Source organism: Hyphomicrobium sulfonivorans (assembly GCF_013306565.1).
In the GTDB taxonomy this organism is placed as follows: Bacteria; Pseudomonadota; Alphaproteobacteria; order Rhizobiales; family Hyphomicrobiaceae; genus Hyphomicrobium_A; species Hyphomicrobium_A sulfonivorans.
In genome coordinates this window covers 286937-342657 of sequence record NZ_PZPO01000006.1, presented here as the reverse complement: position 1 = coordinate 342657, position 55721 = coordinate 286937, and the positions used below count along the sequence as shown (strand labels likewise).

The following is a 55721-nucleotide window of genomic DNA, read 5'->3' as shown; positions in this document are numbered from 1 at the left end:
GACTGCCACTGAGTTGCCTTGCTTCTCTTATTGTTGGCCCTGGCCAGCTGCCTAAACCCGATGGCACGCGCACACAAGCGGTCAAGCCGTGGTTGTCTCACGATCCCGGCCATTAACCGGCCGTTGTATCGGTCGTCGCCTCAAGCTTGTCATGAAACGCCGTCAGATCAGCCGTAAGCCGAGGAATGAGGTGGCTCTGCGCCATTTCGTACGCGAGATCGACGGCGCTGGCAAAGCCAAGCGCATCAGTTCCCCCATGGCTTTTCACAGCAATGCCGTTCAAGCCCAGGAACGTCCCGCCATTTACCCGCCGCGGGTCCATTTTTTCCTTCAGCACCCGGAAGCCGCCCGAAGCCAGCACCGCGCCCAGCTTTGAAAGCCATGTACGCCGCATGGCAGCGCGCAGATATTCGGCAATCTGCTTGGCGGTACCCTCGGCGGTCTTCAGCGCGATATTGCCCGCGAACCCCTCAACCACCACCACATCGACGCTGCCCTGCCCGATCTGGTCGCCCTCGATGAAGCCCCGGTAATCGAGCGGCAGTTCCGCCGTGCTCTTGAGGATGCTGTGCGCCTCGCGCACCTCATCGACGCCCTTCACCTCTTCCACGCCCACATTCAGCAGGCCGACAGTCGGGCGCTCGATATGGAACAGCGCGCGGGCCATCGCCGCGCCCATCATCGCCAGATGGCACAGCTCGCGCGAGGAAGCGCCGATGTTGGCGCCAACGTCGAGCACGATGCATTCCGCCTTAACGGTCGGCCAGATCGCCGCCAGCGCAGGCCGCTCAATGCCCTTGATCGGACGCAGGATCAGCTTCGACATGGCCATGAAAGCGCCGGTGTTGCCGGCCGAAACCGCCACGTCCGCTTCCCCGTTACGCACCGCGTCGATTGTCATCCAGAGGCTGCTGCCCTTGCCGCGCCGAAGCGCCTGGCTGGGCTTCTCGCTCATGCCAATAACGCGATCGGTGTGCACAACGCGTGACTTGGCCGCCAGCGCAGGCAGCCGCTCAAGCTCGGCGCGAATGGCCGGCTCGTCACCGTAAAAAATAAAACTGAGCGCCGGAGAGCGCTCTAATGACAGTGCTGCGCCGGGTACCACGACCGAAGGGCCATGATCGCCACCCATGGCATCAAGCGCAATTGTCCGCGGCTGAGACATAGCGCGGGTCGCCTCGTAGTTTTCGCCTATGGAGAGGTAGCGGAGGACACGACTGGCCACCCCTTGAAGTAGCGGACCATACTCTTTTGCATATGCGAAACAACCGGATTCTGGGGCTCTCCCACCGCGGCTTTGTGAGCCACTGCGGCCATAATGCCACGATGCCGCATCATGGCGGGACCGCGCTTCAGGCGCCATCCTTCAGCTTTTTCAGGATATCGAATGGCCCGGCAGGCCGCTCCTCGTCGTCCGCGTCGCCGCCCTCAAACGCTGCCCCATCCTTGCGCGGATAGGGGTTGAGGTTCGCCACCAGCGTCTCGAAAACAATCCGGCCGACGTCGATCTCGCCCCGTTCTATCGGCTCGATTTCCGCTGCCGAAAGCGCTTCAAGCTCATCGGCGCTGCTCTGTGGCAAGCCCTGCGCCGGGCTGTACTCAACGTCGAACACCGCCTTCACTTCTTCATCCAGCGGCTCAAGCGTCACCACGCAGCTCTGCTTCAGCCGCGCCTTAAGATCGCCCGCCAGCCGATAATGGCCCTTGCCCAGCGCCCGGATGGAAAAACGGGTATCGAGAAAGTCGCAAGCCAGCAGATCCAGCTCGGCGGCAATGGCCGCGCGCTCGGCCTCGGTTGCGACACGGCTTTCGCGCAGACCGCCATCGGGGATTTGCGTCGTCCGATAGGACCAGCCAAGAGCTACTGTTTCCGTCATGGGTCGTGCTCGCCTGTGTTCGTTCGTGTCGGGGTTAGTCTGTAGCGTCGGCGCCGGAAGTATGCGCGCCCGTTTCACCGATAAACTCTGCCACCGGTGGAAAAATCACCTCGCCCGCAGCCACGTCCACCTTGGCCAGGGCCAGCTGCCCCGCCCGGGCATAGCGCGCCAGCACCGCCGCATGGGCGTTGATTTCGGCGGCAGCATCCGCATTGCCCTCGACATCATAGACGTGCCGGGCAAACGAGGCCGCCAATGCCGCCGCATCGGCGTCGGTGGCCGTCGCATCACGGTAGTCCATCAGCCGGTCGTAAAGTCCGGTCGCGGCCCGCCGTACTTTCTTGGGCACCGACAGATCGCCGGTCGCCAGCTCGCGCAGGCTGTCGTCAATGTCGGCGATGAACATTTCGACCAGCAGCCGGTCCAGCCTGCTGTCGGCCACGCCCTGCTCCCGCAACCGCTCCAGCACCAGAATGAGATGCAGCACCAGCATCTCGTAGCGGCCGACGGGCGTGTCCGGCACACCCAGGCCGGCATAAAATTCCGGGCTGCGGGATTGCGTCACGACCGCGCCATAAATTTTGCCTGCCTTACGGCGGGTCTTGGAGCGGAACATCAGGGATTCCAGCATGGGTGCCGGGGCCTTTGGTAAACGAAGCTATCGGGGAAAGAGGACGCAGGGTTGTATCTGTGCCGTTGCAATCGCGCAGCCCACGGGCTAAGCGCAATTTCGCCCTGCTCTCAATGCAATCTCGGGAACACATAACATAATGCGCCGAGAGATGAACGACCACCAACGCCACACGCCCCCCCAGCGCCATAAGCCGGTTGCGCCCGCCATGTTGCGTGGAGGCGTCCGCTGCCTTTCGCTCGTCGGCCTGCTCGCTGGCGCGCTCGCCATCGCCGCCTGCGATTCCAACGTCATCAAGCATGGCGTGCAGTTCCATGAGGGCGACCTGCAGCAGGTCCAGCCCGGCATGACGCAGGAACAGGTGCGCATGAACCTTGGCACGCCATCCACCACCGCTGTGGTCGGCACCAGCCAAGCCTATTATTACATCTCCAGCACCGCGACGCAGACCGCGTTCATGCTGCCGACCGAGCAGGATCGCCAGGTCGTCGCCGTGTACTTCTCGCCCGGCGGCACGGTCGAACGCGTCGCCAACTACGGCATGAAGGACGGTCGCGTGTTCGATTATGTCTCGCGCACCACGCCCGCGCCGGGCGGCAAGGACGACGGCATCATCAAGCAGCTGTTCCGCAACCTCGGCACCAAGCAGATCTTCGGCGACTAAGGGTTTCTTTCTTTTGCACCGGCGACACTTCTCTTGCGCTGGCGACTGTGCTCCGCACAGCCGGCCGCCAGCGCTGATTGGTGCGCGCGGCCCCCGTTTCCCCTCCACGCTGTTCTGCCGGCAAGGCTGCCCACGCGCTCGGCGGCCGGCTCCGCGTAGCGGAGTCGCCGAGCGCCAGAAAAAAGGCCCGGAGCGATCCGGGCCTTTTCGTTTTTCGATGCAACGTGCGTTGCGAGCTATCAACCCTGTGCAGCCAGAACCGCCAGCAGCAGCAACGCAACGATGTTAGTGATCTTGATCGCCGGGTTCACGGCCGGGCCCGCGGTGTCCTTGTAGGGATCGCCAACGGTGTCACCGGTCACGGCTGCCTTGTGGGCATCCGAACCCTTCTTGTGCTTCACGCCATCCTTGTCGACGAAGCCGTCTTCGATCGCCTTCTTCGCGTTGTCCCAGGCGCCACCGCCCGAGGTCATCGAGATGGCGACGAACAGGCCGTTGACGATCACGCCCAGCAGCATCGCGCCGACAGCCGAGAACGCCGCGCTCTTGCCCTCTGCGCCACCGCCCGCGATGTAATAAATCGCGAAGTACAGCACGATCGGCGACAGCACCGGCAACAGCGAAGGAATGATCATTTCCTTGATGGCTGCGCGCGTCAGCAGGTCGACAGCCGCCGCATAGTCCGGACGGTCCTTGCCCTGCATGATGCCAGGCTTGGCCTTGAACTGGCGGCGAACCTCTTCAACGATGGCGCTGCCAGCACGGCCAACGGCTGTCATTGCCATACCGCTGAACAGGTACGGAATGAGACCACCGAGCAGCAGGCCGACAACCACGTACGGATTGGCCAGCGAGAAGTCCGGCGAAACGCCCTTGAAGTAGGAATAAGCGCCGGTAGCAGACTTGTTGGCTTCATCGATGAAGTGCTGCAGGTCGTAGCTGTAGGCTGCGAACAATACCAGCGCACCAAGACCAGCCGAACCGATGGCATAGCCCTTGGTCACAGCCTTGGTGGTGTTGCCGACAGCGTCGAGCGCGTCGGTCGAACGGCGCACTTCGCTCGGCAGGCCAGCCATTTCGGCGATGCCGCCGGCGTTGTCCGTCACCGGGCCGAACGCGTCGAGCGCAACCACCATGCCGGCAAGACCGAGCATCGTCGTGGTGGCGATTGCCGTACCGAAGAGGCCAGCCAGCGAGTAGGTGGAGAGGATGCCGATGACGATCACCAGCGCGGGCAGCGCGGTCGACTCAAGCGAGATGGCAAGGCCCTGGATCACGTTGGTGCCGTGGCCCGTCACCGACGACTGGGCGATCGAGCGCACCGGGCGATAGCCGATGCCGGTATAGTATTCCGTGATCCAGATGATGAGGCCCGTCACGCCGAGACCGACAAGGCCGCACAGGAACAGGTTCCAGCCGGTGATGGTCTGGCCTGCGGCCGTGCCAATTTCACCGAAGCCGCCCAGTACATAGTGCGTGGCCGCCCACAGTCCGGCAACCGAAAGCACAGCGCTGGCAAGGAAGCCACGATACAGCGCGCCCATGATCGAGTTGTTGGAGCCCAGCTTGACGAAGAACGTGCCGATGATCGAGGTGACGATGCACGCCGCGCAAATGGCGAGCGGATAGAGCATCAACAGCTCCAGGTTTGGCTGACCGGCAAAGAAGATCGAGCCCAGAACCATCGTGGCAACAACCGTCACCGCGTAGGTCTCGAACAGGTCGGCCGCCATACCGGCGCAGTCGCCAACGTTGTCGCCGACGTTGTCGGCAATCGTTGCGGGGTTGCGCGGATCGTCCTCGGGAATACCCGCTTCCACCTTGCCGACGAGATCGCCGCCAACGTCAGCACCCTTGGTGAAGATGCCGCCGCCGAGACGGGCGAAGATGGAGATCAGCGATGCACCGAAGCCCAGCGCAACCAGCGCGTCGGTCACGGTGCGGGAATCCGGCGCAAAACCTTGCCCGGCGGTCAGGAAGAAGTAGTAGCCAGCGACGCCAAGCAGCGCCATGCCGGCAACCAGCATGCCGGTGACAGCGCCCGACTTGAACGCGATGTCGAGGCCGCGGGCCAGCGAGTGTGTTGCCGCCTGCGCCGTACGCACGTTGGCGCGCACCGACACGTTCATGCCGACATAACCGGCAAGACCGGAGAGCACCGCGCCAATCAGGAACCCGACGGCAACCAGATAGCCCAGCAGTATCCATGCAGCGGCAAAGATGACGGCGCCAACGATGGCGATCGTCGTATACTGGCGATTGAGATAGGCCTGCGCGCCTTCGCGAATGGCGCCCGCAATCTCCTGCATCTTCGCCGTACCGGCGTCAGCGCTCATGACCGAGCGGATTGTAAACGCCGAGTAGGCGAGGGCTAGCACGCCGCAAGCGACGATCCCCCACAGCACTTCCGTCATTTTGTGTAATCCCCTATAGCGGCTTACGTACTGTTGTCGGCCCTCAACGCAAGTTGCTGACCTAACGCCTCTGTGACAATTCGCGGCGGAACATGCCAAATGTGTGGGCCGCTTGCAACACGGCTCGGCAGTCCCTACCCAGTTCTTAGTGCGCGGTCAGACAGCGGTGAAAGTGGCCATTTGGAGGAAGTCGATTATTCGTTCGCCGCTAACCGACATGCGAATCATTATTGCAGCGGCGCACAGCTTCGAAGCGTTCCAGTTCCGCCGTACAAGCGGTTAGGATCGCGCGATATTTTTAAATTCAGCCGCGCCCGGAACAGCCGTCACAGAGCTGTCGCCCAAGTCTGCAACATGTCAAAATAATGGTGCATCGGTCACACGCGAATCGCGACCGTTCACCGCCATGTGCGATTTTTCTGCTAATTTTTCCGATTGTTGTGTTAGTCAGGGCGCGACGTTGGAAACGTTCGTACACAATCTGTGAACGACACACCTCGAACATGGAGGACAACGCCTTGCCAAACCTTCTGGTACTGAGCGAAGGACGCCCGTGACGTTGGGCGCCGAACAGAAAATCCGTGGTCCCATCTGGGGCGAACTCACACGGGCACAGAACCGGCAAGCTGTCAGCAATCTGGCACGAGCCTTTCATCTGCCGCGCACCCAGGCGAAGACCGCCGTACTGGTCATGCTGGAAGCGCTCACGCAGTCACTCGACGAAGACGCGCTCTCGCGCGATACGCTTGCACATCTGATCACGTTGCTTGGCAACGGCGATTACGAGCGCGTGCTTGAAACGCCAACACTCATGGGCGCACCATCAACGCAGGCCATTGGCAAAGACGCGTTGAATGTGTTGTTTGGCCCTCAGGCCGCAGCAAACCTGTCCAGTCACGTCGCGAATGCCGCCGGCATCAGCATCACGGTTGCTGAGTATCTGTTGCCAGTCGTAGCCGCGATGATCGTTGGTGGTCTGTCTTTCCTGACGCGCGCCGAAGTGATCGGCTTCATCCGCAATGAACCGGCGATCCCTGAGGATTTCACCGCTGCATTGCAGTTGCCAGTTGGGCGCGGCAGCAGCGGCTTCTTCAACGGCCTCACGCTCGCAACCCACACTGTTTATGGCGACGCTGAGCGCGCAGATCTGTTTCGCCATCTGGCCGAAGAGATCCGTCTTGGCGCCAATGCGGCAGCGGCAGATCCCTACGAGCCGGTCCGACGCATCATCGCGCGCGGTTTCGGCATGCGTGCGCGGTATGTACCCTGGTTCGCCAAGCTGCACGTATGGGGCACATCGGCATTGCAGTCAGCTGGCACGCAGGCGCAGCAGCGTCTCAACCAGTTCCGCACCCGCATGCGGCACGAAGATCGGTGATTGTTCTTTTGCACCGGCAACACCCCTGCTGAGCGCTGGCCGCCGGTGCTTAGTAGCGCTGGCGACTGCGCCTTGCGCAGCCGGCCGTGGTTGTCTGTTGCGCTGGCGACTCTCCTTCAGAGAGCCGGCCGCCAATGTGATCCCCGGACCAATTTCATGTATATGGTGCCTTACATCGCACACTTTCCCGCAGCTTCTCCTCAGGCTGAAAGCTCGCCGCCCTTTTTGGGGTATCCAATATCCGTTAGGTTGTGGAGGGAAGCCCGCTCTACTGACCGCGGGTCGGGGTCGTAGATTTCCGACGCCGTTGGAGAGAGGCGCCGGCCCATGGCCAAGATCAGCAACCCCGTTCGCTTCTCCGCCCACTTCGGCATTGATGAGAAGGTTCTCGCCAAGCGCGGCGTCTTGAACCCAACGCTCAACGTCGACACCAAGCTTTTCATCGACCCATTTCTGATCCCACTGAGCGCTCATCCCGAGATGGCCAAGGGTGGCCGGAAGACATACGAGAGACACTTCGAGACAGTCATCAAATTGCTCGCCGGCTCGAAGCAGTTGGGTGACACCGCGTGGCGCAACGCTCGGCGCATGATGGAATTTCCGGAGATCAAGTGGACCTGTCTTGGCTACGGCGGACAATCCGTGTCTGGGAGCGGGTCAGGTGCGTTCACTACGAATGGCGTGATGCAAACTGCGAGGGAGATCGTAGACCTCGGCGTTGATGATCCAGACCTGTTCGTGGCCATGGGCCTTTTTGAGGACGGGATTGGCCCCGACCGGATCAGCGACATGGCGACCAACGTCATCCTGCCTGACCTACTGGCCTTCAATGCACGCGTTCTGAAGGGACTAAAGGTTCCGACGAAAAAGCTTAGCTTGAACCTCAAGAATGGCAGCAGCTACGAAGCGGAGCTTCCGATCAACCCGTTCGAGAAGGGTGCCGGGCCCATCATATTGGTTCCATCGGATGTTCTGCGCGACCTACCGATCGCAACTGACTGGTCCGACGTCGCAGATGCTGCGTCTAAGAACGCTGCTCTTAGGAACAAGGTGAACCAACAGGTCGCGGAGATATGGGGCCGAAAGACCCGCAAGGATAAGTCCAATCTGCGCGGCTGGGCCATGAGCAGCCAGGACAATTTTAAGCTCTACATGGAGCTTCTGCGCGGAGCGAAACCGAAGCCGTACGATATGGCTGGCGATCCACTTGGTGAACTCGTTTGGCGACGCATCGCCGAAACGCTTGCCAGCGATCAGCCTTTCAAACTCGCTGCCCCCAAGAAACACGACGCCGCCAGCGTCGCGGCCGTAGTTAGCGAGATCATTGAGCAGTTCCAGTTTCTGATTGAGAAGCGCCGCCTTTCGGAGGAACTCTACCATCAAAGCAGCCCACGGCCGGAGAAGGCAGCGCAGCGAATGTTTTTCGCTGTCGCTCATGCATACTGCAAAGCAAATGATCTGGATTTGACGCCGGAAGCCGAGACTGGCAACGGCCCGGTAGACTTTAAAATGTCGTCCGGGTTCAAGGGCCGAGTGTTGGTAGAGATCAAGCTCTCAACGAACCCGAAGGTCGTGGCCGGGTACGGCAAGCAACTGGAGACGTACAAGGGTGCAGAAGAGACGACACGCGGGTTTTACGTCGTGATTGACGTTGGGCACATTGGCAACAAGGCCAAGGAGCTATTGGCGGTCAAGAACGCCCAAGTTAAGGCCGGCAAACCAAGCTCGGAGATCGTGTTCATCGATGGTATCCGCCGCGCGTCGGCAAGCAAGTTATAGTCTGCACTCCGCACATGCCCTCGCACTCATAATTGAACATGTTGAGCTGACACTGGTCTTCGGTCGTGGGTAGATCGACCTCCGCGAGCGGTTTTAGGCTGGCGTTCCTGAACCCGAGCCATGTCGTGACGCGTGCGATCCCATGCGGATTCTCCGCTTTGCTTGTCCTCGATCGATAACGACGTCGACCACAACAAAAAACGGCCACGTCGCAACGTGGCCGTTTTGCTATTCGTCATGCAGGCCCAGCGCCCTCAAGTGACGCTGCGGGACATCTAAACCAGGATCAACGCCTGCAGGCGCGTGCTTCCACATCGCAGCTCCAGCCGGCGGCGGTCTGCGAGCAGCCCACCTTCTTGCTAGCTGCGCGGCTGAAGAACGCCCATGAGCGGCCATATTCAAGATTGGTGAAGTCCTGCCAGGACTGAATGGCATCCCGTTGGGCAGCAGCCTTGGTCGAATGACGTCCGCTGCTACCGTAATGCCAATGGTCAGTCAGACACAGCTTTCCACCTTCGCGGCGCACAGCGTGAAGGGCCGTTGCCAGGCCTGTTTCTTGCGCGATGGCCACCGGTACTACAGTCGTGATCGTGACGGCGGCTACAGCCAACGCCAACAGAGTTTTAGGCAACATTTCCACCCCCCAGGTGCGTGAATTCTTGCCAGTGATTCAATGGACACTGACAGATTCTCTATGACACCTCGATAGGCTGTGGCGCCCCAGACCTGAATTAAGCCGCACGACGCGGCAATCAGGTCACAGCTGAGGCCGGAATCTGATGCCCGTCAGAGCAACGGTTCCTCGTAAACGCGCTTTCCGTCCGCCATCAGACCTTTGATGGCCGCGGTCCCGCTGGCGTCCACGGCCAATATAGCGGAAATCTTCCGGTCACCGACCATCCGCTCAAGTTCGCGCCCCGTTCCCTCCGGCACGAAATAACTCTCGATGCCGTAGCTGAGCCCGATGTTCGGCTGCTGATCGGCTTCGTTACGCGTCGGCTGATAGGCATAGGTCACGCGTCCGCGCAGCACCACGTCGCCCGCTGCAACGCTTTCAGGCGGAAGCGCCGATGTTGCAACGGACGTCCAGTGGCCGTCGTCACCCTTGTGCAGCGTCACGAAGAACGCATCGCCCCGCTTCGGCACCACCGACCCGGCCGGCAGTTTCACGCGCGAGATGTCGTAGCCCAGGATCACATAATCGCCGCGGAACAGGCTGCGCGGATCGACCGGGATCACATCCAGCACCACCTCGCGCCCATTGCTGAGCAGCGACGCGCGATCCCAGATCATCCAGCCAAGCACCGCTGCCTGGCCCAGTGCGACGGCGGCAATCGCCAGCCACAGGTTACGGCGCGGCGTTTCAATTTTCCGATGTGCGAATACGTCGGTCATCGCGCCACCTCCAGGTTAGGGTGCACCCGCGCATGCAGGCGGTAGGCCACGTAAGCCAGCAGGACCACGACAAAGCCGACGGTAAGGAAGAACAGCGACGATCCGAACAGCGTGCCCACGGTCTTGAAGTAAAGCCCCAGCACTTCAATCGAAAAACCGGCGTAGCCCAGCCACAGCAGCCCGGAGCTGCCCCGCTGCAGCCCCAGCGCGATGCCTCCCAGCACCAGCGCCAGCGCAGCGACTGCGAGCACGATGAACTCGTTGAGCGCCGCGCCTTCGATGAACTGCATCGCGAACAGCCCCGCAAACGCGATCACCAGGCCATAGCCGATGGTCGGGGTCACCCAGCCATGCAGCCTGCCGTCATCCAGCTTCGACATCGCCACGCCGGCGCCGAACACCAGCAGGCCGATGACGACAACCACGCCATGGCCGCCGCCGCTGCCGTCAAGCAGGCTGTAGCCCAGGCTGATGATCCAACCCGTCAGAGCCACCGCCGCCAGATGCAACCCGCCTACCCAGCGCTGCGCGGCTATCGCCGCCGTCACCGCAAGCCAGCCGAGCAGAAACGACCAATGCACGCTGCCATCGATTGTGCGTTGCCATCCGCTCCACAGGCAGACCAGCAGCAGCGCCACCGCCAGCGCCGCATTCGAGCGCAGCAGCACGCCAGCCGCCAGCGCGCCGATCGCCCACACCAGCACCGCATCGGGCGGATTGCCCTCAATGTGGAACATCTGCGAAATGAGCATGATACCCGCGCCGAAGATGGCCACGCCCGCCAGCACTGCAGCATCGGCAAAGTTGGAATGGTTGCGCTCGTACAGCGCGCCCGCAATGCCATACGAGGCGAACAGCCCGGCGAAAATCATCACCAGGCGCCACAGCCTCGGCATCTCGCTCCAGTTGGCCGCAACAAAGCTCATAACCCCGAACCCGATCAGCACCGCACCGAGAATGGCCAGCGCCGTTGCGAGGTCGAGTTTGTTGCGGTCGCCCGCGGCGACATCCTGCCGGATGGCGGCCTCACCTTGGGCGTTCAGCCATCCGGCCTCCCGCCAGCGGGCCAGATCGCGGTCCAGCCGCTTGGCATAGCGTGACATGCTTATCTCTGAGAACTTGCGGGGCCACCTTCTGCAAAGACAGCCACCGGCGTGATTGAAAGGCGACCGGACGATAGTCCGCCACCTGTTGCGAAACTATGTCCGCAATGGGCCGGACCCAAGCCGCCACTCACCGCTTCCCACAGAAGCCAATGCCAGCGGAACAACCCCGGCGGGCAGGCGCTGCGGCACACTCACCGCCCTGCGCCAATCTTCACCCTCTGTTAATCGCATCCCCGTTGAGGCCCGGCGCGCTTTCCACTAGCTTGCCGCGCCATGCAACATATCAAACCCATTCACGTCGTTGGCGGGGGCCTCGCCGGCTCCGAAGCCGCCTGGCAGATCGCATCCGCCGGCGTGCCCGTCGTGCTCCACGAGATGCGCCCCGTGCAAAGCACCGACGCGCACCGCACCGATCGCCTGGCCGAGCTTGTCTGCTCCAACTCGTTCCGCTCCGACGATTGGGAATATAACGCCGTCGGCCTGCTGCATGAGGAAATGCGCCGCGCCGGTTCGCTCATCATGGCGGCGGGCGATGTCCACAAGCTGCCCGCGGGCGGCGCGCTGGCCGTTGACCGCGATGCCTTCGCCGAAGAGGTGACGCGCCGCCTCAGCGACCACCCGCTGATCACCATCGAGCGCACCGAGATTGCCGGTCTGCCGCCGCGCGAATGGGAAAGCGTCGTCGTCGCCACCGGCCCCCTCACCTCGGCCGCGCTCAGCAGCGCCATCGGCAAACTCACCGGCGAAGCCGACCTCGCCTTCTTCGATGCCATCGCCCCGGTCATCCATCGCGACAGCGTCGACACCACAATCGCATGGTTCCAGTCGCGCTATGACAAGGCCGGCCCCGCAGGCACCGGCGCCGACTATCTCAATTGCCCGATGAACCGCGAGGAATATGAAGCCTTCATCGACGCGCTGATCGCAGGCGAAAAAACCAGCTTCAAGGAATGGGAAGCCTCAACGCCCTATTTCGATGGCTGTCTGCCCATCGAGGTGATGGCCGAGCGCGGCCGCGACACGCTGCGCTATGGCCCGATGAAGCCGGTCGGCCTCGATGATCCGCGCACCGGTCGCTGGCCCTATGCGGTGGTGCAGCTCCGCCAGGACAACGCCCTCGGCACGCTGTGGAACATGGTTGGCTTCCAGACCAAGCTGAAGCACGCCGAGCAGGTGCGCATCTTCCGCATGATCCCCGGCCTGCAGGACGCAGAGTTTGCGCGCCTCGGCGGTCTGCATCGCAACACGTTCCTCAATTCGCCCAAGCTTCTCGACGCGGCGCTGCGCCTCAAGGCGGCACCGCACCTGCGTTTCGCCGGACAGATCACCGGCGTTGAAGGCTACGTCGAAAGCGCCGCCATCGGCCTGCTGGCGGGTCGCTTCGCAGCGGCCGAGCGACTAGGGCGTCTCTGTCCGCCGCCGCCGAACACGACAGCGCTCGGCGCTTTGATCGGCCACATTACCGGCGGGCACATCACCGCCGACGATGACGACAGCGGCGCGCGTTCGTTCCAACCGATGAACATCAACTACGGTCTGCTGCCGGACATCGAGAAGCCGTCCACCGATGCCGATGGCAATCGGCTGAAGGGCAAGGAGCGCGGCCGTGCGCGCAAGCGTGCCGTCAGCGTGCGCGCGCTCGCCGACATTGATGCATGGCTGGCCGAAGTGTCCTTACCCGCGTCGGCCTGATGCGCAGCACAGCGCGCTTACACCAGCGGGCGCGTCGCGTGTCACTGAGCCGGTACGGCAGACGACGGCGGCAGCACAGCCTTTGAATTCAGCGCGTCGCCGCCCTGCTCATCCTCAAGTGCTGATCGCGGCGCGTTGAGCAGATCGGCCGGCAACGTCAGATCCGGCATCGTCAGCGCCGCGTCATCCGGCTCGCCCATCGCGCCATCAAGCGAAGGGGCAGCATCGGCTGCTGGCGGCGAAGCTGGCATCGCCCCACCGACAGCCGGTTGACCGGGCGGCGTCACGGCCGCTGCGGGAGCGGGAGCCGCAGCAGCGCCGGTTGCTGGAGCAGGCCCTGCAGCAGGTGCCGCATTCGGTGCAGCGGGCGCGACGGGTGGTGCAATAGGTGGCAAGTCTTCCAACACTGGTGCGGGGGCAGCTGGAGCCTGCATTGCGCCATCCACCCCGGCCTTCGACGGCGCTGGCGCATCGATTGCCTTAGCCGCAGCCCCTGACGCAGCCGGAGCATTCAGCGTGCCGGGCGGTGCCGTCAACACGCCGCCCTGTATACCGGCGGGCGCCTCTCCCCCTGACGGTGCTACACCCGGCAATGGCGCCTGCTCGATCGGCGCAGGCGGCGGAACAGCGCCCCCCGGCGCAATCAGAAGATTGTCGGCGCCGTGTCCAGTCGAAGACGCCGCAGCGCCCGTTTCATCCAGCATCGAGGGCGCCGTCGCCGCCAGTGCCGGTTTCTCCGCACCCTGACCATACTTCTGCAATACAGCGCGCGCCCGGTGCGCAACCGCGTCCGCAATCGCAGCCTGACCTTCAGCCGTCGGATGGAATGCGCCGGAGTAAGTTGCCGCCAGCAGCAACTGCACCCACGCAAACGCATCCAGCTTCAACACCTTCTGCAGCAGCGATGGCGCAACATGGAAGTTGCCGGTCATGAAGGAGTCGTTCGGTGTGCGGAACCAGCGCTGACGCGGCACATAGGGTCGATAATCCGCCGGGTTGTACGGACGCCAGCCGTCGGCCGTTTTACGCGGCAGACGCAGATCGTCAGCTATGCGCGTGCCGTCGGTGGTGTTCCCTGCGCAAATGCCACGGCCAATGAATTCGCGCCGGTGCGCATCAACAAAGCTCCAGCCATACTGATCGGCCGCCTTCTTCATCGTCACGTGCAGCTTATCCGCCACCCAGGTGCCAATGCGCGCCTTGGATTCGCTGAACTTGAAATCGGGCAGCACGTCCATGCCTGCCGCGCCATCGGGGCAAGTGCTCACACCATCGCCCTGCAGCGCAAGGCCTGGATACGCCGTCAGCAAAATGCGATCGGACTGCTCCCACGGGATATGCAGCAGATAGTGCAGCGCGCGATTGAGCGACTTGTAACGCTTGATGAGCGCTTCCAGCCCAAGGCTCGCATGATCAAGACCGTGCACCTGTCCAAACCAGCCACCCAGCATGCGCAGCGTAGAAGCGTCGTCCAGAACCGAGTTGGCCAGCAGACGCGCAAAGCCAACATCGTTGCCGCCCACCGACACGAACATCAGGTCGATCTTGCGCGCATTGATCGGATCGCACTTGCGCAGCACCAGCCCGCCGCGCAGCTCCGGAATGGCGCCGTTCATGTGATAGGCTTCCGGCAGATCCTGCGTCGGCGCGTCGTCGCCCTCGCACTGCGCGGCGGCAATCGCAGAGATTTGCGACATGTCAGTCGGGTTCGGCACCCACTCGTTGCCCGCGTATTTCAGAAACAGGCCGTAAGTCACCTCCGAGCCCGAGCACGCCACACCGACATACGTAACTGAGCGATGGTCGTCCTCGACGGCGAGTTGCATCGCCGCGCGCAGCTGATGCGAATAAAGCGATCGGTGGCACGCCTGATCCAGCCAGCGCGAGTTCTCTTTCACGAACCCCTTGTCGCCGATCTGCTTCCACGGGCCGATACGCGCCGGATAACCATTAAGCGCAACGCCGCTGTGGGTGCCGTAATCGGAGCTGCGGTCACGCGAGAAGCGAACCGGCAGGTCCGGATTGCCTTCACCCGACGCGAAGCTGTCGCCCATGCCGACAACCAGCAGATCCTTGATCTGCACATCCTCCGCAGCGACTTCGCGGCCGCCGATCTCAACCGTGATGCGCGCACCCGACGGATAGGGAATGTCGAAGCGCACCTCTTCACTGCACGGCAACGTCACAGCATCGCCCCGGACGGGGCCGCTACGCGGGGCCGTCAGCCAGGTGCAGCTCAGTCCGGCCGCCTCATCGATATTCGTGACGCGGAAAATCGCGCGGTGCGATGTCGGGTTGATGTACGCGCGCCCGTCCTTGCAGACAAACTGGTTGGTGTCCGAGTTCCAGCAGGTGTCGCGGAACATCGTCTCCGCCCAGCTCACATCATGGCGAACACTCAGCGCCTGCTCGGCGGCCAGGATGGGTCGCTGTAATTGGTCCGCCGGTGGCAACGCAAGAAATGTCGCGCGGTGAACTTCCGTATCCGTTGCATCGGTGAAAAAGCGGAACGGATTTTCCACCCGCCAGGCGATCTGAGGCAGTGGCAACGCGGCGCTCTGAGCAGTCGCCGGAGTTCCAGCTCCGCAGGCCATCATCAGCGAGCAAACCGACAGGATTAACGCCGCTAACGAACGGGTGGCCGATCGCACCATGAACGATCCTTTATCCGCCTTGAAAAACCATTGATGGGTCTTGAACGCAGCGCACCAATTTCTGGTCCCGAAGATAGCTAAAACCGTCCTCGCCGGTACGCCCAATATATCCGCCATACCCGTGTCAGCGGTGAGACGTTCGCTTCCGTCGTCACGCAGCGGTCGCCAAGTCTTTCAAAAGCCTTCAAATACGGCTCCACGAGGGCAAGCGGCAGCATGGCTGGCAACACGCCGCGGGGCGCATCCTTGAACCGCGCCCGCGCCTCGACCAGCCACGCGCGTGCTTCCGTGCGCAGCTCTGGCACCACGGCCACCAAGTCATTGGTTCCGAATGGATTTCTTCCAAGTGCGCACAGCACCGGCAACGCCCGCAACAGTTGCACGCGCCCAAACGCCTGCCCCGCCGCCGCGATCAGCGCATCGCATTCCGGCGCCCCCGCATCTTCGCCGAGCGCCGTCACTCCAAGGCTAAACGCAGCGCCCTGACTGCCCGCCGCGAACGCACTCACCGCCCCGGAAGCCGCAAGGTCACCGCCGTAGAGCAGGTGATCATAGGTATCCACAATGGAACCCAGCAGCGCCACGTCTATCCCGCCCGCGCCCACTGCGCGCCGCACGGCATCGGCCAGAGGCATGCCGATCGCCGCTTCGTTTTCATCGTTCTGCGCGTGCGCGGGAGCCGACGCATCGGTTGCAATCTCATCCAGCACATCGCGCCACCATTGCAGGCGGATCTCGGCCATGGCGGGCTCGCGCACCTGGAGCGGAATGCGTGCAATCTCGCCGTGAAACGCCGCAAGAGTGATGAGATTTTGCTGGGCCGATACCGGCGCAAGCAGCGCCGCGAGATAGCGATCATAATCGAACGCGCGCGCCTCATCACGCACGATCCCTGCACCGCTCGACCGATCTTTGTCGTCCATGAACTTCGGCCCTCCCGCAGCACATGGTTGTCATGGCTTCCGATGCAGCGCCTAGCACAGACCGGGCAATAGTGCATGGTTCCCATTACGCGCTCGGCGGCCGGCTCGGCGCAGCGGAGTCGCCGAGCGCCACAAAAGACAATCCTAATCGACCGCGATCAATGCGGCACCGAACGTGCGCCCTTCCGCCAGCAACACATTATAGGTCCGCGCCGCCGCGCCCGTCGCCATCGGTTCAAGCGCAATGCCGGCGGCCATGAACAGATCCGCCATCGGCTTCGGCGGCATCTTATGTTCGACGCCAGTGCCCAGCAGCACGAACGCGGGTGGCTTCAGCTCATCAAGAAAACGCGCAAGCGAGGGCGCGCGCGGGTTGGCAATCAGGGCATCGAAGTCGGCAACATCCCACGCATAGACGCCACTCGGTACGATAAGCAGCGAACCCCGATGGCTCATGTCGGCAAAGCGGAAACCGCCGTTGCCGTAGGCATCAATCGGCGCACGACCGGGCAGATATGGCTGCGCTTCAAGCATCCGATGTCCTCAGCGAGCCCTTATTCAAACTGCAAACAGCATAATGGGATCGCCAGCTATGCCGACGACCCCAGTTTGCTAAGCGCGGAACATGCCACCATCGGCAAGCCCGATGGCGAAGCGGCAAGTCAACCGTCAGACGGCGCCGGCCGGTTCCTTTTTGTTGCTCTTCTCTGCGCCAGGTGCGGTCTTGGAACCGCCGCCGACAAGGTTGTCGCGCTTGATGCCGATGAAGCCAAGCAACGGGGCTGCGATGAAGATCGACGAGTAGGTGCCGATCACAATGCCGAGCAGCATGGCGAGCGAGAAGTTTCGGATAACCTCGCCGCCGAACAGCAGCAGCGCAGCGATACCCGCAATCGCAGTCATACCCGTGAGCACCGTACGCGACAGCGTCTCGTTGATCGACAGATCGAGAAGTTCGTTCAATTCCATGCGCTTGTATTTGCGCAGGTTTTCTCGAATTCGATCTGACACCACGACGCTGTCGTTCATCGAATAACCGACGATCGTCAGCACCGCCGCCACGATCGACAGGTCAAACTCAAGCCAGAACAGCGAAAAGATGCCGATGGTCAGCAGCACGTCGTGCAACAGCGACAGGATAACGCCGGCCGCAAACTGCCAGTCGAACCGGAACCAGACATAAAGGCTCACAGCAAACAGCGACGCGATCAGTGCAATGATACTGGTGGAGCGCAGCTCACTGGAAACCGCCGGGCCCACAACTTCGATACGGCGCTGCACATAGCCATCACCCAGCGCGTCGACGACCTTCTTCATCGCCACTTGCTGCGCAGCCTCATCGCCCGCCTGCTGCTCGACGCGGATCAGCAAATCGGTGTCAGAGCCAAACGCCTGAATCTGCACATCGCCGATACCGAGATCGTTGAGCTTCTTGCGTACCTCTGAAACATCCGCAGGGCCGGACTTCGACTGCACCTCAATGAGCGAACCGCCCTTGAAGTCGACGCCGTAGTTCAGCCCGTGCACCAGAAACAATGCCACGGAGCCAACCATCAGCACAACGGACATGACCAAGGCCAGCCCTTTGTACTTCATAAAGGGCAGGCGCGTTCCATGCGGGAAGAAGTCGAACCCCTTGAAATCGGGAATCGGAAAAAACATCGCTTGCCCCTTTAAACCGGCACTTCGGTGATGCGGCCCTTGCTCTTGGCGTTCTTAAGCCAGAGCGCCACCAGCAGACGGGTCACCGTCACCGCAGCGAACACCGAGGTAAGAATACCGAGCGTCAGCGTAACGGCGAAGCCACGGATCGGACCCGAGCCGAGCCAGAACATGATGATGGCCGCGAACAGCGTCGTAAGCTGACTGTCGAAAATAGTGACGAACGCGCGCTGGAAGCCATTTTCGATGGCTGCAATCGGCGATTTGCCGTTTCGCAACTCCTCGCGCATGCGCTCGTAGATGAGAACGTTCGCGTCCACCGCCATACCGATCGTGAGCACGAAGCCCGCGATACCCGGCAGCGTCAGCGTGGCGCCGATCATCGTCATCAGCGCCAGAATGAGGAAGCCGTGCACCAGCAGGCCGACGCAGGCGATGACGCCGAACGTGCCGTAGGCAACGGTGGTCAGAATAGCGGTGAGCAGCAGACCGACGAGACCGGCAAGCTTACCGGCTTCAATAGAGTCCGCACCGAGCGACGGTCCAACCGAGCGCTCTTCCACCACGGTCAGCTTGGCCGGCAGCGCGCCGGAACGGAGCTGCACCGCCAGCGTATTGGCGCTCTCAACCGTGAAGCTGCCCGAAATCTGGCCCGAACCACCGAGAATGGGCTCGCGGATCACCGGAGCTGACAGAACCTTGTTGTCCAGCACGATAGCGAACGGCTGACCAACATGATCCTTGGTGAAATTGCCGAACTTGCGCGCGCCAGACTGATTGAAACGGAACGAGATGATCGGCTCGTTGGTGCGCGAGTCAAAGCCCGGCTGTGAATCGACCAGATCTTCACCCGAAACAACCGGCGAATCCCGCAGCAGATAGCTGCGGCCGCTCTCCTCGCCTTCAACGCCCGGATAAACCTTGTAGCCAACTGGCGGACGCGACTGCGCGGCGTCTTCAGCCGACATGGTCGGATGCACGGAATGGAACGTAAGCTTCGCCGTCTGACCGATCAGATCTTTCAGCAGCGTCGTGTCATGCAGACCCGGGAACTGCACCAGAATACGGTCGGAGCCCTGACGAACCACGGTCGATTCCGACGTACCCATGGCGTTTACACGCCGGTTGACGGTTTCGATGGCGGCGCTGACCGCGCTGGAAACGCGGTGCTGCATACCAGGCTCTGTTGGCGCCAGCGTGATGGTGTCGGCGCCCGAGACGGTAACGGAAATGTCGTTGGCGCCGGTGCCCATGAGCGCGCTGCCAATCGGCAGCACCAGCTTATCGAGCGCCTGCTTCGCCTTCTCCAGATCCTCAGGCTTCGAGATCTTCACCTGCACCGCGTTGCCGACGATACCAAGACCGGTGAAGCCAACCTTCGCCTCACGCAGCTGCTTGCGGGCGTCGTCGCGCATCGTCGTCAGCCAGTCCTTCTCAAGCTCCTTGGTATCAAGGGCGAGAAGAAGATGGGCGCCGCCTTGCAGGTCGAGGCCAAGCGGAAGCTGCCTGTGCGGCATCCAGCTCGGCCAGCTCTCAACCGTCTCCTTGGAGAAGAAGTTGGGCAGCGTGAAGAAGATGCCCGCCATGCAGGTCATGACGATTGCGATGATCTTCCAGCGTTCGAAGTGCAGCATCTAATTCAACCGATCCCGTTTGCAGCCAGCGACGTCCGTCGTCAGCCCGCCCTACGCCGTTTCTTTTGCAGCTTCACCCTTGCTGCGCACGTCCATGAGAGTTGACCTAAGCACCCGCACCCGCATTGTGTCGGAAAGCTCAACCTCGACTTCATCGGAAGTGTCGGAAACCTTTGTCACCTTGCCAACGAACCCGCCGGCCGTAACAACTGTATCGCCGCGGCGGATCTGATTGATCAGCTCACGGTGCGCCTTGGCGCGCTGCTGCTGGGGCCTGATCACCAGAAAATAGAAGATGGCGACCATGGCCAGCATCGGCGCGATCAGATTCATGAACGGATCACTCGCTCCGGCAGCCTGCGCGTATGCTGGCGTAATGAACATGCTAGTGCTTCCCCTTGCCGATGATAGGCGGACGGCGTGCATTTACCTGCGCGAGCGCAGATAAGCGCGACTGCCCTGAGTGAAAAGAGCCGTGACTATAGTGTCCAACAGCTTCTTTGCAATACAGAGACCGGTTGTGCGATGCCACACAACCCGTGTGACTTGCCGCTCGGCGGCGCTATAGAAGCACTGCCCCTCCCCGGCAAGCAAAAAAGCCCTAGATGACTGAATTTACAGGTCCGACCATGAACGACGACGCCAAACTGGCGCTTCAGCTGGAGCGCATCGCCACCGCACTGGAACGGCTGGCCGGGCCGCCGCCGGAGCCGATCGATCTGGAGGTCGCATCGGCTTTTGTCTGGTCGGCAGAAAACGAGCGGTTTGAGCCGGTCCACAAGGTAAACCGGGTACCGCTGGAGCTCTTGAAGGGCGTCGGCAACGTGGCGCCGCAGCTTATTGCCAACACCGAGCAATTCGCCCGTGGCCTGCCTGCGAACAACGCTCTGCTATGGGGCGCGCGCGGCATGGGCAAGTCATCGCTGGTGAAGGCTGTTCACGCAGACGTGAGAGAACGGCTGGCCAGTGATCCGGCAAAATCGGGCGACCTGAAGCTGGTCGAGATCCATCGCGAAGATATCGATTCGTTGCCCCGATGCCTTGCCGCCATGCGGTCCGGCCCCCACCGCTTCATTGTATTCTGTGACGACCTCTCGTTCGACCACGACGACACCAGCTACAAATCGTTGAAGGCGGTGCTGGAAGGCGGCATCGAGGGACGGCCCGAAAACGTCATCTTCTATGCCACCTCGAACCGGCGCCATCTGATGCCGCGGGACATGATGGAGAATGAGCGCTCGACTGCGATCAACCCGTCGGAAGCGGTGGAAGAAAAGGTCTCACTTTCCGACCGCTTCGGCCTCTGGCTTGGTTTCCACAACTGCGGTCAGGACGCATACTTGGACATGGTGCGCGGGTACGCACGCCATTTCGGCCTCGGCGTGCCGGACGATGAACTGGTGCGGGACGCTCTGGAATGGAGCATCACCCGTGGCGGGCGCTCGGGTCGCGTTGCCTGGCAGTTTACCCAGCACGTTGCCGGACGCCTCGGCAAACACCTCAACGTTTGATAGTTGCTGATAGCAAACGCCAGCGGAGCACACGCCATGACGACGTCCACGATCACCGTTCGCCATATCCGCCCGCTGGTGTTTGCCGTCGTGGCGTCGGCTCTGTTCGGCGCCACAGCACTGCGTGCCGAAGAGCCGCCATTCGTCGGCACCTGGTCACTCGATCCCGCGCAGTGCACGGTCGGCCAGGAAAACCGCGAAGCGCCGCTCATTCTGGCGAAGGATCGCTACGACCAGCACGAGAGCCATTGCGTTTTCAAATCGGTGCAGCAGGTCGAAAGCGACTGGACCATTGCAGCCACGTGCACGATCGAAGGTGACGAACTCGACTACGCGTTCAGTCTGACCGTTTCAGGCGACACACTGACATTCACCGACAGTGCGGGCGCCCGCGACTTTCTTCGCTGCAAGTAATCCGGTGCAGCAGTAAGCAGCGATGTATCAGCGAGCGTTATTCGGCGTTGAGCGGTGCAGCACGGCGGGCGCGTAGCCAATGCACGATCTCGACAACCGCCCAAAGCGGCAGCGCAAGTATCAGCACCGGCACGGTGAAGAACAGCGCGTATCCTTGCATCGCCAGAAAATAGAGCGCCGGTTCGATTTCCAGCCCGCCGATTGCGCACGTCTGGCTGGCGCCTAGATTGAAGTCGCAGCCCGCCATGGCGACAATCATATCCGCCAGTAGCGTGCAGATAAACGGCAGCACACAGATGGCCACGATGATCATCATGATCCAGCGAAATATTCGCATTTGACTTGGCCCCGCGATCGTTCAGTGCGCCGCCAATAGTAATCGCAATTTCTCGCAAAGCCGCTGCGGCCTAAATCGCAATTTATCGAAAATTATTCCGGTCAGCGTCACGGAACATTCTGACCTTGGCGAGCTTGCTCTGTCATCGGATTGCCTACAGTCAAGGATGCGCGCCATGGTCAACAAATGGTCGAAGGACGTCACCGAGCACGATCATCCCTATGATCTGCCTCCCGGCATTTTCAAAGCGGCTGATCCCGATGTCATCGCCGCCGCGCTTCAGCACTCCGCCGAAGATCCGCAGCGCGACACGAAGGATCCCTATCGTACTGCGATGTCCATGCTGGATTTCTACATCAATCGCGCCGGCAAAAATCTGGACGACAGCGAGATGGCTACGCTGGAGCAGGCCAAGGCAGCACTGCGCAAGCGCTTCGGCAAGTCTGCGCACAGCTGACGCTCGGCCGCTAAGCCGCTTAGCGAGATCGCTGTCTACAGCCAGCACTGCGGGCCGTCAGCGGCCCGGGCGAACTGCCACGTTCACCTGTGCCACGTTTGACATCGCACCGGCGCGATCTGCGACGACGACTGCAAATCCGGCGCGCTCCGCGCCCGTGCCGTCGTGATGAAACAGCACCGAGCCTTGCTCAAGATCAGCCTGGGTAAAGTTGGCGACCGGCTGCGCGGGATCGGAAGCCAGCACGACATAGCCGTTCAGCACCTCGGACACCGTGAAGGTCAGATCCTCGGCGCGGTCATCGGGGTCGAGTGCAGACAAATCCTGCAGCGTGATGCGAGCGGTTCTGCCGCGATCGACGGAGAGGTCGAGATCGCCGGCAATGGAAGGCGGAATGTTGCGCACCTCGGCAGTCAACGCGCCGCCAAGCTCCATACCGAGCTTGCCGTATTTTACATTGCCGGCCACGTCGCCCGTTGCACGGATGTTGATCACCTCGCGCACGTGGATCTCGCCCTGCAATTGACCATGCACCTCCGCCGAACCGGCTTTGATGCGCCCGAAGCAGCGGCCGCCTTGCTGCACGATCAGCTTGTCGGTGAAGACATCGCCTTCGATGTAGCCGAATACTTCGATGCGACCGGCGTTGCGGATTTCGCCCTTAAGGAACGTATCTTCTCGAATGATGATGACGCGCGACTTGTCTTCCACGGGTCGACCTGCTCCCAATGGCATCGAGCGATCGGTCCGATGCCTTCCCCCGATCATGAAGCATTTTGAATAAGCCACGCTGACGACAGATCCGAGGACGAACGCTGCACGAGGTTAAACGCGCCGCGCATCGCGATGCTGACGCTCCAGCCCCGCGGCTGCGGTCGCGGAACCCTGAGACGCCAACTCCGATTCCACCAGCGGCGATAGAAGCGTCCGGGCAACACTGGGCGTAATCCACAACACTGTGCGCCCCAGCGCCTTGAGAATGACAGCCCCCAAGCGCAGCTTACTGAGGAAATCGGCCTTTGGTCGCTGGCCCATCCGGCACGCGCCAGCCAGCCAGCCGGAAATTAGAGGGATCTCGTCATGTTGAAGTTCCTGCTCGCCACCGCCGCAGTCAGCCTTGTTGCGTTGACGCCCGTTATCGCATCCGCCAATCCGGCGGTTCCGCGTGGCGCCAAGGACTGCAAAGGCTTCCGCGCCGTAGGCAGCGGCCTGACCGAAAGCATTGCCACGCTGATGGCCACCCAGGGCGCCGTCAACGTCGCTTCCAATCGCGGCTACACGGTTATTGGCGAAGCGAAGCTGCAATCCTGCACCTCAGCCGGCATCTTCGGCGTGGAATGCGCTGCAACTTCATATGCCTGCCGGCTGCCGCAGTAAGCCATTGGCTGGAGATTGGGGTAGGCGCGACGGAAACGCTGCGCCTGTTCCGTTTCCTGCATAAGCGTCTAGCACAAATTAGCAATTATTAACACATAATTGCTTGCTTGTTGTATTGTAGCCACATAATGTTCAGTGGTCTGCGTAGGTATCGAGCTCGCCACCGCCATGCTCTCACCATCTGACCCAGTATCCGCAAGCACCCGCCGCACTGGAACGCGGGAATCCGATGCCAACGGCAGCGCGGCTGAAGTCCGGCGTCTGGCCAAAGGTGAGGTGCTGTTCCGCGCTGGCGAACTGCGCACCCACGTTTTTCGGGTTGAAGAAGGCGCGATTTGCATCTTCACCTCCGGCGCTGACGGCACTGCCGATGTCATCGAGTTTGCGTTTCCAGGCGACATCGTCGGCCTGGGCTATCTCGACCGGCACGCCTGCTCCGCCCAGGCCAACATCCCTGCAACCGTTCGCTGTATTCCACGGGCTGCTATGCCAGCGCCGCAGAACAAAACCGACGCTGCTGGCGCACCCGCGCCCCTCACCGCCGCGATCGAACGCGAAGTCTCGCTGCTGCGTAATGCGGAGGCCCGTGCCGCCAGGCTGCCGGACGTCGCTGGCCGCCTCGCCGCCCTGTTCGTCACCATCTCCCGCTGCAATTCCTACGAAGGCCGCGATCCAACCTTGATTGCGGATGATCTGAAGTGCGGAGTCGTCGCCGGATATCTCGATCTGGACGTCAATGAGCTGGCCGCTACGCTACGGCTGCTCGAAAAGGCAGGGATCGTCGCTGCGGATGGGTCCGGATTGCGCATCCGGGACATCGCCGCGCTTGAACGGCTTGCCGACGGCCAATCGCTTCGCTGACGGGCTGCTTAACACCGCCAGCACCACTGACTCACACAGCAGCAGAGCTATCCCGGCCACGGATTGGCCACAATCGACACCAGCAGCGCTGTCCCCGCGTGCAATTCCCCCGCAATAAATGGTAACGCTGCGGCATCAGCAAAGCGGGGGACGACCATGACAGCGACGAACAACGCGGCGGAGCTGCCACTGGGCCGGACCGGCAGCGCGACGGTCCGTGTCGTCGAAACGCTTATGGCGCCGCATATGGGCAGCGGGCGCGCACCCGTTTTCGCCACCCCTGCGCTCGTCGCACTGATGGAAGCAGCCGCCGTCGATTGCGTTGAAAGCGCACTGGATGAAAGCCAGGAGACGCTAGGCATTCATATCGACGTCGAGCACATCGCCGCTACGCCGCAGGGTATGGAGGTGACGGCCCGCGCCGAGCTGATCCAGCGCGATGGCCGCAAACTGACTTTCGCACTTGAGGCGCGCGACGGACGCGAATTGGTTGGCCGCGGCCATCACACACGCATCATCGTCGACAGCGCGCGTTTTCGCTCCAAGGTGCAGGCCAAGGGCGCGGCCTGACGCGACACCCAGCTGCGCGCGGAAGCGCATTGGCGCACCAAGCCGTGCGAATGCACCGCGCACCGATACGTCCACATTGCTTTCAGACTGAAGTGAAGCGCTTCGTCTTCTCAGGCGCGGCGGGCAAACAGCTCGCGCAGCGCCGCGATACCAACAAGCGCCCAGCCAAGCATCATGGTCGAGCCGCCGATGGGAGCAGCCATCGGGAATAGGCGGTCGCCGCTCAGCGTCCGCATTGCGATGTCGCCGGAGAATAACGTCACACCAACGAGCATGACGAAGCCCGCGAGTAAAAAGATGCACGACCTGTCGGCGCGCAATGCAACCGCCACGACGCCCAGCACCGCAGCGGCATGCATGATGAGGAAGTGCGCAGGTATCGTCAGGCCGGCGGTATCGCCACCGTGAGCACCCATCGCCGCCAGCGCCACGCCGGCAGCTCCGGCCAAACCGGCGAAAAGTACAAGCAAACCGGCCTGCGTATTCATCCCACGCGTTCCTCAATGTGAGCTTAGAGCCGTCTCGCCGCCGTAGGCTCGCGAGACAGCTCTAGCATTTATTTTTCGGTGCTTCTTATCGGAAAACCGGTACCCACTTTTCCGGAAGCACTCTTCTGGTCGTGCTTCTTATCGGAAAACCGGTGACCACTTTTCCGGAAGCACTTAGGCGTCAGCGCCAACCTTCACCGAGACCATGCGATCTGGATCCTGCACCGGCTCGCCGCGCTTGATCTGATCGACATTCTCCATGCCCTCGATCACCTTGCCCCACACCGTGTACTGGCGATCCAGGAAGGTTGCATCATCAAAGCAGATGAAGAACTGGCTGTTGGCGCTGTTGGGGCTCTGGGCACGGGCCATCGAGCACACGCCGCGCACATGCGGCTCAGCGTTGAATTCAGCCGGCAGGTTCGGATACTCGGAGCCGCCCGTGCCAGTGCCGTGCGGGCAACCGGTCTGCGCCATGAAGCCGTCGATCACGCGATGGAACGCGATGCCATCGTAAAAGCCTTCGCGGGCCAGCTGCTTGATGCGCTCGACATGCTGCGGGGCAAGGTCGGGGCGCAGTTCGATCACGACGCGGCCCTTCGTGGTTTCGATGATCAGCGTATTTTCCGGATCGGCTGCCATGGAAGGTCTCCGTTGCTTTTCTGATTGATCTGTTGGGGGGAAAGGTTCGTGGCAGGGCTTAAACCTGAACCGCAGCCACTGCAATGGCGAATGCCAGCGCAGGTGAGACAGCACGTGCCGCCTGCAAAGACCGGAGAAGACAACGCATTACCTGCCACTAGGGTTGCGCAACAGATCGCGATTATTGCGCCTGCATGGGCGAATAGCCCAATGACGGCACGCTGCGGGAACAGAGCCCACCCTTAGCATCGCGACGCGACACACCCTATCGACCAGCAATACGGCCATAAAAAGCAAAAAGGGCCGCAGCAATCGATCGCTACGGCCCTCAATCACAGCATCAGTATCAACGGCGCGATCACTTCGCGTCGGATTGCAGATAGACTTTCTTCATCGTGTCGGGGTTGGCCGGCGGCTCGCCCTTGGCAACCTTGTCGATGTTGTCCATGCCCTCAATCACCTGACCAAACACCGTATATTGGCCGGTGAGGAACGAGCAGCCGTCGTCGGTGAAGCAGATGAAAAACTGGCTGTTGGCGGAGTTGGGATCGCTCGTGCGCGCAGCGCCAAGCGTGCCGCGCTTGTATGGCTCTTTCGAAAATTCTGCAGGCAGATCCGGGTGGTTCGAACCGCCCATGCCGGTGCCGGTGGGATCGCCCGTCTGCGCCATGAAGCCGTCGATCACGCGATGGAATTTAACGCCATCGTAGAAACCTTCCTTGGCAAGCTGCTTGACGCGCTCGACATGCTTGGGCGCCAGATCCGGACGCAGCTGCACCAGCACGTTGCCGTCCTTCGTCTCGATGACGAGAATATCTTCCGAACCTGCGGCGTTGGCCTGCCCCGTCAAGGCCGCTCCGGCCATCATGCAAACCGCTACGGCCAGACACTTGTACATTCGCATGGCGCTGTTTCTCCGCTCGCTGCCAAAGGTCTCGCTGGCAGCTCCAGGCGGCCGGCCGCGCATTCTTAGCGTTTCATACCGGCCGCGCAACTTCCCGCTGCGGCAGACATCGACGGAGCATGTTCCAGCGCTGTGTCGCCGCGCATATGGTTCAGCAAGCGTTAACCGCCGACCCGCTGCGCCAGCTTCTGCGCCACGGCCGCCGACACGAACGGCGCAACGTTGCCGCCCATCAGTGCAATCTGGCGCACCAGACTGGAAGCGACATGGCGCACCCCAGGCCCTGCCGCAATGAAGACGGTTTCGACATCCGGCGCCATCTCGCCGTTCATGCCCGCCATCCGCATCTCGTAGTCGAAGTCGGTGGCATCGCGCAGTCCACGCACGATCACTTGCGCGCCCGCTTCACGCGCTGCATCGACAGCGAGGCCGCCGAACGTGACGATGTCGATCGTTGTGCCGGTTCGTGCCGCGATCGATGCAACATCGCCGCGCAGCATGCCGATGCGCTCATCGGGCGAAAACATCGGGCGCTTTGCATCGTGTGTGCCGACGCCCAGCACCAGGCGATCAACCAGCCGGCACGCACGCGCGATGATATCCGTGTGTCCCAACGTCACCGGGTCGAAGGAGCCGGGATAAAAACCGATGCGTTCCATGGCCTGTTGTGTTCCGTTGTTCGCGGTGGCGCGCACGCCCACAACAGTCATATCGCGCCGACGCGACTTTGAACAACCGGCCCACACAAAAAAGGGTGAGCCAGGGCACTGCAACAGCCCCGCTCACCCAGTCAACCGTCTCTCAGCAACGACGGTAATCAACGCGCACAACCAACGCCAAAAGCGTTACTTCAGCGGCACCTCAGCAGTGCGTGCGCCGAAAATGTCCTCAAGATTGAAGCGGTAGCCCAGACCCGCGCTGACGATCCACGGATCGACATCAATGTTGCCCGACAGGACGTTGCCGCCGGTATTGATCTGCCACGACGTATCGAGCCACGTCTTTTTCACGTCGGCGTTGAGATACCAGCCCTGGCCTATTTCGACGTCAACGCCAGCCTGCAGCGTGAAGCCCCAGGCGTTATCGATATCCATCGAACCGCCCAGCGCCTTCGATTTGGTATCGAAGAAGGCGATGTACTGAACGCCGGCGCCGACATAGGGCTTCAGACCGGCAACCGGATCGAAGTGATATTGCAGCGTCAGCGCCGGCGGGAAGATCCACGTCGAAGCAATGTCAGTGCCCGCAAGCGCGCCCTTGCCATCGACATCGAGGTTCGCGAAGCAGCAGAACAACTCCAGCGCCACGTTCTTGTTGAAGAAGTACGACAGCGTCAGTGCCGGAATGATCTCGTTCGGCACATCAAGGCTGCCGGATGCAAACGTCGGCACGCCATTCACTGAAATAGCGCCCGCGTCCGTATCGGGCAGCACTCCGGTCGCCAGCACGCGCACCATGAAGTTGCCGGTGTTGTCGCCTGCTTCAGCCGGCATCGCCCCGGCGATCACTGTCGCCAGCGAGGCAGCAGCCACTGTCGCCATCGTGGCGGCGCCGAGCATCAAAGCCTTCAATCCCATTATTCCGTCCCCCATTCCAAACGGGGCCATCTGCGCATCGCGTCACGACTCATCGGCCCATCGTGAGCGAGCGTTCGTCCTAACCGCGCGTTTTTCCTATCGCTTATCGAAGCCTCAAGCTGATGCCTGTCAGCCCGGTGTACGCTCCGGACAGCGCTGTGGTGAGACCGCAACAAATCCGTTGATCGGGATCAAAACCCCCTGCGGCGGCGTGGCCACTTCCCGATTCACCAAGGCGCGAAGCCCTTTGACGGCGATCAAAGCCAACTTGCGCCTTTGCACGGACACTGTCCGCGCATGACCATGATTTTACAAAACGCCATGTCCGAAACCGTAAACCGCGATCGCGCTGGCGAGTTGCCGGTCGCACGGCTGACAGGAACTGACGCCGCTCTTCGCGAGCACGCAACGCCCGTGCGGGTGCGCAGGCGTCAACGCCTGGCGCTCGATCAGCCGACGCCCGATACAGTTTATATCGTACGCTCAGGCCTGCTCGGAATCGAGGCTGCTATCGCGGGCAAGCCTCGCCAGCTGCTGGAGCTGTTTTATCCCGGTGACATTATTCGCCGTTCAAACATGCCGCCGCTTCCTCACGCGACGTTGACGGCGCTGAATGTCTCCGAGGTCTGGCGTTTGCCTGCGCGCGGCTTTGAGGCATTGCTCACTGCCAACGCCGACCAGAATGCCAGCATGCAACGCCGCCTTGGCGAACAGCATGCACGCGCATCGCTGCACGCCTCCATCATCGGCGCCCTCTCGGGCGACGAACGGTTCGCCTCGCTGCTGATCGAACTGGGGCTGCGCATCGGCCTGCGCGGTGCTGCCGGCATCGGCATCGACAATCCGCTCTCGCGCACCGACATCGCCGATTATCTGGCGCTCAATCCAGATACGCTGAGCCGCATCACGTCGCGGTTCCGCGCCCGTGGCCTGTTGATCCATCTCGGCAGCGGACAGATATTGCTGCCCAATTGGGAAGAGCTGTGTGCAGCTAGCCCCATCGCGACGACGCTGCAGGCGCTTCACACGCCCACGCTTGGCTGAGCAGCCAGCAAGCGGCCCGATCCGACACTGAAATGAAAAAAGCGAAGGCCCCAGCCTTCGCTTTTTTGTTTTCATCCCGTCACAACGAGCCGTGCAGAACTCGGCTGGCGACAGCCTATCCCCGCCCGCTTATTCCGTTGCGGGTGGAGGCGTATCGCCCGTCGGCGGAGCAGCAGAACCATCATCGTTGGCGTTGGGGCCACCGTTATCGCCGCCCGTTTCACCGTTGTCGTCGTCGTTCTCGCTGCCGTCGTCCGGAATGTGCTCAACCGAAACGACCTTTTCGTCAGCGTCGGTTCTGAAGATGCGCACACCCTGCGTATTGCGGCCGGCGATGCGCACGTCATGCACCGGGCAACGGATCAGCTGTCCGGCATCCGTCACCAGCATGATCTGATCCGTATCGGCGACCGGGAACGACGCCACCAGCGGCCCGTTGCGCTCGTTCATGACCATAGCGACGATGCCTTTGCCGCCACGCCCCGAGGTCCGATATTCATACGACGACGAACGCTTGCCGAAGCCACGCTCCGACACGGTAAGCAGGAACTGCTCCTTGGCCGAAAGCTCCGCAAAGCGCTCCGGTGTCAGCTCGGCGTTGCCCTCGATCACTTCCTCTTCCGCATCCGCTTCAGCATCGTTCTCGACCACCTCGACGGCATCGTCAGCGACATCATCACCCTGCGCACGGCGCAGCATGTTGGCCTGCTTCAGATAGGCCGTCCGCTCGGAAGCATCGGCATCGACGTGGGTCAGCACCGTCATCGAAATGACGCTGTCGCCATCATCCAGCCTGATGGCGCGCACGCCATCGGAATCGCGGCCCTTGAACAGACGCACTTCATCTTCCAGCAGGAAGCGGATGCAACGGCCCTTGGCGGTTGTCAGCAGCACGTCATTTTCGGGCGTGCAGATGTTCACCGATACGATGGAATCGCCATCGTCCAGCTTCATCGCGATCTTGCCGTTGCGATTGATGCTCTCAAAATCGGTCAGCGCGTTGCGACGTACCCGGCCTGAGCGCGTGGCAAACGCAAGCTGCAGCGTGCCCCAGGTCTCGGCATCCTCCGGCAGCGGAAGAATGGACGTGATGACTTCACCCTGCGCCAGCGGCAACAGGTTCACCAGCGCCTTGCCCACCGCCTGCGGAGTTGCCGCCGGCAAGCGCCACACCTTCATGCGATAGCACATGCCGCGCGATGAGAAGAACAGCACCGGCGTATGCGTCGAGGCCACGAACAGCGTCGTGATAACGTCTTCATCGCGCGTGCCGGCGCCAGAGCGACCCTTGCCGCCACGGCGCTGCGCCCGATAGGTGCCGAGCGGAACGCGCTTGATGTAACCCTTGTGCGAAACGGTAACGACGCAGTCTTCGCGCTGGATCAGGTCTTCGTCGTCAACGTCGCCCTCGATGTCGAGGATCTCGGTCTTGCGCGGCGTAGCGAACTCATCGCGGATCGCCGTCAGCTCGCCCTTGACGATTTCCACCACGCGCAGACGCGAAGCGAGAATGGCGAGATATTCCTTGATCTCTTCGCCCAGCTTTTTCAGCTCATCGCCAATTTCATCGCGACCCAGAGCGGTAAGGCGGGCAAGGCGCAGCTCGAGGATGGCCTTGGCCTGCTCTTCCGACAGGCGGTAGGTGCCATCACTGGAAACCGTGTGGCGAGGATCGGCGATCAGCTCCACCAGCGGCGTGATGTCCATTGCCGGCCAGGCGCGTTCCATCAGCTGTTCGCGCGCAACGGCCGGGCTCGGCGCAAACCGGATCAGCCTGATGACTTCATCGATGTTGGCGACAGCAATGGCGAGGCCCACCAACACGTGCGCGCGGTCACGCGCCTTGTGCAGCAGGTATTTCGTGCGCCGGCTCACCACCTCTTCGCGGAAGTGCGTAAAGGCTTCGATGATGTCCTTCAGGTGCAACTGCTCGGGGCGGCCGCCGTTGATCGCCAGCATGTTGGCGCCGAACGTCGTCTGCAGATCGGAATAACGATAGAGCTGGTTCAGCACCACATCCGCAACCGCATCGCGCTTAAGCTCGATGACGATGCGCATGCCTTCGCGGTTGGTTTCGTCCCAGATGTCCGCAATGCCCTCGATGCGCTTCTCGCGCACCAGATCGGCGATTTTCTCGATCAGTGTCTTCTTGTTGATCTGATAGGGGATGGCGGTGACGATCAGCGCCTCACGATCCTTGCGGATCTCCTCCACCTCAACCTTCGCCCGCATCAGGATCGAGCCGCGGCCCTTGTGGTAGGCCGACAGGATGCCGTGGCGACCGATGATCAGCGCGCCGGTCGGGAAGTCCGGGCCCTGGATGATCTGGCACAGCTCATCGATCGTGATTTCCGGATTGTCGAGATGGGCCAGACACGCGTCGATCACCTCGCCCAGATTGTGCGGCGGGATGTTCGTCGCCATGCCGACGGCAATGCCGCCCGCACCGTTGACAAGCAGGTTCGGAAACTTCGCCGGCATCACCGACGGCTCAAGCAGACGGTCGTCGTAGTTGGGCTTGTAGTCGACCGTTTCCTTGTCGAGATCGTCGAGCAGGTACTGCGCAATCTTCGACAGGCGCGCTTCGGTATAACGTTCGGCAGCGGCCGGATCGCCATCCACCGAGCCGAAGTTGCCCTGGCCGTCGATCAACGGCACGCGCATGGAGAAATCCTGCGCCAGACGCACAAGCGCATCATAGATGGCGAGGTTGCCGTGCGGGTGGAAGTCGCCCATCGTGTCGCCCACGACCTTGGACGACTTCATATGCTTCTTGTTCCAGTCGAGGCCGAGGCGCTGCATTGCATACAGGATGCGGCGGTGCACCGGCTTCAGGCCGTCGCGCACATCGGGCAGCGCACGGCTGACGATAACGCTCATCGCATACTCAAGGTATGAGCGCTTCATCTCTTCGGAGATCGAAATAGGGCGAATATCGCTCGGCTCGGGCTTGCCGGGCGTCTTGTCGTCGGTGTTATCGGCCACTGTGGTTTGCTATCCGCTTCAGGGCGAGAGGCGCACCGCTAAAGGTGCGCATCGGCATAGAAATTCGGCGCAATGATACCCCATCGGCCAGCGTGAAAGCAATGCGCGCAACGTCTCGCGACTTTTCCGCCTTAGGATAATTTATAACGCCGTTTCAGTGACTTACGTGAACCCACATATTCCTTCGCCCCCGCATTCGGGCTGACTTGTGGACGCCACATGTAGGGTTTACATGCCTAATCGCGCGCGTTGGTTAATCAACCGCAGCGCCCGAATGCTGCAAAACACGGCATCCGGCCCCCATAGCGAAGGAGATTTTGATGCACAAAGGCGTGTTGGGATTGGCGGCCGCAGCGGTTTTCTGGACCCTGCCGGCATTGGCCCAGACGGCCCCCGCTCCCCAGGATGGGTTTCTCACCGCTCAGGGCGAGAATCAGTACCTCGCCAGAGATCTTCTGCTCGGCGCCAAGGTGCACAACGGCGATGGCGCCATCATTGGCGACATCGAGGATCTGATCCTCAATGGCGACAATCAGGTTGAAGGCGTCATCATGGGCGTCGGCGGTTTTGCCGGCTTCGGTGAGAAGCGCATCGCCGTGGCGCTGCCCGCCCTCGTCATCAAGCACGAGAACGGTCTCGTGAACGTCTCTCTGCCGCAGGCCACCAAAGAAACTTTGGACGCTCTGCCGGAATTCCAGCGCAAGCAGCCAGCGAAGTCGCTGATGGATCGCGCCATCGAAAAGGCCAAGGAGCTTTCTGACAAAGGCACCGTAACCGCCAAGGACGCCTACGAGCGGGCCAAGGAAGAAGCCGGCCCGGCGATGGAACGCGCTGGCGAAGCGGCCAAGAAGGCATATGACGCGGCCAAGGAGGCTGTTGCTCCAGCTGCTACCGAAACGCCGGCAACCGAAGCCGCTCCGGCGGCCCCGACGGAAACACCTGCCGCGACGCCGCCAGCTACGCAACAGCCTGCACCGGCTGCCCCGGCGGAAGCTCCGGCCGCTCCAGCTGAAACGCCAGCAACGGAAGCGCCGGCAACAGACGCTCCGACAACACCGGCGCCATAAACTCAGCGCTCAGAACATCGGATGCGTGACCTGCCTCGCAGATCACGCATCCACCCTGCCCCGGCGACATCCATCGCAAACATTTAACCCACAGAAGACGGTGAAATCTGCGGTAGAGCAGACAAACTCCTTGCAAGCGCGCACCGCTAACCGGCAGATTTGCGGCTAACAACTGAGAATCAGATCAGAAGTTGGCAAAGTTTCCGGGGGAGGTTTGAATGCGCTCGACCGTCAGCAAGGCAATCATCGCTGCACTTCTGTGTACGCCGCTCGCCATGGGCGCGTATGCGCAGGACGGTGCCGATGAAGCAGCGACGCAGGTCGAAGCTGCTGCACCCGCCAGCAGCGCCAAGCCGCAGGCCGAGTGCCCCGGCAATCCCAATCCGCTAGGCGTTTCGCGCACGGTACAGATCGACACCACGGGCGCGCCCGGCTTCGGCTTCCAGCATTACAAGATGTATGACTTCCTGCAGCCCAAGGAAGTTGTTCTTACCTTCGACGACGGCCCACTGCCCAATCGTACCACGGCCATCCTCAAGGCGCTGAACGCCGAATGCACGAAGGCGATCTTCTTCTCGGTCGGCAAGGTTGCCGCCGGATATCCCGACATCCTCGCCGAAGTCGCCAAGAGCGGCCACACCATCGGCGGCCACACCATGAACCACAAGGATCTGTCGAAGCTTCCGCTCGACGAGGCCAAGGCAGAAATCGAGCGCTCGTTCAGCGTCATCCGGCGCGCCGTCAATGGGCCTACGGCGTCGTTTTTCCGGTTCCCATTTTTGCGCCACTCCAATGACACATTGCAGTACCTGGCGGACCGCAATGTGGCCGTGTTCTCAACCGATATCGACAGCTTCGACTATAAGGGCGGCACGGCCAAAGCCCTGGTGAAGCGGATCATGGCGTCGCTGGATAAGCAGGGCAAAGGCATCCTGCTGATGCACGACATCCAGCCCCATACGGCGGCAGCAATGCCTGACCTGCTGAAGCAGCTTAAGGCTGGCGGCTACAAGATCGTGCACATGACGGCCAAAGATCCTATCCAGACCCTGCCGGAGTATGACGAGCTGGTCGCCAAGGACATGAAGGGCATGCCCACGGTGCTGACGGATCGGCCCATGAACTCCGTTATCAAGACGATCGACGGCGAATAATCGGCGACGCCACGATCACGTTGCACGCAAGCTCACGGCGCCGGTGAACCGACAAAGCTAATCACAGGCGTCGCGATGCTGCCCCGAAATCTCACTGCAATCACTGCTACGGCTGCGGCCCTGCTTTTCAGCCTGGCCGTACCGCTGCCGGCTTACGCCCAGCAGCAGACCGCAGCAGCTACCTGCTCGGCTGACGATTTTGCCGCTGCGGTGGATCGCTCGGGCGCATCGCTGCGGACGTTCAACGGTGAAGTGCTGCCGAAGATCCAGGACAAGATCCGCCAGCTCGGCGCCAAGCGCGGCTGGAACGAGGCCGACAGCGAGGAAAAGGCACTCAGTGCTTTGCGCGATGCGCGCACGGAAAAGCTCGATGCCGATGCCGAGGATCTGATCACCAAGATCGACATGCTGGGCCGCCCGCCCGAGAACGCCCCGCTCGATTGCAGCAAGCTGACTGAGCTTGAGGCTGCCGGGCTTGAGCTGCTCGGCGTCATGAAGGCGAAGTCCAGCTACACGCTCGAAAAGCTCGATGCCGCGATCGCCGGCGGCGCCGCCGGCGATAAAAAGGTTGCAGCCGGCCAAACACCTGCAGCTTCACCGGCGCCAGCCGCACCGCGCGCAACCGAAACGCCTGCCGCAACAACAGCCCCGACTGCCGAACAGGGCGCACCGCCCAAGCCAGTCGCAAAATCCAAGGCCCAGAACTGGGCGGCGCAAACCACGCCTCAAACGCCGCACGCGCTGGACACGCTGCGCGTTGGGCCATCCGTGCCAACGATGGAGCCCAGTGCCGGCCTTGCGATGCTGGAGCCATTGCCGCCGGAGGAACAGGGCTACGACATCGACGAAATCCGCGAGATCACGCGCGGCTTCTTCGGCACCATCTCCACCGAGCTTGGCAGCGTCATCGAATACGCGTTCTCGAGCGCGGGCCGCCCATCCGGCTACGTGCTGGGCACCGAAGGCGGCGGCGCGTTTCTGGCCGGTGTGCGCTATGGCAGTGGCACGCTCTACATGCGCTCGGGCGGCAGCAGCAAGATCCATTGGCACGGGCCTTCGATCGGCACCGACTTCGGCGCCGCCGGCTCGCGCACGATGTTCCTGATCTACCGCGTGCATCAGCCCGACGATCTTTATCGCCACTTCACCGGCATCGACGGCTCGGCCTATCTGATTGGCGGCGTGGGCATCACGTTCCTGAAGGGCGGCCAGGTCATGATGGCGCCGATCCGCACCGGCCTCGGCCTGCGTCTGGGTGCAAGCATCGGCTACATCCGCTTCACGCCGCGCCCGACTTGGAATCCGTTCTAAGAACGGGCCCATCGACGCCGATCCACCTTTGCAAATGAGGGGAAGCGGCGGACGCAATTACTGCGGCCGCTTCTGAAATTCTACTGCTTTCCGAAAGCCGTTGCCCCGCGCTTTCGCCCGCGCAGGTCAGAAGTACGCCGGGTGTGGTCGGTACTGGCACCTGATATTGGCCGCCGCCACTGCCCGGCTGAAGCGCGATCATGGAAGCTTCCTGAGACCGATGGTTCACGCTTCGTACGGATAGGGTCCGAAGCGATCATGGTCTCGCGCCAATCGTCTTGCCGACATACGCGCTCGGCGGCCGGCTCCCCGAAGGGGTTCCGCCGAGCGCCAGAAAAGAAGATCGGGATCCGCGCCAGCTTCAACCTTTGATCGGCCGAAGTATCATGCGCGGCCCCAACAGAGCATCCTTCTAGCAGGGCGGGCGAAGCAGCCGCTTACCAGAACAGACCGCCGCCGCCGTACTGCTGCTTCTGCTTGCTCTTGGCCTTGGTTTTCGCCTTCGGTGCCTGCTGCGAGTAGCCAAACAGGCCGCCACCGTTCCACTGCTGCGGCTGGGCGTAACGCTGTTGCTGCTGCTTGCGGGCCACCGCCGGAGCCGACGAAGCTGGCACCTTGCCGTGCACCGTCACGCGGGTCATTTCGCGACCGTGCTTCTGCACCAGATCGTAAAACACCTTGGCGTTCTTCGGGTGGGACCGGATGCAGCCGTGCGACGCCGGACGCCCAAGGTTGCGCAGATCGTTGGTGCCATGCACGGCGATGCCGCGATTGAAGAACACCGAATAGGGCATCGGCGAATTGTAATACTGCTTCGAGTAGTGCATCCGCGCCGTGTAGTGCGGCGTGTGGGTGCCCGTAGGCGTCAGATGGCCGTGACGACCGGATGAAATCTTCCAGCTCGCGATGACGCCGTTCTTGTCGGAGACGGTCATCGTCTGCTTGCCGAGATCGATCGACGCAAACAGCGTCGGCTGCGGAGGTGGCAATGCTGCTGCCGGTGCTTCCGCAATATCCTCGCCATCCCGCGCAACCGCCGGAGGCAGGGCCGCATCAAGCGCCTGATGTTGAACATCCGGGCGCACCGCATCAATCGCTTCAACCGGATCAGCAGCGGCAACCTGCATTTCCGGGGCCGCTGATGCTGTTGAAACCACACTCACAGCCGCGAGGACCGCAAACACTGCCGCAACCGAACGCATTGCTCTCACCTACTCCTGAAACTGAACACTCAAAGCCTCGCACCAGAATAGATGGTGAATGATGCAGAAAGCTTAATTCTGACCGCTGTTTATCGTCTCATGCGCAGAACGCATGTTAACCGCAGAGCACCTGCGGGCCTCGGTCAACTACACTGCGGGCCCGCGAAAGTTGCAGCTCCCTACCCACGCCAGCATTCCTTGATTGACAGCCAAGCTCAACCGCTCACCCTGCAATTCACCATTGCTGGCGGCATTTCCCGCGATTGCTGTAGCCCTGTTGCAGCACTTTGACAGTCGATCCGGCGCCGAAGGCAATCGGGCTGACGCACACGCGCGTTGCTGCCCGCGGGCGAGCAGGTCGCTAAATTCGCGACGATCAAAATTAGTTGAACAGGAACTGGAAGAACGTCTTCGGCTTGGCTCGCTGTTGCTGCTGGCGCCTCTGGCGACGCTGCTCCTGCTCCGCCGCCCGCACCTGCGCGTTGCGCAGCATGAACTCGTCCGTCGCGCCGTCCACACTGGCCACCACGACGCGGTCGTTCTGCCAGGTCCAGTTCGCGACCTTGTCGCCTTCACGGTGCGGCTCGATGCCGATCACCGAGTTGGCCTGCAGATCGAGGATAGCTACCTGCTCCGTCGGCGCCGGCCCGGTCTCACTGGCTATCGCACCGGCGGAAAACCGCAGGATGGCAATGCCGCGCAGCGGCGGCTTCTTGATTTCGAATTCCAGCAGCTTGGGCGTACCCGCACCGGCCATTTCCAGCGGAATGCGAAGGCGGCGGTAGCGCTCGCTCACCGCATAAAACTGCGAGCCACGCTGCACCACCCGCCAGACGTCGACCCCTGCGTCAGCAATTTCGCGATCTTCCGCATCGGCGCCATCGGCACCCAGACGCGTCAGCGCATCGGACGCAAGCTTCAGGCGCGGTTTGGCCGCCAGCGCCTTCTTGTAGTCGGCCACCGCCAGCTCGACGCGGCCCTGCGCTTCCTCGATCTCCGCCTTGGCCCACAACACTTCCGCGCCATCGGGATCGATCTTGGCCGCCGTCTCGGCATCCTTCAGGCCGACATCCGTCTGCCCGCTCATCTTGTAGACGACCGCGCGATAGGCGAACGCCAGCGCCCCGCGCGGATCAAGCTCAATCGCCCGGTTGAGATCGGCGAACGCCAGATCAAACGACTGGGTCAGGCCGTAAGCGAGGCCCCGCTCGGCATAGCCGCGCGCCATGGCCGGGGCGAGCGTGATGGCGTGCGAATAGTCCTTCAGCGCCGCCGCTGCGTTGTCCGAGGCAAGATAGGCCTGCCCGCGCAGCAGATATAGTTCCGGATTGCTGACGTCGAAGGCGATGGCGCGGGACAGATCCTCGATCGCATCGCCCATACGCAGAATGTCGAGCTTGGCTTCGGCACGATTGCGATAGGCCGCCGCAAACCGCGGATCGGACGTCACGGCGCGGGAAAAATCACGGATGGCGGCATGGGGCCGGCCCGCTGCCATGTGCACCCGCCCGCGACCAGCCAGCGGAGCTGCAGCTTGCGGCATCAGGCGCACGGCGGCGGTGTAATCGCGCAGAGCCTCGCTGTGGTCGCCGTCCTTGGCCAGCGCACCGGCGCGATTGGACAGCGCAGCCGCATAACCCGGCGCCAGCACGATGGCGCGGTTGAAATCCTTGATGGCTTCTTCGGTATAGCCCAGCGCCAGCAGCAGATTGCCGCGATTGTTGTAGATCGCCGCATATTCGGGAAAAAGCTGCGCAGCCCGATTGAAATCGTCAATCGCAAGCTTGGTCTGGCCAAGGCGCGCATAGGCTACGGCGCGATCGTTCAGCAGCGTGGCCCGGCGATCGTTCGTCAGCCCGGCATCTTTCAGTGCGTCCGTGTAACCGACAACGGCCTGACCGGCATCGCCACGCACCAACGCTGTGGCGGCGTCCTGCGCCTTCAAACCCGTTTCCGCCGGAGCGGCCAGAGCGCCAGCGCCAACAGCAGGCAACAGGGCGCAAGCCATCAGGGCCCGTCGAAACATTCGCCTCTCGCAGATCGAGATTGTGCCACCGGCAGCCAAGCGCCGCCCATCGAATCCAGACTAGAGTGCTTCCGGAAAAGTGGGAACCGGTTTTCCGACAAGAAGCACGAAACGGTGCAAGGCTCCAGCGCGCCGATAGCATCGCGCCAAGCCTTTCAGGACAAATAGGCGGCGATTGTGGCGCCGGATTGGTGCTTCGTATGCGTCTCAGGGCACCGGATCGATCAAGCCGCGCAAAACCTGCGGCAGACGGTCAGGCAGATCCTCCGCAATCAGCCCAGGCCCGAACGCCGCTGCAGCCGCGCCATGCAGCCAGACCGCCGCGCTGGCCGCTTCGAACGCCGGCATCCGTTGCGCCAGCAGACCGACGGTGAAACCGCCCAGCACGTCACCCGCCCCGGCCGTTGCCAGCCATGGCGGCGCGTTATCATTGATCGCCACACGGCCATCGGGCGCGGCGATCACGGTGTCCGGCCCCTTCAGCACGATGACCGCACCGGACCGAGCCGCCGCTTGTCGCGCCCGTTCCGGCTTGGCTGCGGAGACTAGATCGGGGAACAGCCGCTGGAACTCGCCATCGTGCGGTGTCAGCACCACGGGCCGCTCGGCAATGCTGGCGATGGCGGCAAACAGCTCGGCCTGATGGCCGGCGAAAGATGTCAGCGCATCGGCGTCGAGAACTGTGGCCGCACCGGCGGCCAGAGCGGCCTCAACCAGCGCGCGGGTTTCCTCGCCGACGCCCAGCGCCGGACCCAGCAGCACAGCGTTCTTGCGCCGATCGGCCAGAATGCCGGACAGACCTTCCGGACCTGAAAACGGCAGCAGCATCACGGCGGTGAGCTGCGAAGCATTGACGATCAGGGCGTTTTCCGGACTGGCCAGCGTCACCAGGCCCGCGCCAGCCCGCAGCGCACCGCGCGCCCCGAGCCGGGCCGCTCCCGTGTGCGCCGCAGCTCCCGACACAACCAACGCATGGCCGCGTCCGTATTTATGACCCTCAAGCCTTGGCCACGGAAACGCATCGCGCCAAAGGTCCGGGCCGTTCGCCCAGGTTTTGCTGGCGATCCGGTCCAGCACCTCCGGCGGCGTGCCGATATCATGCACCGTCACGCCGCTACACAACGCCCGCCCCGGCATCAGCAGATGCCCCGGCTTGCGGCGGAAGAAGGTGACCGTATGGGAAGCGCGCACAACCGGGCCAAGCGGTTGCCCGGTATTGCCATCAAGGCCGCTCGGCACGTCCACCGCCAGCACCGGGACAACAGAACCATTGAGCGCCGCGATCGCCTCCGCAGCGGTGCCGGTGACCTGCCGGTCCAGCCCGGCGCCGAACAGCGCGTCAATGATCAGGTCGGCGCCAGCAATTGCGTCCGCCGTGAGGGGGACGATCTCCCCCGCCCAGCGCGCGGCCATTTCGGCGGCATCGCCCTTGAGCGCCGCCATATTGCCCAGCAGCGCAACCCGAACTTCCAATCCGGCATCCTGCAACAGCCGGGCAGCGACAAAGCCGTCGCCACCGTTGTTGCCGGGCCCGCACAACACCGCTATCCGCCCCGCACCACCCGGGAGCAAAAGCCGGGCCTGCTCCGCCACGCCCGCACCCGCGTTTTCCATCAGCGTCAGGCTTGGCACGCCCAGTTCCACCGCCAGATGGTCGGCACGGCCCATCTCTTCGGTGCTCAAAAGCACACCTTGGCTGCGTCCGCCGCCCAAGGAATGAGCGCCTTGCATCGACATTAAAGTGTTGGTCACCGGCTCTGACTACTTTTCATGCACGATGCCTGTTTGATAGGCACTCATGCCGTTGTTTTTGACCGCGGCTTGCCGAAGCAAACACATAACAGATTGTGTTTTCAGCATTTTTTACATGGCGCTTGAACTGGCACGCACCGTGCTAACTCTTGGCCGTTCACGCAAGCCGCCCTTGCTGGAAATGACATAACGCGAAGGGGCCAAGGGTCATGAAGAAGATCGAAGCGATCATCAAGCCATTCAAACTCGATGAAGTGAAGGAAGCCCTGCAGGAAATCGGCCTGCAAGGCATCACCGTACTCGAAGCGAAGGGCTTCGGTCGCCAGAAAGGGCATACGGAGCTGTACCGCGGCGCCGAATATGTCGTGGACTTCCTGCCGAAAGTGAAAATCGAGGTCGTCCTCGCCGACGAACTCGTCGACAAGGCGGTCGAGGCAATCCAGAAGGCCGCCAAAACCGGCCGCATCGGCGACGGCAAGATTTTCATCTCGACGATCGACACCGCCATCCGCATCCGCACCGGCGAAACCGGCGGCGACGCGATCTAACCCGTATCCCGACTATCCCGACGAACCGGGCAGCCAGCGCCCGTTCATCCATCAAACGCACTGAAGACGCCGTCAAAACGGCACTCAAATAGGGGAACTCCCATGCAGACCGTGAGTGATGTCCTGAAGACGATCAAGGATAAGGACGTCAAGTTTGTCGATTTCCGCTTCACCGACACCAAGGGCAAGATGCAGCACGTGACTGCGCACGCCTCGACGGTGGACGAGGATGTGTTTGCCGATGGCTATGCTTTCGACGGTTCGTCGATTGGCGGCTGGAAGGGCATTGAATCCTCCGACATGCTGCTGATGCCGGATGCAAGCTCCGCCCACATTGACCCATTCTTCGCCCAGTCGACGCTCGCCGTATTCTGCGACGTGCACGAGCCTTCCACCGGCCAGTTCTATGACCGCGACCCGCGCGGCATCGCCAAGAAGGCCGAGGCTTATCTGAAGTCCACCGGTCTGGGCGACACCATCTTCATGGGCCCGGAAGCCGAGTTCTTCATCTTCGACGACGTGCGCTTCACCTCCGACCCGTACAACACCGGCTTCCGCGTCGACTCTACCGAGCTGCCGACCAACACCGGCACCCAGTATGAAATGGGCAACCTCGGCCACCGTCCGCGCATGAAGGGCGGTTACTTCCCGGTGCCGCCGATCGACAGCTGCCAGGACATCCGTTCCGAGATGATCTCGGTGCTGGTTGAAATGGGCGTTTCGGTTGAAAAGCACCATCACGAGGTGGCCGCTGCCCAGCACGAACTCGGCATCAAGTTCGGCCCGATGGTCACCATCGCCGACCACATGCAGATCTATAAGTATGTGACGCACATGGTCGCCCAGGCCTACGGCAAGTCGGCTACGTTCATGCCGAAGCCTGTGTTCGGCGACAACGGTTCGGGCATGCACGTCCACCAGTCGATCTGGAAGGAAGGCAAGCCGACCTTCGCTGGTGACCGCTATGCCGACCTGTCGGAGAACGCGCTGTTCTACATCGGCGGCATCCTCAAGCACGCCAAGTCGCTCAACGCCTTCACCAACCCGACGACGAACTCTTACAAGCGTCTGGTGCCGGGCTACGAGGCCCCCGTGCTGCTCGCCTACTCGGCGCGCAACCGCTCCGCTTCGTGCCGCATCCCGCACGTATCGAGCCCGAAGGCGAAGCGTTTCGAAGTGCGCTTCCCCGACCCGATGGCCAACCCGTACCTGGCCTTCACGGCCATGCTGATGGCTGGCATCGACGGCATCCTCAACCGGATCAATCCGGGCGACCCGATGGACAAGAACCTTTACGACCTGCCGCCGGCTGAGCTTGCCAGCATCCCGACCGTGTGCGGCAGCCTGCGTGAAGCCCTCGACTCCCTCGACGCCGACCGCGATTACCTCAAGGCTGGCGGCGTGATGAGCGACGACATGATCGACGCCTACATCGATCTGCGCATGGCTGAAAATCAGCGCTATGAAATGACGCCGCATCCGGTCGAGTACGACATGTACTACTCGCTGTAACAGGCGCCGACCGTCAGGTTGCAAATACGTAAGAAGGCCCGGAAGCAATTCCGGGCCTTCTTTTTATGTCCGGTTTTTTTTATGACCGCGTTCAGGCCGCTTATACGTAGATGATGACGCCGATCAGAATGGCCGCCAGGCCCAGCAGAAGTAGCCGGTGCGCCTGATTGGCGATCCATCCGGCGGTGCGGCGCGCGATGTCCACCCAGGAAATCCGGGCGATCAGCGCGATCACGACACCCAGCGCCAGACCAGCCAGCACAGAGCGATAATCCAATCCCGGCGCCGCGAAATCGAAGCGATCAAAAAACTGCATCAGCTCCGCGCCGCGCGTTGTGTCGGCCGGTGCAGCCATGATGATGGCGGCCATTATCAGCCCTACCGCCAGCAACGAAATCAGATTCAAAACAGACCGCATCGACCACCTGCGAGGTAACACTCGGTCGGAGAATAGCGGTGCGGGTTTCAACAATAGCTTAACCATGCCGGGCCACAGCCCCCGCATTCTGCCCGGCTATTTAAATGCGACTTGATCAGATTCATCGATACGCAATTGGCCTAGAATAATTTTAAGGCTGCCGGCGCTCCAACAATAATAAGCGCAATCGGATCTCCTCAATTAGCGGAGTTATCGAGCGTCAATGCCTCTCACTCTTTCAAAAGAACATCTGTTCGCGATTCTCAACGCCCTTCCAATGCCGGTGTCCTGGGCGAGCCTCGACGACGAGCGCATCAAATTCATGAACGATGCGTTTACCAAGACGTTTGGCTACAAGGCGTCGGAATTCGACACCATTACCGACTGGATCGTTCGCGCCTATCCGCGTCCGGAAGATCGCGAGATCTCGAAGGAAAAGTGGGGCAACGTCTGGACCAACAGCAACAATGGCGTTTCCGACATCGATCAAACTGAAGTCGATATTCTGTGTGCCGATGGCAGCGTGAAGACCGCGCAGATCCGCGGCATCCTGCTTCACGATCTGAATATCGCCATAGCGCTGTTTGAAGACATATCGGAGCAGCGCAGCACCGAAACGCTACTGCGCCGCGTCGCACTTGAAGACCCCCTCACCGGCCTCCCCAATCGCCGCGCGCTTGAACAGCATTGGGCGCGGATCACGGCCAATCCCGATCCAGACCTCACCGCCATGCTGCTGATCGACCTTGATGGCTTCAAAGCCATCAACGACACGCTGGGTCACGACGCGGGCGACGAAACCTTGAAGATTGTCGCCAAGCGCCTCACGGACAGTGTCCGCAGCGGCGACCTTGTTTGCCGAATGGGCGGCGACGAATTTGTCGTGTTGCTGAGCGGTCTCAAAATTCCCGATCAGGTCGAGCAGGTCTGCTGGCGCATCCAGACCGAACTGACGCGTCCCATGAATCTGATGTCGCGACCGGCAACCGTCGGCGCCAGCATCGGCGCCAGTCTGGCCCCGCAGGACGGCAAAGACCTGCGCTCGTTGCTCAAGTGCGCCGACGAGGCGCTGTACCGCCGCAAGGTCGACCGCAAAGGTGGCTGGGAGTGGTTCAAGAAACCGATGGCCGCCTGAGCTTTTTTCATTGAGCCCAGCGGACTCCCTCCAGAGAACCGGCCGCCGGCCTCTGAGCCCGCGCCGATGCACCCAACATGGGCAGGTAATCGGCCGACCGCGCCCGGCCACCTACGCGCATTCCTCCGCATTCTGAGCCATTTCTTGGCCCGCTAAGGCCCCGGACTTATGGCTAAAACATCATATCAACCGTTAGCCGTATCTATCCATAATATTTGGAAAAAATTCACTATATGCGTGCCAGCTTAAGAATGCAGATCGCACTTTTGTTGCGATTATTCAGGGATCTGCGCCCTGACAGTTGAGTATTTGCGTGATCGTGGGGGCACAACAGACGCTGTTTCCTGGCTGAACGGGTCATGGATCCATTCAAAAGCAGAGACAGCGGGACAGCAAGCGGAGTAACGCCATGCGGGCAAACACGTCCTCGGATCGTGACAGCATCGACCCGGCGGAAAATTTTCTGCAGGTTCTCGATCAGTTTGCCGCCCTGCGCAGCTATGCAGGCGCGCAGCCGACGATTGGCGGCTACCGGGTGCTCGCTTCCGCCAAACCGCAGCGCGCCGCGAACTGGATGGAACGGCTGGCTGACCGGCTGGGCGGCACTCCCTCATGGCTGCTGGAGCGGTTCCGCGACGCTGCACCCGTGACAGCCGAGCGCCTGGAACCTGCCATTTCTGCCATACGCGAGCGGATTGTCCTGCACGGTTCAGCGATCGCATCGCTTGCGGTTGCCGGTGGTGGGCGCCTGCGGACCAGCGGCTTCCTCTCGGTTCTGCTCATCGGTGGACTTGCCGTCGCGGTTCTTTCCGGACCTTCGAGTTGCGCATGCTCAACGCCGTTTGAGCAGGCGGATCTCGATCGCATGGACTACATCCAGAACGCGGCCTTCATTGACACGCGCGACAGCGGCGCTGCCCCACCCTATCCGCCCGCCTCGCCGGACGATCTGGCGTTTCTTGCCAGCGATCGCCCGTTGAAGGAACGCGAGCCGACTGTCACCGCATCGCTAGCGCAGGGCATTGACGCCACCGACCGCGAACCTGCGGCCGCGCCCACGACCCAAGCGCGCCATGCCGAAGCCGCTGCCCCTCAAAGCACAGCAGCAATTGCCGATGTAACGTCGGCTCAATCAACACCGGCAGCAGCCGACGCATTGCCGGAAGCGCCGCTCACTGTCGCCGCGCTGGCAGATAGCCACGACGACAGCGCCGGTTCCGATCACGCTGCAGCCTCCGAAAATAACGCTGATGCTGCCGCCGAAAGAAAATCGCGCCGCGATACCAGCGCAAAATCGGATGATGACGACGACGACCGGCGTCATGCCCGCTCAAGCCGCAAGCGCGGCGCAATTCGCGCCTATCGCACGCCGGTGCATCAGGTGAAGCGTCAGCGCAAAAAGAAAGTGACGAACGCGCATCTGGCGCAGCGCGCACCGGCCTGGGCTCAGCAGATGTACGCCACCACCTGGCACTCGCAGGCATTCTCTTACAACCGTTGATCGCGTCTGCGTCTGCGTTGTGACTGCTGCCGCTCGCCCATGGTCCCGGCATCTGCGCATCGCCTTGGCCATGCCACAGGAACGCTGCATGCAACATGCCATGCAGTATCCAACGCCATGCCGCTTCGCCCTGTTCGCCACTCTGATGCTGGCGTCACTGACGCCCTCAGCACCCACCATTGCAGCGCCGGGTTTTGCCTGGCCGCACACGGCTGACGCGACAACACTCGCGCAAGCTGTTCCACCACCTGCCGGCTTCGTGCGAGTGCCTGCTCCTGCTGCCAGCTGGGCCACATGGTTGCGCGGTTTGCCGATGAAGCCGCCGGGCACGCCGGTGCAAACCTTCACCGGCGCCAACAAATGGCGGCAGGATGTGCACGCGGCGGTGATCGATATCGATGTCGGCAAGCGCGACCTGCAGCAATGCGCCGATGCCATCATGCGCCTGCGTGGCGAATGGCTGTTTGGGCAGGGGCGCAAGCGCGACATCCGCTTCAACAATACCGAAGGCAAGCCCCTCGCCTTTTCCGCCCGGAACGACCAGGGCTACCCGTCATTCCGCAAATACATGGACTATGTGTTTGCCTATGCCGGCACCTACTCGCTGGAGCGCGAGTTGAAGCCCGTTCCGCTGGCCGAAATCGCCATCGGCGACGTGTTCATAAAAGGCGGCTTTCCGGGGCACGCCGTGCTGGTGGCCGACATGGTGGAAAATCCTGGCACCGGCGAAAAGCGCTTCCTGCTGCTGCAAAGCTATATGCCGGCGCAGAACATCCATGTGCTGCGGAACATGCACATGGTGGGCGCAACGGCCAATAATTCTGCCGCCGATCGCCCCGCCAACGAAAACGCCGCCGATGGCTCACCGTGGTATCCGGCAGCCTTCGACGGCGAATTGATTACGCCTGAATGGACGTTCTCGCGTCAGTCGCTGCGGCGCTGGCCCTGAGCAAACGCCCACAGCACAGCGGCGCACGCTCTCCCACCATCACTGTGGGAGCGCGCCGCAACCAGCCGCAAGCGGCCTATGCGATCAACGAATGATCAGCAGCGAAGCGAAGGCGGCCGCAACAAATGTCACCAGGCCACCGGCTATCGGACCCTGCACCGTTGCGTCGATCATCATCTGATGCAGCGCCAAACCAAGGCCGCCCAGACCAACAACGATCAGCACCACGCCGACAAGAAATCCCAAGGTCCCGCTCATTATCGCTTCTCTCCCATTCGTTCGCCGGGCTGTGCCGGCTTCTTTTCGGGGCGCTGACGCAGAGCCTCCCCGTTCCCCAAGTGAGAAGCAGTATCAATAGAATCGTGACCAGCACAACAGTTGCTTGACGCGCATCAGGCTGGGCGTGGTCAAACCACGCGCCAGCGTCGTCAGGCAGGTCGGCGGGAAGCCGTAAATTACTGTTGTGGCGCAGCGGGTTCCTGCGGTGCGGTGTGATCGTGATCGGCCGGTGCCGGCGCATCAGCTTCAGCCGGCGCAGGTGCGGGCTCAGGAATGATGTCGGCCGCCGGCGGCTGCGGGCCAACGTTATCCAGCGGGCGAACCGCAACATAGAACGCCGTCGCAGCCAGCAGCATCGCAATCACCGACACCACCACTACGGTCGACCGTTTCGCGGCCAGCACCAGCGACGGCTTGATCAGGCCAAGCACCAGATAAAGAACGATAATGACAAATGCGAGCTGGAAGGACCAGGACGAGTATTCAAGCAGCTGTTCGTGCATGGCGGGCCTTTTTGTCGGCGAGGCTTCAGACGGGACGGCGCATAATGCCCGCTCCGACTTAAGGTTTTGCCAATCCCGCCGACAGCCGCACAGGTTGCAACCGCAGCATTACCCCGTCACACACTCACCGCATGAAGCTGCAGCGTCAGACCGCGGATTTGCAGTCCGCTGCGCTCATCACAATCCCCGTGCTCATCACTCCGCATCGGCATCGGCTATCGCCTGCGGCAACGCCGCTGCGAACACGTCGAGATCAGCGTCGGTGCCGCAGCTCACGCGGATGCAGCGATCCAGCCCCGCCGTCCCCGGCATGCGGGCAAACACATCGCGCGCCAGCAATCCGTCCAGCACCCGCCGGGCATAGGCACCATCGCGACCGCAATCCATCGCAACGAAGTTGGCGCCCGACGGCAGCGGCTGCAATCCGTTGCGCAGCGCGATGTCGCCAAGCATGCCGCGCGCACGGTCAATGCGGCCGACGACATCGGCCAGGTATGCCTGATCGCCAAGCGCCGCCAGCGCGCCGATCTGGCCAACGCGGTTGATGCCGTAGTGATTGCGCACCTTCTCGAACTGCGCGATCAGCCCTGCCTCCCCCACCGCATAGCCGATGCGCGCGCCCGCCAGCCCGTATGCCTTTGAGAACGTGCGCATGCGGATGACCTGCGGATTACTGACATCGAAAGCTAGCGGCTGCATCGCCGTGGCAGTGTCGCAATAGGCTTCATCGAGGCACAGCAGCAGCCCGTCCGGCAACGCCGCAATCAGCTCCTGCAGCTTGTCGGCCTGCCAGACCGATCCCATCGGATTATCCGGATTGCACACGTAGAGCAGGCGCGCATCCTCGGCGATGGCGGCATCGAGCAGCGCGCTGAGATCCTGCCGGTCATCGCGATAGGACACCCGCACCAGACGGCCACCGGCCGCTGCCACATGGAAGTTGAATGTCGGATAGGTGCCGTTGGACGTCACAACCGTGTCGCCGGGGTCAATTGTCAGCTTCACCGTCAAGCCCAGCAGGCCGTCGATGCCCTCTCCCACCACGATGTTCGCGCGATCAACACCGTGGAACCGGGCCAGCGCCTCGCGCAGTTCAAAGCTTTCCGGATCGGCATACATCCAGTTGCCGGCAGCCGCTTCCGCCATCGCAGCGATGGCGCGCGGCGATGGACCGAACACGTTTTCATTGGCGCCGATGCGTGCCCGGAACGGCTTCCCGCGTGCCCTCACCAGCGCCTCCGGGCCGACAAACGGCACCATGGCGGGCAGGCTTTCAATCAACGGGGTCAGGCGCGGCTTGGCCATGGTGGTGCGTGCTCCGCAAATCGGATGGATGCTGCACCTAGATCTCAGAGCAAGCCCAGCGCCGCAAGCTCCCGTCGCATGGCATCCGGCATATCGTCGTCGATGCTGCCAGATGCAGCGAGATCAGGTGGCGCATCATCGGCGGCAAGATAGCGCCAACCCTGGAAGGCACGGCGTGGCACCGGACGCACGGGCACCAGTTCCGGATCGAGCAGGATGTGGCAGGCAGCCCGGCCATCGGGCCGCGTGCCCGCTTCCAGTCCCAGCAGACGCTGGCGCACCTGCACCGTGCCCTTGATCACCCAGTACAGCGAGCCGCCATCCAGCAACTCGGCATCGCGCTTCGGCGACTGGAAGGTTGAGTGCACAATGCGGGGCTGCAGCCCCTTGCCCTTCTGCTCCGCCACGCGCGCCTGCTGCCAGTCGGCCAGCTCTTCAATGCTGTCGACGCCAACGCACAGCTTGATGAGATGCAGAGCCACCCGTCACGCTCCAGGGAACCGTCCGACGCTCACTTCGCGGTGCAGCTGCCGGTGTACTGCGCGATCACCGGCTGGCCCAACACACCGAAATGGCGCGAATGGACGGCCGGATAAACGCCGCTGGTCTCGTCCTTGTCGTAGACGGTCGTCAGATTGAGGAAGCCTTCGTTGACGACCTCAAGGAAGTGATTGGCGTTGATGGCGCGCACGATCTTCAGTTCGCCCGGCGCTGCCGCTCCATCCGCCTGCAACTTGGCCGACTGCTTTTCGAGATCGATGTCGGCAATGGTGAAGCCCATCGCCTCGGGCGCCTTGTCCTTGAACGCACCGTTTTCGAAGGTCCACGATGTGCCCTTGGCGAAGGTGCACACATAACCGCCAGGCTCATTTTCAGCGCCGGCGGCCGCTGGCAGGATCATGGCGAGCGCCAGCCCCATCAGCAATGACTGACCGAAAACAGAAGTCTTGATGTGCATATACCCATCCCGCGCGCCGATGTGCGTCCTTGAAGCGGCGCCATTCAAGCCCGGCCCCTCGCGCTAAGCAACCGGTTCATAAAACTATTGGATTGCGGCCCAGCGCCGCTAGGCGCGCCCTTAATCCGCCCCTATTAATACGCGATAAACGGCCCTGAGCGGGGGAATGATGCGGCTGGGACGAATACGGGCATTGGCCGTGATGGCAACCGCGCTTCTGTGCGGATGCGCCGGCTCGCCTTCCGCACCCGGTCCCTCACTGGCCAGCGACATTCCACCCGCTTCCGCTGACAGTATCGTAACAGGCTCGGTTCCCCCTTCTCCCGGCTATCAGCTCACCGCCGAGGAACTCAGCTTCGACTGCCGCAAGCTGACCGGCACCATGCAGATCCGCATCATGCAGTTGCGCGGCTATAATCCCGATGCGCAACCCTCAGCCATCGCCCGTGGCATTCGCAGCGTCACAACGCCGATCTGGGGCGGCACGCGCGAAGGGCTGGACCCCGACGCGCAATACAGTCGCGAACGGGCGATGCTGGACGCCTACAACGAGCGCCTCGCCAGCAAGAACTGCAAGACATTCAACATCGCGGCGGCGTTGGCCGACACATCGGGCGCAACCCCCGAGCCATTTAAAGCCGCACCGACGAACTAGACCATGATCGCTTCGGTCCTTATCAGGCCGGAGCGTGAAATATCGGTCTCACAAAAAGCTAGACCACCATCGCTTTTGCATCGCGATTCACAGCACCGCCGCCCATCTTTTCGCGCCGATTAGCAGCCCGCCACGTTTCTGGTGTACATGTTGTGCGGTGCAGCCCACGACGGGAATTTCATGTCGAATAGCGAACCAGACAACGCCGCCACCCGCCAGGGAACGCAGCCCGGTCAGCAGCCCGCTGAGCCACCGGCCGAAGATGCGTTGGACAGCGTTGAAATGCAGAGCGATGCCGAAGCGCAGGACGATCGCGATATCGAGCTGCGCCCGAGCTCAGTGCCATGGCCGCCGCTGTTGCTGGCCGGCTTTGCCGCGCTGGCGATCATCCTCGGCTATGCCGCTCCGGTGGAGTGGCCCGGCGTTGACGATACGCCCGCGCGTTTCATCGGACTTGGCATCGGCGTGCTTGGCATCGTGCTCGTCGTTTGGGGCATCGTGACACTTCGCACCCACGACACGACCATGCTGCCCGACGTCGGAGCCACGCATCTCGTCACGTCCGGTCCGTTCTGGCGCTTTCGCAACCCGATCTATCTGGGCGATGCCATGATCCTGCTCGGCGCGGCCGAGCTGACGAAAAACATCTGGCTGGTTGGCGCCGCCGCCGCATTCGCCGCGCTGGTTACGAAACTCGCCATCGTGCCGGAAGAGCGCCATCTGGAACGGCGTTTCGGACAAGCATATCTCGACTACAAATCCAGATCGCGCCGTTGGATCTGAGGCAGGAGGGCATGACTAAAGGCTTCGGTGAAAAGGAACGCACCTTTCTTGATGGGCTCGAAGAAAACACCGGGCGCAATCTGCAACAGTGGATGCACGCGATTGCGCAGAGCGGTCAAACCGAGCGCAACGACATCATCGACTGGTTGCGCCATGAAGGGCTGATGTTCTCGAAAGCGTCGTGGCTGGAGCGTATCCATCACAACGGCGGCCGACCGATTTATGCCGAGGTGGCGAAGGAGGAAGCTCCGCGCCGTCCAGCTGCGCGACGGCGGCGCGAAGTGCTGGCGCCATCGTCTCTGCCCGCAACGCCGGCAACAAACGTAGATGAACAGCCTCCGCGCCAGCCGGTCGAAAGCTCAAGCGCTGCGAGATCCGTTGCCGATGGCCATACTCCGCAGCCGGAGCAACAGCCATCGCAGTCACCTGACCCGACGCCCGAGCGCATCGTTGCTCCACCACGCCTGACTGTCGTGATGGGCGGCGCGGCTGCCGGTTCCGGTTCTGCTTCCAGCACACCACCACCCACGTCCTCTAACGCCGCAGCAACCCGCAGCGCCCCATCGGCAACCGCAACAGGCCCGCGGGACATCGATAGCGTGCTCGCCAAAGCCAAGGCCTATCGCCCGCTCGCGCAGCTTATTCTCGCGCGGATCAAAGGCGCCGTCCCGAAGGCACCGCTGGCCGTTCAGGAAAGCTCGCTGTCGTTCGGCAGCCCCGCGCCGTTCGCCGTTCTGGGCATCACCGGCAAGGAGCTGCGCCTGCATCTGGCGCTCGGCGATCATCCGACGGACGATTTTGTGCGGCGCGGTCAGACCGGCGGCGGGGTTGGCAAGGGCGAAGCGCTTTCCCACATGCTTGTGCTGACGGATGCGCGCCAGATCGACCAGCGGTTCAGCGATCTTCTGGCGCGCGCCTCCGGCACAGCAACCACCTGAAGGCACCGTTATCCGCCGCTAATCCGCGCGCGAACGGGTTCGGACCATTGAAAGGCCCGAATTTGCTGCCCACTGGGGTGACATATGTTTGGAGGCTTTCGCCATGTCCGCCGCCGACGTCCGTTGGCCCACCGCAGCAGCAGCGCTCATTCTCGCTGCATCCAGCTTTGCCGCCGAGGCGCAGACCGCCCGTCGTGACGGCATAGCGGAGTTGCTGCGGCTTGCCGAGACGGGCGCCGACAAAGCACCGTCATCGGCACAGCCGCAAACTCCCGGCGATGCACAACAGGCCCAGCCCAAGCAGCCCGCCGATCCGCGCGAGGGCGACAAGGCATTCGAGCAAGCGCGCCGGCTGATGCGCGAGATCGACAGCGTACTGCGCGATACCGCCGACCACCGCGCGCAGGCACAGAAGCTGCCCGGCCGCGACGAGTTCATCCTGACACCGCTGTGGACGGAAACGCGCGAGGACCGCGAAGCCCGCATCCGTGGCCTGCTCGATTCTGCGCTCGGCATCGTCACCGATGTGCCGGTGGTGGAGATGCAGCGCAAAATTGAGACGCTGCGCCTCAACATCCGCGATATCGAAACCCAGATCGCGACGATGAAGGAGAAGCAGCTCACCGCGCCGAAGGATGCCATGCTGCCCGGCCTGCTGACCGATACGGTCGACAGCCTTGAAGGCAACATCCAGGACGCGCACAAGCGCATCGACAAGAACCGCGAAGAGATCGCCAAGGCGAAAACCGAGGTTGCCGTCGCGCTGGCCGAAGCTGGCGTTCAGCTTTCGCCCGATCAGGTGGATCTGCTGCTCGACAGCGTTCTGTCAGGCGATCTGGTGCGGCTCGTTGCAGCCTTCAGCGCCGCCAAGGTGATCGACAGCCAGCTCGGCAAGCTCCTCAACGCCGCTGGCGACAACATGAACGCGGCGCGCAAATACTTCGCCATGCACGCGGCGCTGTTCGCCATGCTGGTGCACGCGCAGTCGTCCGCCATCGAGCGCATCGACACCAACTACATGCCGAAGCTGGATGCCATCCTGAAGGACATCGCAACCGCGCAGGGCAAAACCGCGCGCCTGTTGCAGGCTGAAAACCGCCCCGATCAGCGTCGCGCGCTGGAAGCTAACCGCGAGGCGCAGAAGGTGGCGGCGGAAGCGGCCAAGGCTTATCGCCGTTATCTGCAGCAGCAGCGCGAGCAGATCGCCCGCGCCCGCACGCGCGCGGTGCACGACCTGCGCATCGCCGACAACACCTACGAAACAGTGGAAGCAAGCTTTCAGCTCAAGAACCTGATGCAGGATAGCGCCGCGTCGTTCGAGGCCATCCAGAAACTGGAAGCGCCAACCTTCGACCAGATCTTCCGCAATGAAGCGCTGCGGCAGGAGTTTGAAAACCTGACCCGCCGTCTCGACGCGCCGTCGAGTTAAAGTGCTTCCGGAAAAGTGGGCACCGATTTTACGATAAGAAGCACGGGCTAAGAGAATACTTTCGGCGCCAGCGCCGCACACATCAGCGCCGATACTGCACAAACGGACTCAGCGTCGCCAGCTTGTCATAGAGCCGCCGCGCGGTTTCGTTGTTGTGCTGTGTCGCCCAATAGGTGCGCGTGGCGCCGCGCTGATCGGCTTCGCGATAGACCGCCTCGATAAGCATCTGGCCGACACCTTCACCGCGCGCAGCAGGATCAACGAACAGATCCTCCAGATAGCAATACTCCGTCGGCGACCAGGTGGAGCGGTGAAACACAGCGTTGACCAGCCCTACCGGAACACTGTCAGCGCCGACAGCCAGCAGCCCCAGCATGCCGTCCTCTTCACCCAGCAATCGCTGCCATGTCAGCGCGATCACCTCGTCGGGCACCTCCGCCTCATAAAAACGGATGTAGGCCCGGAACAGCCTTTCCCAGCCGTCGCGATCATCCGTGTTGAGACGCCTGATGGTTATCGCCATGCTTCGATCCTCACAGCAGCCAGAACGTCGCCAACCCGAGGAAGGCGAAGAAGCCTACGACATCGGTGAGGGAGGTGACGAATACCGTCGACGCGACGGCAGGGTCAAATCCCAGCCGCTGCAATCCCAGCGGGATCAACATGCCTGCAACGGCGGCCACGAGCAGGTTGATCATGATGGCGATAGCGATCACAACGCCCAGCCCCGCTCCACCGAACCAGAAGATCGCCAACGCCGACAGCAAGCAAGCAAACAGCACGCCGTTTATCAGCGCCACCGTCACCTCGCGCAGCGCAACGCGCCGCACGTTCATGTCGCTCAGCTCTTTGGTTGCCAGCGCGCGCACCGTCACGGTCATCGTCTGCGTGCCAGCATTGCCACCCATCGACGCGATGATCGGCATCAGCACCGCCAGCGCCACCATCTGCTCAATCGAACCGCCGAACAGATCGATGATCGAAGCGGAAACCATCGCGAACAAAACGTTCACCAGCAGCCACAGAAAGCGCGGCGGCGCAATCTCGCGCACGCTGTCGCTCAGCCGCTCGTCGCCAACGCCGGCCAGCAGCTTGGCGTCTTCGTCCGCTTCCTGCTCGATCACCTCAACGACGTCGTCGACGGTCACAACACCGACAAGCCGTTCGTCGCTGTCGACAACCGGCACCGCCATCAGGCCATAGCGCTCAAACTGGCGCGCCACCTGCTCCTGGTCGGCCGTCGCCAGGATCATATGGCGGTCAGCTTCCATGATGGTGTTGATCGGCACGTCCCGCTTGGTGCGCAACAGCCGGGATATG

The 55721-nt window shown here is 62.2% G+C and carries 57 protein-coding genes (2 of these 57 running past the window's edge); 23 read left to right on the top strand and 34 right to left on the bottom strand.

The window, feature by feature from the left end; translation table 11 throughout:
* The 4 genes from C6Y62_RS15045 to C6Y62_RS15030 all read right to left on the bottom strand — a co-directional run.
* A protein-coding gene (locus C6Y62_RS15045) for a beta-ketoacyl-ACP synthase III (protein ID WP_068459231.1) crosses the window boundary here: on the bottom strand, nt 1–9 show its start. The gene continues 969 nt to the left of window position 1, outside the view; the window shows 9 of its 978 coding nt (coding positions 1–9); its start codon is at nt 7–9; the stop codon falls past the left edge of the window.
* Nucleotides 10–112: 103 nt separating this feature from the next.
* Nucleotides 113–1165 (bottom strand): phosphate acyltransferase PlsX, encoded by a 1053-nt coding sequence (plsX, locus tag C6Y62_RS15040; RefSeq protein ID WP_173954600.1) that lies wholly within the window; start codon nt 1163–1165, stop codon nt 113–115.
* A gap of 187 nt (nt 1166–1352) precedes the next feature.
* On the bottom strand, nt 1353–1877 hold the full coding sequence (locus C6Y62_RS15035) for a YceD family protein (protein WP_173954599.1): 525 nt from the start codon (nt 1875–1877) through the stop codon (nt 1353–1355).
* A 34-nt stretch (nt 1878–1911) separates the two neighbouring features.
* Nucleotides 1912–2493 (bottom strand): ubiquinol-cytochrome C chaperone family protein, encoded by a 582-nt coding sequence (locus C6Y62_RS15030; RefSeq protein ID WP_173954598.1) that lies wholly within the window; start codon nt 2491–2493, stop codon nt 1912–1914.
* 154 nt (nt 2494–2647) lie between these two features.
* On the opposite strand from C6Y62_RS15030, the gene C6Y62_RS15025 reads away from it, so the two are divergent.
* Complete coding sequence (locus C6Y62_RS15025) at nt 2648–3172, top strand: outer membrane protein assembly factor BamE (protein ID WP_246274767.1); 525 nt, start codon at nt 2648–2650, stop codon at nt 3170–3172.
* A 239-nt stretch (nt 3173–3411) separates the two neighbouring features.
* On the opposite strand, the gene C6Y62_RS15020 is transcribed toward C6Y62_RS15025, so the two are convergent.
* Nucleotides 3412–5586 carry a sodium-translocating pyrophosphatase gene (locus tag C6Y62_RS15020; protein WP_173954597.1) on the bottom strand — a complete coding sequence of 725 codons (2175 nt, stop codon included), beginning with the start codon at nt 5584–5586 and terminating at the stop codon, nt 3412–3414.
* Between the two features lie 553 nt (nt 5587–6139).
* Between C6Y62_RS15020 and C6Y62_RS15015 the strand changes: the two genes are divergently transcribed.
* The gene (locus tag C6Y62_RS15015) at nt 6140–6964 is read left to right on the top strand and encodes a DUF937 domain-containing protein (protein WP_173954596.1); all 825 of its coding nucleotides are present in this window, start codon (nt 6140–6142) and stop codon (nt 6962–6964) included.
* Between the two features lie 327 nt (nt 6965–7291).
* Nucleotides 7292–8743, top strand: coding sequence for a hypothetical protein (locus C6Y62_RS15010; protein WP_173954595.1), 1452 nt, complete (start codon nt 7292–7294; stop codon nt 8741–8743).
* 286 nt (nt 8744–9029) lie between these two features.
* Here the strand turns inward: C6Y62_RS15010 and C6Y62_RS15005 are convergent, their stop codons facing one another.
* The 3 genes from C6Y62_RS15005 to C6Y62_RS14995 all read right to left on the bottom strand — a co-directional run bounded on the left by C6Y62_RS15005 (nt 9030) and on the right by C6Y62_RS14995 (nt 11241).
* Nucleotides 9030–9377 (bottom strand): hypothetical protein, encoded by a 348-nt coding sequence (locus C6Y62_RS15005; protein ID WP_173954594.1) that lies wholly within the window; start codon nt 9375–9377, stop codon nt 9030–9032.
* 152 nt (nt 9378–9529) lie between these two features.
* Nucleotides 9530–10138, bottom strand: a complete 609-nt coding sequence (locus C6Y62_RS15000; RefSeq protein ID WP_173954593.1) for a GDYXXLXY domain-containing protein — start codon at nt 10136–10138, stop codon at nt 9530–9532.
* On the bottom strand, nt 10135–11241 hold the full coding sequence (locus tag C6Y62_RS14995) for a DUF2157 domain-containing protein (RefSeq protein WP_173954592.1): 1107 nt from the start codon (nt 11239–11241) through the stop codon (nt 10135–10137). Before C6Y62_RS14995 ends, C6Y62_RS15000 begins: the two co-directional genes overlap by 4 nt.
* A 276-nt stretch (nt 11242–11517) precedes the next feature.
* On the opposite strand from C6Y62_RS14995, the gene trmFO reads away from it, so the two are divergent.
* The gene (trmFO, locus tag C6Y62_RS14990) at nt 11518–12936 is read left to right on the top strand and encodes a methylenetetrahydrofolate--tRNA-(uracil(54)-C(5))-methyltransferase (FADH(2)-oxidizing) TrmFO (protein ID WP_173954591.1); all 1419 of its coding nucleotides are present in this window, start codon (nt 11518–11520) and stop codon (nt 12934–12936) included.
* A gap of 41 nt (nt 12937–12977) precedes the next feature.
* Here trmFO and C6Y62_RS14985 read toward each other — a convergent pair whose 3' ends face one another.
* The 6 genes from C6Y62_RS14985 to yajC all read right to left on the bottom strand — a co-directional run bounded on the left by C6Y62_RS14985 (nt 12978) and on the right by yajC (nt 20193).
* A complete protein-coding gene (locus C6Y62_RS14985) occupies nt 12978–15590 on the bottom strand; it encodes an SGNH/GDSL hydrolase family protein (protein WP_173954590.1) in 2613 nt (870 codons plus the stop codon).
* Nucleotides 15591–15667: 77 nt separating this feature from the next.
* Complete coding sequence (locus C6Y62_RS14980; RefSeq protein WP_173954589.1) at nt 15668–16513, bottom strand: squalene/phytoene synthase family protein; 846 nt, start codon at nt 16511–16513, stop codon at nt 15668–15670.
* A 144-nt stretch (nt 16514–16657) separates the two neighbouring features.
* Nucleotides 16658–17047, bottom strand: coding sequence for an Mth938-like domain-containing protein (locus C6Y62_RS14975; RefSeq protein ID WP_173954588.1), 390 nt, complete (start codon nt 17045–17047; stop codon nt 16658–16660).
* 135 nt (nt 17048–17182) lie between these two features.
* The gene (secF, locus tag C6Y62_RS14970; RefSeq protein WP_173954587.1) at nt 17183–18175 is read right to left on the bottom strand and encodes a protein translocase subunit SecF; all 993 of its coding nucleotides are present in this window, start codon (nt 18173–18175) and stop codon (nt 17183–17185) included.
* A gap of 11 nt (nt 18176–18186) precedes the next feature.
* Nucleotides 18187–19809, bottom strand: coding sequence for a protein translocase subunit SecD (secD, locus tag C6Y62_RS14965; protein WP_173954586.1), 1623 nt, complete (start codon nt 19807–19809; stop codon nt 18187–18189).
* Between the two features lie 51 nt (nt 19810–19860).
* Nucleotides 19861–20193 carry a preprotein translocase subunit YajC gene (gene yajC, locus C6Y62_RS14960; protein WP_173954585.1) on the bottom strand — a complete coding sequence of 111 codons (333 nt, stop codon included), beginning with the start codon at nt 20191–20193 and terminating at the stop codon, nt 19861–19863.
* A gap of 221 nt (nt 20194–20414) precedes the next feature.
* On the opposite strand from yajC, the gene C6Y62_RS14955 reads away from it, so the two are divergent.
* Nucleotides 20415–21320, top strand: a complete 906-nt coding sequence (locus tag C6Y62_RS14955; RefSeq protein ID WP_420844171.1) for an ATP-binding protein — start codon at nt 20415–20417, stop codon at nt 21318–21320.
* 36 nt (nt 21321–21356) lie between these two features.
* Entirely contained in the window at nt 21357–21734 is a 378-nt protein-coding gene (locus C6Y62_RS14950; RefSeq protein ID WP_173954584.1) for a hypothetical protein, read from the top strand.
* Nucleotides 21735–21771: 37 nt separating this feature from the next.
* Here the strand turns inward: C6Y62_RS14950 and C6Y62_RS14945 are convergent, their stop codons facing one another.
* On the bottom strand, nt 21772–22071 hold the full coding sequence (locus C6Y62_RS14945; RefSeq protein ID WP_173954583.1) for a hypothetical protein: 300 nt from the start codon (nt 22069–22071) through the stop codon (nt 21772–21774).
* A 175-nt stretch (nt 22072–22246) separates the two neighbouring features.
* On the opposite strand from C6Y62_RS14945, the gene C6Y62_RS14940 reads away from it, so the two are divergent.
* Nucleotides 22247–22528: a DUF3175 domain-containing protein gene (locus C6Y62_RS14940; protein WP_157066552.1), complete on the top strand. Its 282-nt coding sequence runs from the start codon at nt 22247–22249 to the stop codon at nt 22526–22528.
* 57 nt (nt 22529–22585) lie between these two features.
* On the opposite strand, the gene C6Y62_RS14935 is transcribed toward C6Y62_RS14940, so the two are convergent.
* Both C6Y62_RS14935 and C6Y62_RS14930 read right to left on the bottom strand, forming a co-directional pair.
* Nucleotides 22586–23239 (bottom strand): polymer-forming cytoskeletal protein, encoded by a 654-nt coding sequence (locus tag C6Y62_RS14935; protein ID WP_245281779.1) that lies wholly within the window; start codon nt 23237–23239, stop codon nt 22586–22588.
* A gap of 114 nt (nt 23240–23353) precedes the next feature.
* Nucleotides 23354–23563, bottom strand: a complete 210-nt coding sequence (locus C6Y62_RS14930) for a hypothetical protein (protein WP_173954582.1) — start codon at nt 23561–23563, stop codon at nt 23354–23356.
* 45 nt (nt 23564–23608) lie between these two features.
* Between C6Y62_RS14930 and C6Y62_RS14925 the strand changes: the two genes are divergently transcribed.
* The 3 genes from C6Y62_RS14925 to C6Y62_RS14915 all read left to right on the top strand — a co-directional run bounded on the left by C6Y62_RS14925 (nt 23609) and on the right by C6Y62_RS14915 (nt 25336).
* On the top strand, nt 23609–23905 hold the full coding sequence (locus tag C6Y62_RS14925) for a hypothetical protein (RefSeq protein ID WP_173954581.1): 297 nt from the start codon (nt 23609–23611) through the stop codon (nt 23903–23905).
* A 168-nt stretch (nt 23906–24073) separates the two neighbouring features.
* Nucleotides 24074–24766 carry a Crp/Fnr family transcriptional regulator gene (locus C6Y62_RS14920; protein WP_173954580.1) on the top strand — a complete coding sequence of 231 codons (693 nt, stop codon included), beginning with the start codon at nt 24074–24076 and terminating at the stop codon, nt 24764–24766.
* A gap of 156 nt (nt 24767–24922) precedes the next feature.
* Nucleotides 24923–25336, top strand: a complete 414-nt coding sequence (locus tag C6Y62_RS14915) for a thioesterase family protein (protein ID WP_068459190.1) — start codon at nt 24923–24925, stop codon at nt 25334–25336.
* A 110-nt stretch (nt 25337–25446) separates the two neighbouring features.
* Here the strand turns inward: C6Y62_RS14915 and C6Y62_RS14910 are convergent, their stop codons facing one another.
* The 5 genes from C6Y62_RS14910 to C6Y62_RS14890 all read right to left on the bottom strand — a co-directional run bounded on the left by C6Y62_RS14910 (nt 25447) and on the right by C6Y62_RS14890 (nt 28947).
* A complete protein-coding gene (locus C6Y62_RS14910; RefSeq protein ID WP_173954579.1) occupies nt 25447–25824 on the bottom strand; it encodes a DUF423 domain-containing protein in 378 nt (125 codons plus the stop codon).
* A gap of 174 nt (nt 25825–25998) precedes the next feature.
* Complete coding sequence (locus tag C6Y62_RS14905) at nt 25999–26466, bottom strand: peptidylprolyl isomerase (RefSeq protein ID WP_173954578.1); 468 nt, start codon at nt 26464–26466, stop codon at nt 25999–26001.
* Nucleotides 26467–26824: 358 nt separating this feature from the next.
* A complete protein-coding gene (locus C6Y62_RS14900) occupies nt 26825–27370 on the bottom strand; it encodes a peptidylprolyl isomerase (RefSeq protein ID WP_083509405.1) in 546 nt (181 codons plus the stop codon).
* A gap of 161 nt (nt 27371–27531) precedes the next feature.
* Nucleotides 27532–28080 (bottom strand): pantetheine-phosphate adenylyltransferase, encoded by a 549-nt coding sequence (gene coaD / locus C6Y62_RS14895; RefSeq protein WP_246274765.1) that lies wholly within the window; start codon nt 28078–28080, stop codon nt 27532–27534.
* Between the two features lie 135 nt (nt 28081–28215).
* Nucleotides 28216–28947 carry an OmpW/AlkL family protein gene (locus tag C6Y62_RS14890; RefSeq protein WP_246274763.1) on the bottom strand — a complete coding sequence of 244 codons (732 nt, stop codon included), beginning with the start codon at nt 28945–28947 and terminating at the stop codon, nt 28216–28218.
* Between the two features lie 321 nt (nt 28948–29268).
* On the opposite strand from C6Y62_RS14890, the gene C6Y62_RS14885 reads away from it, so the two are divergent.
* Nucleotides 29269–29991 carry a Crp/Fnr family transcriptional regulator gene (locus tag C6Y62_RS14885; RefSeq protein ID WP_173954577.1) on the top strand — a complete coding sequence of 241 codons (723 nt, stop codon included), beginning with the start codon at nt 29269–29271 and terminating at the stop codon, nt 29989–29991.
* A gap of 129 nt (nt 29992–30120) precedes the next feature.
* Here the strand turns inward: C6Y62_RS14885 and gyrA are convergent, their stop codons facing one another.
* On the bottom strand, nt 30121–32976 hold the full coding sequence (gene gyrA / locus C6Y62_RS14880) for a DNA gyrase subunit A (RefSeq protein WP_173954576.1): 2856 nt from the start codon (nt 32974–32976) through the stop codon (nt 30121–30123).
* 320 nt (nt 32977–33296) lie between these two features.
* Between gyrA and C6Y62_RS14875 the strand changes: the two genes are divergently transcribed.
* From C6Y62_RS14875 to C6Y62_RS14865, 3 genes are all read left to right on the top strand, one after another.
* Nucleotides 33297–34043 (top strand): PRC-barrel domain-containing protein, encoded by a 747-nt coding sequence (locus C6Y62_RS14875; RefSeq protein WP_173954575.1) that lies wholly within the window; start codon nt 33297–33299, stop codon nt 34041–34043.
* A 218-nt stretch (nt 34044–34261) separates the two neighbouring features.
* On the top strand, nt 34262–35197 hold the full coding sequence (locus tag C6Y62_RS14870) for a polysaccharide deacetylase family protein (RefSeq protein ID WP_173954574.1): 936 nt from the start codon (nt 34262–34264) through the stop codon (nt 35195–35197).
* 75 nt (nt 35198–35272) lie between these two features.
* Nucleotides 35273–36508, top strand: a complete 1236-nt coding sequence (locus tag C6Y62_RS14865) for a DUF1134 domain-containing protein (protein WP_173954573.1) — start codon at nt 35273–35275, stop codon at nt 36506–36508.
* A 437-nt stretch (nt 36509–36945) separates the two neighbouring features.
* Here C6Y62_RS14865 and C6Y62_RS14860 read toward each other — a convergent pair whose 3' ends face one another.
* The 3 genes from C6Y62_RS14860 to C6Y62_RS14850 all read right to left on the bottom strand — a co-directional run bounded on the left by C6Y62_RS14860 (nt 36946) and on the right by C6Y62_RS14850 (nt 41473).
* Nucleotides 36946–37710: a L,D-transpeptidase gene (locus C6Y62_RS14860; protein ID WP_173954572.1), complete on the bottom strand. Its 765-nt coding sequence runs from the start codon at nt 37708–37710 to the stop codon at nt 36946–36948.
* 382 nt (nt 37711–38092) lie between these two features.
* Nucleotides 38093–39736, bottom strand: a complete 1644-nt coding sequence (locus C6Y62_RS14855; RefSeq protein ID WP_173954571.1) for a tetratricopeptide repeat protein — start codon at nt 39734–39736, stop codon at nt 38093–38095.
* A gap of 207 nt (nt 39737–39943) precedes the next feature.
* Nucleotides 39944–41473, bottom strand: a complete 1530-nt coding sequence (locus tag C6Y62_RS14850; protein ID WP_173954570.1) for an NAD(P)H-hydrate dehydratase — start codon at nt 41471–41473, stop codon at nt 39944–39946.
* A 224-nt stretch (nt 41474–41697) separates the two neighbouring features.
* On the opposite strand from C6Y62_RS14850, the gene C6Y62_RS14845 reads away from it, so the two are divergent.
* Both C6Y62_RS14845 and glnA read left to right on the top strand, forming a co-directional pair.
* Complete coding sequence (locus C6Y62_RS14845; protein WP_068464298.1) at nt 41698–42036, top strand: P-II family nitrogen regulator; 339 nt, start codon at nt 41698–41700, stop codon at nt 42034–42036.
* Nucleotides 42037–42138: 102 nt separating this feature from the next.
* Nucleotides 42139–43548 carry a type I glutamate--ammonia ligase gene (gene glnA / locus C6Y62_RS14840; protein WP_068464295.1) on the top strand — a complete coding sequence of 470 codons (1410 nt, stop codon included), beginning with the start codon at nt 42139–42141 and terminating at the stop codon, nt 43546–43548.
* Between the two features lie 100 nt (nt 43549–43648).
* Here the strand turns inward: glnA and C6Y62_RS14835 are convergent, their stop codons facing one another.
* Nucleotides 43649–43966, bottom strand: a complete 318-nt coding sequence (locus C6Y62_RS14835) for a hypothetical protein (protein WP_173954569.1) — start codon at nt 43964–43966, stop codon at nt 43649–43651.
* A 223-nt stretch (nt 43967–44189) separates the two neighbouring features.
* On the opposite strand from C6Y62_RS14835, the gene C6Y62_RS14830 reads away from it, so the two are divergent.
* From C6Y62_RS14830 to C6Y62_RS14820, 3 genes are all read left to right on the top strand, one after another.
* Nucleotides 44190–45101, top strand: coding sequence for a sensor domain-containing diguanylate cyclase (locus C6Y62_RS14830; RefSeq protein WP_173954568.1), 912 nt, complete (start codon nt 44190–44192; stop codon nt 45099–45101).
* A 409-nt stretch (nt 45102–45510) separates the two neighbouring features.
* Complete coding sequence (locus tag C6Y62_RS14825; RefSeq protein WP_173954567.1) at nt 45511–46602, top strand: hypothetical protein; 1092 nt, start codon at nt 45511–45513, stop codon at nt 46600–46602.
* Nucleotides 46603–46690: 88 nt separating this feature from the next.
* A complete protein-coding gene (locus tag C6Y62_RS14820; protein WP_246274761.1) occupies nt 46691–47551 on the top strand; it encodes a DUF4846 domain-containing protein in 861 nt (286 codons plus the stop codon).
* Nucleotides 47552–47635: 84 nt separating this feature from the next.
* On the opposite strand, the gene C6Y62_RS14815 is transcribed toward C6Y62_RS14820, so the two are convergent.
* The 5 genes from C6Y62_RS14815 to C6Y62_RS14795 form a co-directional block, all read right to left on the bottom strand.
* On the bottom strand, nt 47636–47809 hold the full coding sequence (locus tag C6Y62_RS14815) for a hypothetical protein (protein ID WP_173954566.1): 174 nt from the start codon (nt 47807–47809) through the stop codon (nt 47636–47638).
* 197 nt (nt 47810–48006) lie between these two features.
* The gene (locus tag C6Y62_RS14810; protein ID WP_173954565.1) at nt 48007–48333 is read right to left on the bottom strand and encodes a hypothetical protein; all 327 of its coding nucleotides are present in this window, start codon (nt 48331–48333) and stop codon (nt 48007–48009) included.
* 195 nt (nt 48334–48528) lie between these two features.
* Nucleotides 48529–49638, bottom strand: coding sequence for a pyridoxal phosphate-dependent aminotransferase (locus C6Y62_RS14805; RefSeq protein ID WP_173954564.1), 1110 nt, complete (start codon nt 49636–49638; stop codon nt 48529–48531).
* Between the two features lie 44 nt (nt 49639–49682).
* Nucleotides 49683–50120 carry a DUF1489 family protein gene (locus C6Y62_RS14800; RefSeq protein WP_173954563.1) on the bottom strand — a complete coding sequence of 146 codons (438 nt, stop codon included), beginning with the start codon at nt 50118–50120 and terminating at the stop codon, nt 49683–49685.
* Between the two features lie 29 nt (nt 50121–50149).
* On the bottom strand, nt 50150–50596 hold the full coding sequence (locus C6Y62_RS14795; RefSeq protein WP_246274759.1) for a hypothetical protein: 447 nt from the start codon (nt 50594–50596) through the stop codon (nt 50150–50152).
* A gap of 202 nt (nt 50597–50798) precedes the next feature.
* Here C6Y62_RS14795 and C6Y62_RS14790 point away from each other — a divergent pair, with 202 nt between their 5' ends.
* From C6Y62_RS14790 to C6Y62_RS14775, 4 genes are all read left to right on the top strand, one after another.
* The gene (locus C6Y62_RS14790; RefSeq protein WP_068464270.1) at nt 50799–51251 is read left to right on the top strand and encodes a hypothetical protein; all 453 of its coding nucleotides are present in this window, start codon (nt 50799–50801) and stop codon (nt 51249–51251) included.
* A gap of 180 nt (nt 51252–51431) precedes the next feature.
* Nucleotides 51432–52034: a methyltransferase family protein gene (locus C6Y62_RS14785; protein ID WP_246274757.1), complete on the top strand. Its 603-nt coding sequence runs from the start codon at nt 51432–51434 to the stop codon at nt 52032–52034.
* Between the two features lie 11 nt (nt 52035–52045).
* Nucleotides 52046–52972 carry a DUF5655 domain-containing protein gene (locus C6Y62_RS14780; RefSeq protein ID WP_173954562.1) on the top strand — a complete coding sequence of 309 codons (927 nt, stop codon included), beginning with the start codon at nt 52046–52048 and terminating at the stop codon, nt 52970–52972.
* Between the two features lie 103 nt (nt 52973–53075).
* Nucleotides 53076–54401, top strand: a complete 1326-nt coding sequence (locus C6Y62_RS14775; RefSeq protein WP_210258076.1) for a hypothetical protein — start codon at nt 53076–53078, stop codon at nt 54399–54401.
* Nucleotides 54402–54483: 82 nt separating this feature from the next.
* Here the strand turns inward: C6Y62_RS14775 and C6Y62_RS14770 are convergent, their stop codons facing one another.
* Both C6Y62_RS14770 and mgtE read right to left on the bottom strand, forming a co-directional pair.
* Nucleotides 54484–54924, bottom strand: a complete 441-nt coding sequence (locus tag C6Y62_RS14770; RefSeq protein WP_173954561.1) for a GNAT family N-acetyltransferase — start codon at nt 54922–54924, stop codon at nt 54484–54486.
* 10 nt (nt 54925–54934) lie between these two features.
* Nucleotides 54935–55721, bottom strand: the 3' portion of a protein-coding gene (mgtE, locus tag C6Y62_RS14765; RefSeq protein ID WP_173954560.1) for a magnesium transporter. It continues 590 nt past the right edge of the window; the window shows 787 of its 1377 coding nt (coding positions 591–1377); its start codon lies beyond the right edge, outside the window — the gene reads right to left on this strand; its stop codon occupies nt 54935–54937.

Coding starts and splice junctions, on each gene's coding strand:
- C6Y62_RS14980 (WP_173954589.1), bottom strand. CDS start 16,513: ATGGACGACAAAGATCGGTCGAGCGGTGCAGGGATCGTGCGTGATGAG.
- C6Y62_RS15035 (WP_173954599.1), bottom strand. CDS start 1,877: ATGACGGAAACAGTAGCTCTTGGCTGGTCCTATCGGACGACGCAAATC.
- C6Y62_RS14785 (WP_246274757.1), top strand. CDS start 51,432: ATGTCGAATAGCGAACCAGACAACGCCGCCACCCGCCAGGGAACGCAG.
- C6Y62_RS14850 (WP_173954570.1), bottom strand. CDS start 41,473: ATGTCGATGCAAGGCGCTCATTCCTTGGGCGGCGGACGCAGCCAAGGT.
- C6Y62_RS15020 (WP_173954597.1), bottom strand. CDS start 5,586: ATGACGGAAGTGCTGTGGGGGATCGTCGCTTGCGGCGTGCTAGCCCTC.
- C6Y62_RS14830 (WP_173954568.1), top strand. CDS start 44,190: ATGCCTCTCACTCTTTCAAAAGAACATCTGTTCGCGATTCTCAACGCC.
- C6Y62_RS14915 (WP_068459190.1), top strand. CDS start 24,923: ATGACAGCGACGAACAACGCGGCGGAGCTGCCACTGGGCCGGACCGGC.
- plsX (WP_173954600.1), bottom strand. CDS start 1,165: ATGTCTCAGCCGCGGACAATTGCGCTTGATGCCATGGGTGGCGATCAT.
- C6Y62_RS14845 (WP_068464298.1), top strand. CDS start 41,698: ATGAAGAAGATCGAAGCGATCATCAAGCCATTCAAACTCGATGAAGTG.
- C6Y62_RS14885 (WP_173954577.1), top strand. CDS start 29,269: ATGTCCGAAACCGTAAACCGCGATCGCGCTGGCGAGTTGCCGGTCGCA.
- C6Y62_RS14905 (WP_173954578.1), bottom strand. CDS start 26,466: ATGGCAGCCGATCCGGAAAATACGCTGATCATCGAAACCACGAAGGGC.
- C6Y62_RS15030 (WP_173954598.1), bottom strand. CDS start 2,493: ATGTTCCGCTCCAAGACCCGCCGTAAGGCAGGCAAAATTTATGGCGCG.
- C6Y62_RS14855 (WP_173954571.1), bottom strand. CDS start 39,736: ATGTTTCGACGGGCCCTGATGGCTTGCGCCCTGTTGCCTGCTGTTGGC.
- C6Y62_RS15025 (WP_246274767.1), top strand. CDS start 2,648: ATGCGCCGAGAGATGAACGACCACCAACGCCACACGCCCCCCCAGCGC.
- C6Y62_RS14860 (WP_173954572.1), bottom strand. CDS start 37,710: ATGCGTTCGGTTGCGGCAGTGTTTGCGGTCCTCGCGGCTGTGAGTGTG.
- yajC (WP_173954585.1), bottom strand. CDS start 20,193: ATGTTCATTACGCCAGCATACGCGCAGGCTGCCGGAGCGAGTGATCCG.
- C6Y62_RS14940 (WP_157066552.1), top strand. CDS start 22,247: ATGGTCAACAAATGGTCGAAGGACGTCACCGAGCACGATCATCCCTAT.
- C6Y62_RS14865 (WP_173954573.1), top strand. CDS start 35,273: ATGCTGCCCCGAAATCTCACTGCAATCACTGCTACGGCTGCGGCCCTG.
- C6Y62_RS14995 (WP_173954592.1), bottom strand. CDS start 11,241: ATGTCACGCTATGCCAAGCGGCTGGACCGCGATCTGGCCCGCTGGCGG.
- C6Y62_RS14820 (WP_246274761.1), top strand. CDS start 46,691: ATGCAACATGCCATGCAGTATCCAACGCCATGCCGCTTCGCCCTGTTC.
- C6Y62_RS14875 (WP_173954575.1), top strand. CDS start 33,297: ATGCACAAAGGCGTGTTGGGATTGGCGGCCGCAGCGGTTTTCTGGACC.
- C6Y62_RS14780 (WP_173954562.1), top strand. CDS start 52,046: ATGACTAAAGGCTTCGGTGAAAAGGAACGCACCTTTCTTGATGGGCTC.
- C6Y62_RS14950 (WP_173954584.1), top strand. CDS start 21,357: ATGACGACGTCCACGATCACCGTTCGCCATATCCGCCCGCTGGTGTTT.
- C6Y62_RS14825 (WP_173954567.1), top strand. CDS start 45,511: ATGCGGGCAAACACGTCCTCGGATCGTGACAGCATCGACCCGGCGGAA.
- glnA (WP_068464295.1), top strand. CDS start 42,139: ATGCAGACCGTGAGTGATGTCCTGAAGACGATCAAGGATAAGGACGTC.
- C6Y62_RS14795 (WP_246274759.1), bottom strand. CDS start 50,596: ATGCACATCAAGACTTCTGTTTTCGGTCAGTCATTGCTGATGGGGCTG.
- C6Y62_RS14945 (WP_173954583.1), bottom strand. CDS start 22,071: ATGCGAATATTTCGCTGGATCATGATGATCATCGTGGCCATCTGTGTG.
- C6Y62_RS15010 (WP_173954595.1), top strand. CDS start 7,292: ATGGCCAAGATCAGCAACCCCGTTCGCTTCTCCGCCCACTTCGGCATT.
- coaD (WP_246274765.1), bottom strand. CDS start 28,080: ATGACTGTTGTGGGCGTGCGCGCCACCGCGAACAACGGAACACAACAG.
- C6Y62_RS14975 (WP_173954588.1), bottom strand. CDS start 17,047: ATGCTTGAAGCGCAGCCATATCTGCCCGGTCGTGCGCCGATTGATGCC.
- secF (WP_173954587.1), bottom strand. CDS start 18,175: ATGTTTTTTCCGATTCCCGATTTCAAGGGGTTCGACTTCTTCCCGCAT.
- C6Y62_RS14805 (WP_173954564.1), bottom strand. CDS start 49,638: ATGGCCAAGCCGCGCCTGACCCCGTTGATTGAAAGCCTGCCCGCCATG.
- C6Y62_RS14925 (WP_173954581.1), top strand. CDS start 23,609: ATGTTGAAGTTCCTGCTCGCCACCGCCGCAGTCAGCCTTGTTGCGTTG.
- C6Y62_RS14870 (WP_173954574.1), top strand. CDS start 34,262: ATGCGCTCGACCGTCAGCAAGGCAATCATCGCTGCACTTCTGTGTACG.
- C6Y62_RS14815 (WP_173954566.1), bottom strand. CDS start 47,809: ATGAGCGGGACCTTGGGATTTCTTGTCGGCGTGGTGCTGATCGTTGTT.
- C6Y62_RS14775 (WP_210258076.1), top strand. CDS start 53,076: ATGTCCGCCGCCGACGTCCGTTGGCCCACCGCAGCAGCAGCGCTCATT.
- C6Y62_RS15000 (WP_173954593.1), bottom strand. CDS start 10,138: ATGACCGACGTATTCGCACATCGGAAAATTGAAACGCCGCGCCGTAAC.
- C6Y62_RS15005 (WP_173954594.1), bottom strand. CDS start 9,377: ATGTTGCCTAAAACTCTGTTGGCGTTGGCTGTAGCCGCCGTCACGATC.
- C6Y62_RS14955 (WP_420844171.1), top strand. CDS start 20,415: ATGACTGAATTTACAGGTCCGACCATGAACGACGACGCCAAACTGGCG.
- C6Y62_RS14910 (WP_173954579.1), bottom strand. CDS start 25,824: ATGAATACGCAGGCCGGTTTGCTTGTACTTTTCGCCGGTTTGGCCGGA.
- C6Y62_RS14810 (WP_173954565.1), bottom strand. CDS start 48,333: ATGCACGAACAGCTGCTTGAATACTCGTCCTGGTCCTTCCAGCTCGCA.
- secD (WP_173954586.1), bottom strand. CDS start 19,809: ATGCTGCACTTCGAACGCTGGAAGATCATCGCAATCGTCATGACCTGC.
- C6Y62_RS14985 (WP_173954590.1), bottom strand. CDS start 15,590: ATGGTGCGATCGGCCACCCGTTCGTTAGCGGCGTTAATCCTGTCGGTT.
- C6Y62_RS14920 (WP_173954580.1), top strand. CDS start 24,074: ATGCTCTCACCATCTGACCCAGTATCCGCAAGCACCCGCCGCACTGGA.
- C6Y62_RS14770 (WP_173954561.1), bottom strand. CDS start 54,924: ATGGCGATAACCATCAGGCGTCTCAACACGGATGATCGCGACGGCTGG.
- C6Y62_RS14930 (WP_173954582.1), bottom strand. CDS start 23,563: ATGGGCCAGCGACCAAAGGCCGATTTCCTCAGTAAGCTGCGCTTGGGG.
- C6Y62_RS14790 (WP_068464270.1), top strand. CDS start 50,799: ATGGCAACCGCGCTTCTGTGCGGATGCGCCGGCTCGCCTTCCGCACCC.
- C6Y62_RS14890 (WP_246274763.1), bottom strand. CDS start 28,947: ATGGGATTGAAGGCTTTGATGCTCGGCGCCGCCACGATGGCGACAGTG.
- C6Y62_RS14900 (WP_083509405.1), bottom strand. CDS start 27,370: ATGCGAATGTACAAGTGTCTGGCCGTAGCGGTTTGCATGATGGCCGGA.
- trmFO (WP_173954591.1), top strand. CDS start 11,518: ATGCAACATATCAAACCCATTCACGTCGTTGGCGGGGGCCTCGCCGGC.
- C6Y62_RS14835 (WP_173954569.1), bottom strand. CDS start 43,966: ATGCGGTCTGTTTTGAATCTGATTTCGTTGCTGGCGGTAGGGCTGATA.